Annotated in this window: 54 protein-coding genes, 1 tRNA gene and 2 pseudogenes (1 of these 57 cut by a window edge); 23 read left to right on the top strand and 34 right to left on the bottom strand. The window is 60.3% G+C overall.

Annotated elements, in window-relative coordinates; translation table 11 throughout:
* Positions 1-312 precede the first annotated feature (312 nt).
* From AC1D2R_RS07660 to chrA, 5 genes are all read right to left on the bottom strand, one after another.
* The gene (locus tag AC1D2R_RS07660; RefSeq protein ID WP_477966377.1) at positions 313-942 is read right to left on the bottom strand and encodes a hypothetical protein; all 630 of its coding nucleotides are present in this window, start codon (positions 940-942) and stop codon (positions 313-315) included.
* Between the two features lie 137 nt (positions 943-1,079).
* Entirely contained in the window at positions 1,080-3,962 is a 2,883-nt protein-coding gene (ileS, locus tag AC1D2R_RS07655; protein WP_477966375.1) for an isoleucine--tRNA ligase, read from the bottom strand.
* Positions 3,963-4,213: 251 nt separating this feature from the next.
* The gene (locus tag AC1D2R_RS07650; RefSeq protein ID WP_477966761.1) at positions 4,214-5,197 is read right to left on the bottom strand and encodes a bifunctional riboflavin kinase/FAD synthetase; all 984 of its coding nucleotides are present in this window, start codon (positions 5,195-5,197) and stop codon (positions 4,214-4,216) included.
* A 27-nt stretch (positions 5,198-5,224) separates the two neighbouring features.
* Complete coding sequence (locus tag AC1D2R_RS07645; RefSeq protein WP_477966373.1) at positions 5,225-6,073, bottom strand: TIGR01459 family HAD-type hydrolase; 849 nt, start codon at positions 6,071-6,073, stop codon at positions 5,225-5,227.
* Positions 6,074-6,179: 106 nt separating this feature from the next.
* On the bottom strand, positions 6,180-7,583 hold the full coding sequence (gene chrA, locus AC1D2R_RS07640; RefSeq protein WP_477966371.1) for a chromate efflux transporter: 1,404 nt from the start codon (positions 7,581-7,583) through the stop codon (positions 6,180-6,182).
* 416 nt (positions 7,584-7,999) lie between these two features.
* Between chrA and groES the strand changes: the two genes are divergently transcribed.
* Positions 8,000-8,296: a co-chaperone GroES gene (gene groES / locus AC1D2R_RS07635; protein ID WP_037059695.1), complete on the top strand. Its 297-nt coding sequence runs from the start codon at positions 8,000-8,002 to the stop codon at positions 8,294-8,296.
* Positions 8,297-8,367: 71 nt separating this feature from the next.
* A complete protein-coding gene (gene groL / locus AC1D2R_RS07630) occupies positions 8,368-10,008 on the top strand; it encodes a chaperonin GroEL (protein ID WP_477966369.1) in 1,641 nt (546 codons plus the stop codon).
* Positions 10,009-10,069: 61 nt separating this feature from the next.
* Here the strand turns inward: groL and AC1D2R_RS07625 are convergent, their stop codons facing one another.
* Positions 10,070-10,339: a hypothetical protein gene (locus AC1D2R_RS07625; protein WP_477966367.1), complete on the bottom strand. Its 270-nt coding sequence runs from the start codon at positions 10,337-10,339 to the stop codon at positions 10,070-10,072.
* Between the two features lie 342 nt (positions 10,340-10,681).
* Here AC1D2R_RS07625 and AC1D2R_RS07620 point away from each other — a divergent pair, with 342 nt between their 5' ends.
* Positions 10,682-11,128 (top strand): hypothetical protein, encoded by a 447-nt coding sequence (locus AC1D2R_RS07620; protein WP_477966365.1) that lies wholly within the window; start codon positions 10,682-10,684, stop codon positions 11,126-11,128.
* A gap of 57 nt (positions 11,129-11,185) precedes the next feature.
* On the opposite strand, the gene AC1D2R_RS07615 is transcribed toward AC1D2R_RS07620, so the two are convergent.
* Positions 11,186-11,896, bottom strand: a complete 711-nt coding sequence (locus tag AC1D2R_RS07615) for a glutathione binding-like protein (RefSeq protein WP_477966363.1) — start codon at positions 11,894-11,896, stop codon at positions 11,186-11,188.
* A gap of 216 nt (positions 11,897-12,112) precedes the next feature.
* Between AC1D2R_RS07615 and AC1D2R_RS07610 the strand changes: the two genes are divergently transcribed.
* Positions 12,113-12,556, top strand: coding sequence for a DoxX family protein (locus tag AC1D2R_RS07610; protein WP_477966361.1), 444 nt, complete (start codon positions 12,113-12,115; stop codon positions 12,554-12,556).
* A gap of 79 nt (positions 12,557-12,635) precedes the next feature.
* Here AC1D2R_RS07610 and hisG read toward each other — a convergent pair whose 3' ends face one another.
* The 3 genes from hisG to hisS all read right to left on the bottom strand — a co-directional run bounded on the left by hisG (position 12,636) and on the right by hisS (position 16,147).
* Positions 12,636-13,331, bottom strand: coding sequence for an ATP phosphoribosyltransferase (gene hisG / locus AC1D2R_RS07605; protein ID WP_477966359.1), 696 nt, complete (start codon positions 13,329-13,331; stop codon positions 12,636-12,638).
* Positions 13,331-14,449, bottom strand: a complete 1,119-nt coding sequence (locus AC1D2R_RS07600; protein WP_477966357.1) for an ATP phosphoribosyltransferase regulatory subunit — start codon at positions 14,447-14,449, stop codon at positions 13,331-13,333. Before AC1D2R_RS07600 ends, hisG begins: the two co-directional genes overlap by 1 nt.
* 174 nt (positions 14,450-14,623) lie before the next feature.
* Positions 14,624-16,147 (bottom strand): histidine--tRNA ligase, encoded by a 1,524-nt coding sequence (hisS, locus tag AC1D2R_RS07595; RefSeq protein WP_477966355.1) that lies wholly within the window; start codon positions 16,145-16,147, stop codon positions 14,624-14,626.
* Positions 16,148-16,284: 137 nt separating this feature from the next.
* On the opposite strand from hisS, the gene AC1D2R_RS07590 reads away from it, so the two are divergent.
* From AC1D2R_RS07590 to copM, 3 genes are all read left to right on the top strand, one after another.
* Positions 16,285-17,043, top strand: a complete 759-nt coding sequence (locus AC1D2R_RS07590) for a hypothetical protein (RefSeq protein ID WP_477966353.1) — start codon at positions 16,285-16,287, stop codon at positions 17,041-17,043.
* A gap of 208 nt (positions 17,044-17,251) precedes the next feature.
* Positions 17,252-17,596, top strand: coding sequence for a hypothetical protein (locus AC1D2R_RS07585; RefSeq protein ID WP_477966351.1), 345 nt, complete (start codon positions 17,252-17,254; stop codon positions 17,594-17,596).
* A gap of 54 nt (positions 17,597-17,650) precedes the next feature.
* On the top strand, positions 17,651-18,010 hold the full coding sequence (gene copM / locus AC1D2R_RS07580; RefSeq protein WP_477966349.1) for a CopM family metallochaperone: 360 nt from the start codon (positions 17,651-17,653) through the stop codon (positions 18,008-18,010).
* A 46-nt stretch (positions 18,011-18,056) separates the two neighbouring features.
* On the opposite strand, the gene AC1D2R_RS07575 is transcribed toward copM, so the two are convergent.
* Positions 18,057-19,106, bottom strand: coding sequence for an aldo/keto reductase (locus tag AC1D2R_RS07575; protein ID WP_477966347.1), 1,050 nt, complete (start codon positions 19,104-19,106; stop codon positions 18,057-18,059).
* A 236-nt stretch (positions 19,107-19,342) separates the two neighbouring features.
* Here AC1D2R_RS07575 and AC1D2R_RS07570 point away from each other — a divergent pair, with 236 nt between their 5' ends.
* Positions 19,343-20,047 (top strand): HAD family hydrolase, encoded by a 705-nt coding sequence (locus AC1D2R_RS07570; RefSeq protein WP_477966345.1) that lies wholly within the window; start codon positions 19,343-19,345, stop codon positions 20,045-20,047.
* A 3-nt stretch (positions 20,048-20,050) separates the two neighbouring features.
* Here AC1D2R_RS07570 and AC1D2R_RS07565 read toward each other — a convergent pair whose 3' ends face one another.
* Positions 20,051-20,536 carry a hypothetical protein gene (locus AC1D2R_RS07565; RefSeq protein WP_477966343.1) on the bottom strand — a complete coding sequence of 162 codons (486 nt, stop codon included), beginning with the start codon at positions 20,534-20,536 and terminating at the stop codon, positions 20,051-20,053.
* Entirely contained in the window at positions 20,533-21,162 is a 630-nt protein-coding gene (locus tag AC1D2R_RS07560; RefSeq protein WP_477966341.1) for a DNA-3-methyladenine glycosylase I, read from the bottom strand. Before AC1D2R_RS07560 ends, AC1D2R_RS07565 begins: the two co-directional genes overlap by 4 nt.
* 210 nt (positions 21,163-21,372) lie before the next feature.
* Between AC1D2R_RS07560 and AC1D2R_RS07555 the strand changes: the two genes are divergently transcribed.
* Both AC1D2R_RS07555 and AC1D2R_RS07550 read left to right on the top strand, forming a co-directional pair.
* Positions 21,373-22,113, top strand: coding sequence for a L,D-transpeptidase (locus AC1D2R_RS07555; RefSeq protein WP_477966339.1), 741 nt, complete (start codon positions 21,373-21,375; stop codon positions 22,111-22,113).
* Between the two features lie 136 nt (positions 22,114-22,249).
* Positions 22,250-22,930, top strand: coding sequence for a L,D-transpeptidase (locus AC1D2R_RS07550; protein WP_477966337.1), 681 nt, complete (start codon positions 22,250-22,252; stop codon positions 22,928-22,930).
* Between the two features lie 47 nt (positions 22,931-22,977).
* On the opposite strand, the gene AC1D2R_RS07545 is transcribed toward AC1D2R_RS07550, so the two are convergent.
* From AC1D2R_RS07545 to AC1D2R_RS07530, 4 genes are read right to left on the bottom strand one after another with little or no spacing between them, the layout of a single operon-like run.
* Positions 22,978-23,418, bottom strand: a complete 441-nt coding sequence (locus AC1D2R_RS07545; RefSeq protein ID WP_477966335.1) for a hypothetical protein — start codon at positions 23,416-23,418, stop codon at positions 22,978-22,980.
* Positions 23,419-23,454: 36 nt separating this feature from the next.
* The gene (gene glcF, locus AC1D2R_RS07540; protein ID WP_477966333.1) at positions 23,455-24,768 is read right to left on the bottom strand and encodes a glycolate oxidase subunit GlcF; all 1,314 of its coding nucleotides are present in this window, start codon (positions 24,766-24,768) and stop codon (positions 23,455-23,457) included.
* 3 nt (positions 24,769-24,771) lie between these two features.
* Positions 24,772-25,977: an FAD-binding protein gene (locus tag AC1D2R_RS07535; protein ID WP_477966331.1), complete on the bottom strand. Its 1,206-nt coding sequence runs from the start codon at positions 25,975-25,977 to the stop codon at positions 24,772-24,774.
* Positions 25,974-27,413: an FAD-linked oxidase C-terminal domain-containing protein gene (locus tag AC1D2R_RS07530; RefSeq protein WP_477966329.1), complete on the bottom strand. Its 1,440-nt coding sequence runs from the start codon at positions 27,411-27,413 to the stop codon at positions 25,974-25,976. The genes AC1D2R_RS07535 and AC1D2R_RS07530 overlap by 4 nt, the downstream gene beginning before the upstream one ends.
* A 135-nt stretch (positions 27,414-27,548) precedes the next feature.
* Between AC1D2R_RS07530 and AC1D2R_RS07525 the strand changes: the two genes are divergently transcribed.
* Positions 27,549-28,445, top strand: coding sequence for a LysR family transcriptional regulator (locus tag AC1D2R_RS07525; protein ID WP_477966327.1), 897 nt, complete (start codon positions 27,549-27,551; stop codon positions 28,443-28,445).
* A 134-nt stretch (positions 28,446-28,579) separates the two neighbouring features.
* On the opposite strand, the gene AC1D2R_RS07520 is transcribed toward AC1D2R_RS07525, so the two are convergent.
* On the bottom strand, positions 28,580-29,755 hold the full coding sequence (locus tag AC1D2R_RS07520) for an adenosylhomocysteinase (protein WP_477966759.1): 1,176 nt from the start codon (positions 29,753-29,755) through the stop codon (positions 28,580-28,582).
* A gap of 433 nt (positions 29,756-30,188) precedes the next feature.
* On the opposite strand from AC1D2R_RS07520, the gene AC1D2R_RS07515 reads away from it, so the two are divergent.
* The 5 genes from AC1D2R_RS07515 (at position 30,189) to AC1D2R_RS07495 (ending at position 35,483) form a co-directional block, all read left to right on the top strand.
* Complete coding sequence (locus AC1D2R_RS07515) at positions 30,189-30,698, top strand: NUDIX hydrolase (RefSeq protein WP_477966757.1); 510 nt, start codon at positions 30,189-30,191, stop codon at positions 30,696-30,698.
* Positions 30,699-30,763: 65 nt separating this feature from the next.
* Positions 30,764-32,263, top strand: a complete 1,500-nt coding sequence (locus AC1D2R_RS07510; RefSeq protein WP_477966325.1) for an inorganic phosphate transporter — start codon at positions 30,764-30,766, stop codon at positions 32,261-32,263.
* 13 nt (positions 32,264-32,276) lie between these two features.
* Positions 32,277-33,014 carry a 16S rRNA (uracil(1498)-N(3))-methyltransferase gene (locus AC1D2R_RS07505; protein WP_477966323.1) on the top strand — a complete coding sequence of 246 codons (738 nt, stop codon included), beginning with the start codon at positions 32,277-32,279 and terminating at the stop codon, positions 33,012-33,014.
* A 146-nt stretch (positions 33,015-33,160) separates the two neighbouring features.
* Positions 33,161-34,534 (top strand): glutamate--cysteine ligase, encoded by a 1,374-nt coding sequence (locus AC1D2R_RS07500; RefSeq protein ID WP_477966321.1) that lies wholly within the window; start codon positions 33,161-33,163, stop codon positions 34,532-34,534.
* Between the two features lie 85 nt (positions 34,535-34,619).
* Positions 34,620-35,483, top strand: a complete 864-nt coding sequence (locus AC1D2R_RS07495) for a DUF937 domain-containing protein (RefSeq protein WP_477966319.1) — start codon at positions 34,620-34,622, stop codon at positions 35,481-35,483.
* A gap of 86 nt (positions 35,484-35,569) precedes the next feature.
* On the opposite strand, the gene AC1D2R_RS07490 is transcribed toward AC1D2R_RS07495, so the two are convergent.
* Positions 35,570-35,869 carry a YjiS-like domain-containing protein gene (locus tag AC1D2R_RS07490; RefSeq protein ID WP_477966317.1) on the bottom strand — a complete coding sequence of 100 codons (300 nt, stop codon included), beginning with the start codon at positions 35,867-35,869 and terminating at the stop codon, positions 35,570-35,572.
* Between the two features lie 202 nt (positions 35,870-36,071).
* Between AC1D2R_RS07490 and AC1D2R_RS07485 the strand changes: the two genes are divergently transcribed.
* Positions 36,072-37,028, top strand: coding sequence for a LysR substrate-binding domain-containing protein (locus tag AC1D2R_RS07485; RefSeq protein ID WP_037059633.1), 957 nt, complete (start codon positions 36,072-36,074; stop codon positions 37,026-37,028).
* A 3-nt stretch (positions 37,029-37,031) separates the two neighbouring features.
* Here AC1D2R_RS07485 and AC1D2R_RS07480 read toward each other — a convergent pair whose 3' ends face one another.
* Positions 37,032-37,661 carry a TetR/AcrR family transcriptional regulator gene (locus AC1D2R_RS07480; protein WP_477966315.1) on the bottom strand — a complete coding sequence of 210 codons (630 nt, stop codon included), beginning with the start codon at positions 37,659-37,661 and terminating at the stop codon, positions 37,032-37,034.
* 167 nt (positions 37,662-37,828) lie between these two features.
* Positions 37,829-38,101, bottom strand: a pseudogene (locus AC1D2R_RS07475) (catalase-related domain-containing protein); the annotation flags it as partial.
* Positions 38,102-38,126: 25 nt separating this feature from the next.
* On the opposite strand from AC1D2R_RS07475, the pseudogene AC1D2R_RS07470 reads away from it, so the two are divergent.
* Positions 38,127-38,794, top strand: a pseudogene (locus AC1D2R_RS07470) (hydrogen peroxide-inducible genes activator); the annotation flags it as partial.
* Here AC1D2R_RS07470 and AC1D2R_RS07465 read toward each other — a convergent pair.
* The 5 genes from AC1D2R_RS07465 to AC1D2R_RS07445 form a co-directional block, all read right to left on the bottom strand.
* A complete protein-coding gene (locus AC1D2R_RS07465; RefSeq protein WP_477966313.1) occupies positions 38,795-39,670 on the bottom strand; it encodes a dienelactone hydrolase family protein in 876 nt (291 codons plus the stop codon). It lies immediately after the preceding pseudogene.
* A gap of 102 nt (positions 39,671-39,772) precedes the next feature.
* Complete coding sequence (locus AC1D2R_RS07460; RefSeq protein ID WP_477966755.1) at positions 39,773-40,195, bottom strand: MAPEG family protein; 423 nt, start codon at positions 40,193-40,195, stop codon at positions 39,773-39,775.
* A 217-nt stretch (positions 40,196-40,412) separates the two neighbouring features.
* Entirely contained in the window at positions 40,413-40,979 is a 567-nt protein-coding gene (locus tag AC1D2R_RS07455; RefSeq protein WP_477966311.1) for a hypothetical protein, read from the bottom strand.
* A complete protein-coding gene (guaB, locus tag AC1D2R_RS07450; protein WP_477966309.1) occupies positions 40,979-42,463 on the bottom strand; it encodes an IMP dehydrogenase in 1,485 nt (494 codons plus the stop codon). The genes AC1D2R_RS07455 and guaB overlap by 1 nt, the downstream gene beginning before the upstream one ends.
* A 454-nt stretch (positions 42,464-42,917) precedes the next feature.
* Positions 42,918-43,910 carry an MBL fold metallo-hydrolase gene (locus tag AC1D2R_RS07445; protein WP_477966307.1) on the bottom strand — a complete coding sequence of 331 codons (993 nt, stop codon included), beginning with the start codon at positions 43,908-43,910 and terminating at the stop codon, positions 42,918-42,920.
* Positions 43,911-44,167: 257 nt separating this feature from the next.
* On the opposite strand from AC1D2R_RS07445, the gene AC1D2R_RS07440 reads away from it, so the two are divergent.
* Entirely contained in the window at positions 44,168-45,592 is a 1,425-nt protein-coding gene (locus AC1D2R_RS07440; RefSeq protein ID WP_477966305.1) for an MFS transporter, read from the top strand.
* Position 45,593: 1 nt separating this feature from the next.
* Here the strand turns inward: AC1D2R_RS07440 and AC1D2R_RS07435 are convergent, their stop codons facing one another.
* From AC1D2R_RS07435 to AC1D2R_RS07425, 3 genes are read right to left on the bottom strand one after another with little or no spacing between them, the layout of a single operon-like run.
* Positions 45,594-45,977, bottom strand: a complete 384-nt coding sequence (locus tag AC1D2R_RS07435) for a VOC family protein (RefSeq protein WP_477966303.1) — start codon at positions 45,975-45,977, stop codon at positions 45,594-45,596.
* Between the two features lie 59 nt (positions 45,978-46,036).
* Positions 46,037-46,756 carry an RlmE family RNA methyltransferase gene (locus tag AC1D2R_RS07430; protein ID WP_477966301.1) on the bottom strand — a complete coding sequence of 240 codons (720 nt, stop codon included), beginning with the start codon at positions 46,754-46,756 and terminating at the stop codon, positions 46,037-46,039.
* A 9-nt stretch (positions 46,757-46,765) separates the two neighbouring features.
* A complete protein-coding gene (locus tag AC1D2R_RS07425) occupies positions 46,766-48,313 on the bottom strand; it encodes a Ppx/GppA phosphatase family protein (protein ID WP_477966299.1) in 1,548 nt (515 codons plus the stop codon).
* A 247-nt stretch (positions 48,314-48,560) separates the two neighbouring features.
* Here AC1D2R_RS07425 and AC1D2R_RS07420 point away from each other — a divergent pair.
* Together AC1D2R_RS07420 and AC1D2R_RS07415 are read left to right on the top strand one after the other, a co-directional pair.
* Positions 48,561-48,634, top strand: a tRNA-Gln gene (locus tag AC1D2R_RS07420).
* Between the two features lie 85 nt (positions 48,635-48,719).
* A complete protein-coding gene (locus AC1D2R_RS07415) occupies positions 48,720-50,474 on the top strand; it encodes a DUF6538 domain-containing protein (RefSeq protein ID WP_477966297.1) in 1,755 nt (584 codons plus the stop codon).
* A gap of 97 nt (positions 50,475-50,571) precedes the next feature.
* Here AC1D2R_RS07415 and AC1D2R_RS07410 read toward each other — a convergent pair whose 3' ends face one another.
* Positions 50,572-51,483, bottom strand: a complete 912-nt coding sequence (locus AC1D2R_RS07410; RefSeq protein ID WP_477966295.1) for a hypothetical protein — start codon at positions 51,481-51,483, stop codon at positions 50,572-50,574.
* 344 nt (positions 51,484-51,827) lie between these two features.
* On the opposite strand from AC1D2R_RS07410, the gene AC1D2R_RS07405 reads away from it, so the two are divergent.
* Both AC1D2R_RS07405 and AC1D2R_RS07400 read left to right on the top strand, forming a co-directional pair.
* Complete coding sequence (locus AC1D2R_RS07405) at positions 51,828-51,983, top strand: hypothetical protein (RefSeq protein WP_477966293.1); 156 nt, start codon at positions 51,828-51,830, stop codon at positions 51,981-51,983.
* 11 nt (positions 51,984-51,994) lie between these two features.
* Positions 51,995-52,366, top strand: a complete 372-nt coding sequence (locus AC1D2R_RS07400; RefSeq protein ID WP_477966291.1) for a hypothetical protein — start codon at positions 51,995-51,997, stop codon at positions 52,364-52,366.
* Here the strand turns inward: AC1D2R_RS07400 and AC1D2R_RS07395 are convergent.
* The 4 genes from AC1D2R_RS07395 to AC1D2R_RS07380 form a co-directional block, all read right to left on the bottom strand.
* Positions 52,351-52,959 carry a hypothetical protein gene (locus AC1D2R_RS07395; protein WP_477966289.1) on the bottom strand — a complete coding sequence of 203 codons (609 nt, stop codon included), beginning with the start codon at positions 52,957-52,959 and terminating at the stop codon, positions 52,351-52,353. The two genes, AC1D2R_RS07400 and AC1D2R_RS07395, sit on opposite strands and share 16 nt — an antisense overlap.
* 14 nt (positions 52,960-52,973) lie before the next feature.
* Entirely contained in the window at positions 52,974-53,063 is a 90-nt protein-coding gene (locus tag AC1D2R_RS07390) for a helix-turn-helix domain-containing protein (protein WP_477966287.1), read from the bottom strand.
* On the bottom strand, positions 53,060-53,461 hold the full coding sequence (locus AC1D2R_RS07385; protein ID WP_477966285.1) for a recombinase family protein: 402 nt from the start codon (positions 53,459-53,461) through the stop codon (positions 53,060-53,062). Before AC1D2R_RS07385 ends, AC1D2R_RS07390 begins: the two co-directional genes overlap by 4 nt.
* 405 nt (positions 53,462-53,866) lie before the next feature.
* On the bottom strand, positions 53,867-55,624 hold the 3' portion of the coding sequence (locus AC1D2R_RS07380; RefSeq protein ID WP_477966283.1) for a 3'-5' exonuclease. Its footprint extends 828 nt past the window's final position; 1,758 of the gene's 2,586 nt are visible here — the last part of the coding sequence; its start codon lies beyond the right edge, outside the window — the gene reads right to left on this strand; its stop codon occupies positions 53,867-53,869.

Below are 55,624 nucleotides of genomic sequence, written 5' to 3'. Positions count from 1 at the left end.
GCCTACATCGTCGCCGCCATGCTCGCACTGGCGGGTTTTGCCTACGTCAAGATCGCACGCGACAGTCGGTCCGTGCCGATTTAATGGTGTCTGTCCGGGAAAGTAAACTGGTCCCGCGCCGCGTGCGCTGGCTTTCGCCTCCATACCGATGCGGGCGATCGCGCTGATGGCGGTCCTTGCTGCTACCGGGGCCGGGTATACCAGGGATATCGGGCTGGTGGGCATTCTGCTGTTCGCGTGCCAAGCCCTGCACATTGTGCCCGTTTCCAGCTGGTCAAAACGAAAACGGGGCTTACGCCCCATTCGATCCGACTACTGAAGAAGATTCCACCACTGCTTGCCGGAGCCGGCAACGGCAGCTTCCTTCTTCTTCTTCTTCTGCTTCTTGAGTTCAGGTTCGCCGAGATCGTCGAGCTTCGAAGGATCGTCGGCCTGGCGGTACTCCGTCGGCGGATCGGAAATGGAGCGGCGCTGATCGAGATAGGCACCCTTCTGGATGGCGCGCGCCTCGCGGAAGGCCTCGGTCTGTGCCTGAGTTGTGCGGCGGCCGCCTTCGATTGCGTTGCTTGCCAGCGGCGAGCGGAAGCTCGACTTATCGCTGTTGTCGTCCGCATCCTTGACCAGGCGCGCGCGGGTTTCTTCCGGCGATTCGATCCACTGCGGATTATCCTTGCTGGCGATCGATTGTTGCGGCTCGACCAGCGTTTCCTTAGCGGCTGTGGAAGGCAGCACCAGAGCCGGGCGCGGCGTATATTTCACGCCTTTGTTCTTCGGTTCGGAACCGGTGATCGAGGTCGACTGGCCGATGTCGTCCGTCAGCTGCTGGAACGCCGTCTTGTCTGTGCCGTAGCGCGGGCCGCTGGTGCAGCCTGACATCATCGAGCTGCCTGCCATCGCAACAGTCAGGCAGAAGCCCAAATGGAACCAACGCTTCGGTAACATGAAAACCCTTCCAGCAATGCCGGTGCAATCATTGCCCAAAAAACCGGACAATCGTCCCCCTGACGGAAAAATCCGGCCATTTTCAGGCAGCTTTTACCGGATGGACCACGAATGCGCAATTCACCCGGTAATATTCTTCAGTTTTGCACCGCTAGTTCACGAAGTGCCGCCGCATCGCGGGCAGAGACGTCCGGATAATCGGCATCGGATCCGACATCGGTCGTGATCCGCCACGAGCGTGCGCACTTCGTACCTTCGGCAAGGTTCGGCTCGACGCTCACCTGCGGAACGTCGGAAAGACGGAACGCATCGGCCGGGCCTTCGGCGCCGTCGATCGAGATGCCCGAGGTAATGCAGATCTCCTCGAAGTCCTGACCTTCCAGTGCCTTGAGCAGCGCAGGATCCGCGATGTGCACCACTGGGGCGGCTTCAAGCGACGAGCCTATGCGCTTGTCCTTGCGTTCGATTTCGAGCGCACCCGTGACAACGGTGCGCACGGCCCGGATCTTCTTCCACTTCTCCGCCAGCGCCTCGTTCTTCCACTCCGCCGGAATGGCCGGGAACTGCTCGAGGTGGACGGAAACCGCCGACGGGTTGCGCGACAGCCATGCCTCTTCCGTCGTGAAGGGCAACATAGGTGCCAGCCAGGTTACCATGCAATCGAAGATCGTGCGGATGACATGCAGGCTGGCGCGGCGACGCAGGCTCGACGGCGCATCGCAGTAGAGCGCATCCTTTCGAATATCGAAGTAGAAGGCCGAGAGCTCGACGTTGGCAAAGTCGATGAGCGCGCGGGCGATCTTCTTGAAGTCGAAGGCGTCGTAGTTTTCGCGTACCAGCTGGTCGAGTTCTGCCAGACGATGCAGCATCAGCTGCTCCAGTTCAGGCAGATCGCCGAGCGCGATGACTTCGCCCTTGTCGTGCGCGAGCGTGCCGAGCATCCAGCGGATGGTGTTGCGCAGCTTGCGATAGGCGTCGACATTGGTCTGGATGATCGTCTTGCCGACGCGCAGGTCGTCCGCATAATCCGAGGTCATGACCCACAGACGCAGGATGTCGGCGCCGGCGTCCTTCATGATTTCCTGCGGCGACGTGACGTTGCCCTTGGATTTCGACATTTTCTCGCCCTTCTCGTCCATGGTGAAGCCATGAGTGAGGACGGCGTTGTAAGGTGCGCGACCGCGGGTGGCAGCCGATTCCAGCAGCGAAGAGTGGAACCAGCCGCGATGCTGGTCGGAGCCTTCGAGATAGAGATCGGCCGGCCATTTCAGGTCAGGGCGGTCTTCCAGCGTGAAGGTGTGGGTGGAGCCCGAGTCGAACCAGACATCGAGAATGTCCATGACCTGCTTCCAGGCCTCATTCGACTTCTTGCCGAGGAAGCGTTCGCGCGCACCTTCGGCAAACCAGGCATCGGCACCTTCCTTCTCGAAGGCTTCGAGGATCCGGGCGTTGACCTCGTCGTCCTGAAGGATCTCGCCCTGCTCGTCGACGAACACGCAGATCGGCACGCCCCACGCCCTTTGACGCGACAGCACCCAATCCGGGCGTCCTTCGATCATGGCGCGCAGGCGGTTCTGGCCGGCAGCGGGCACGAAGCGGGTGTCGTCGATGGCGTTAAGCGCACGAGAGCGCAAGGTTGTGCCGTCGGCAAGGTTCTTGTCCATGTAGACGAACCACTGCGGCGTGTTGCGGAAGATGACCGGCTTCTTCGAGCGCCACGAATGTGGATAGGAGTGCTTCAGGCGACCGCGGGCGAAGAGGTTTTCCGCACCGATCAGCGCCTTGATCACCAGATCGTTGGCGTTGCCCTTCTTTCCGTTATCATCCATGACACGACCGCCCTCGAAGCCGGGGGCGTCAGCAGTGTAGAAACCGGCGTCGTCGACGGTGAAGGGGATCTTCGACGAGATGCCGCGCGCTTCGAGGGTGCGGGCTCCCGCCGTCCAGGCGTCAAAGTCTTCGCGGCCGTGGCCGGGGGCCGTGTGCACGAAGCCGGTACCGGCGTCGTCGGTGACGTGGTCGCCGTCGAGCAGCGGAACCTTGAAGTCGTAGCTGAGGGAGGCCAGCGGGTGGGCGCAGGTGATCGCAGCAAGATCATCAGCCGACACATCGCGCAGGCGCTTGAACTGCAGCTTGGCCTTGGCAAAGGACTCTTCCGCCAGCTTGTCGGCGAAGATCAGCTTTTCGCCGGGTCGCGGACCGAAGTCGTTTTCGGCGGCCGCTACCTCGTAGAGCCCGTAAGAAACGCGCGACGAATAGGCGATCGCACGGTTGCCGGGGATCGTCCACGGGGTTGTGGTCCAGATGACGATGGAGGCGTCGCCGAAAGCCGCAGGACCTTCAACGACTGGAAATTTTACCCAGATCGCGTCACTCTCGACATCATGGTACTCGACTTCGGCTTCGGCTAGCGCCGTGCGCTCGACGACCGACCACATGATCGGCTTGGAGCCGCGGTAGAGCTGACCGGTCTTTGCGATCTTCAGCAGTTCTCCGGCGATGCGCGATTCCGCGTGGAAGTTCATCGTCGTGTAGGGATTGTCGAAATCGCCCTCGATGCCGAGTCGCTTGAACTCCTCCGCCTGGATCTTGATCCAGCCGGCGGCGAAGTCGCGGCATTCTTGGCGGAATTCGTTGACCGGAACCTCGTCCTTGTTCTTGCCCTTCTCTCGGTACTTTTCCTCGATCTTCCATTCGATCGGAAGACCGTGGCAGTCCCAGCCGGGCACGTAGTTGGCGTCGAAGCCGCGCATCTGGAACGAGCGGTTGATGACGTCCTTGAGGATCTTGTTCAGCGCGTGGCCGATATGGATGTTGCCGTTGGCATAGGGAGGGCCATCGTGCAGCACGAATTTTTCGCGTCCGGTGGCGGACGCGCGGAGCTTCTTGTAGAGACCCATCTGCTGCCAGCGGGCAACCGTTTCCGGCTCCTTCTGCGGCAGGCCGGCGCGCATCGGGAAATCGGTTTCGGGCAGATAGAGGGTCTTCGAGTAGTCGATCTTTTCGGCTGTATCGGTCATGTCTAGCAATCGTCTCTGGCGCCTCGGGATGGGCGCAACGGGCTTGAAAATGTTTGGCGACGGAGGCGCTCGTTTGCCGAGCGCCAAAAACCCGGACCTTCCGGCCGCTTAGCGCGCGCGGAAGGCCGGGCCGATAATTCGTATCGTGATCGCCAGCCGGAATTTACTCATCGCGCCGGTTCATAGGCGCTTTTGGCGCGAAAAGGAAGAGGGAATTGGGTTTGAAACCGGTGGCTGAAGAAGTCTGAAAGTCACGGAAAACAGATCCTGCGATCCAGCCTGCCAAGCGGCTGTACGCCTGAAAGGAGCGCCCTAGCCTCCTCCTCGTCAAGCTTGATCTGCCTGACCAGCGGCTCAAGGCCGTCGAATTTCAACTCCGGGCGGAGAAAGCCGAAGAAGGACACGCAACAGATCTGGCCGTAGAGATCGCCGCTGAAATCGAAAAGATAGGTTTCGAGAAGCGGCGCGCCGGTGTCGGTCACGGTCGGGCGCCGGCCGTAGCTCGCCACCGCATCGTGGAGGGTGCCGTCGGCCAGACGGAAGCGGACGGCGTAGATGCCGGCTCTCAGCTCGACTTCCGGCGGCAAGCGCATGTTGGCGGTCGGGAAGCCGAGCTGCCGTCCGAGTTTTTCGCCGTCGATCACCTCAGCCTCGACGGTATAGTGATAGCCGAGCATGGCAGCGGCCTCGCTGACATCTCCGTCCTTCAGCCGTTCGCGGATGCGACTAGATGACACGACGTCGGCGTTCTCGTCGCGAAACGCATCGATCAGCGTCACGCCGAAGCCGTATCTGCTGCCGGCATCCATTAGGAACGCGGGACCGCCCTCGCGTCCGCGGCCGAAGTGGAAATCAACGCCGGTGACGACTTCCGACGCACCCAGCCAATCCGTGAGGATCGAATGGATAAAGTCTTCGGCGGAACGCTGGGAGAACGCGAGGTCGAAGGGGTACTCGATGACAGCATTGAACCCCATGGCCTCAAGAATGCGCGCGCGCAGCCGAGCGGGTGTGATGCGGAAGACAGGGTTTTCCGGTCGGAAGACGGTGCGCGGATGCGGCTCGAACGTCAGCACGAGCGCCGGGACACCGCGCTCTTTGGCAATATACAGGGCTCTGTCCAGCACCGATTGGTGGCCGCGATGGACGCCGTCGAAATTGCCGATGGCGATGACGCCGCCACTCAGATGGGCGGGCAATGGGTCGCGGGTTTCGTTACGGTGAAAGACGGTCATCGGCTGGCTTTTCTTATGCATGGGCTCTTATATCAGGCGGGGCATCCACCACTTCGGCGTCGCTCTTTCGCGCTCCAGGTAGGCTGTGAGGATCGCCTCGTCGGCCTCCCCATTCAACGTGTACTCCTTTGCATGGATGCCGCCGCTGATATAGAGGAGATCAAGGCCGTAATCGAGAGCGCCGCGCACGTCAGTCGGCATGCCGTCACCGATCGCCAGAACGCGCTCCAGCGGAAAATCGCCATGCACTTGTCGGGCAACGGAGAGAACCGCCTCATAGATCGGCGTGTGCGGCTTGCCGGCAATGCGGGTCTCGCCGCCAAGCTGCGTGTAGTAGGCCGCCATGGCGCCTGCGCAGGGAATGATGCGGTGGCCGCGCTCGACAACGAGATCGGGATTTGCGCAGATCATCGGCACATTGCGCGCCCGAAAATCCGTCAGCATCTCGGTGTAGTTTTCCGGGGTTTCCGTCTCGTCGTCGAAGAAGCCGGTGCAGACGACGCTATCGGCTTCCCTGGCGTCGACGCGTTCCACGCCGAGGCCTTCGATAAGGGCCACATCGCGCTCCGGGCCGAGCAGAAAGACCTTCCTGGGGCCGTCCGCAATCAGGCGGCGGGTCACGTCGCCCGACGTCACGATCCGGTCATAGGCACCGTCCTGGATTCCGATCTGCTGAAGCTGTGTCACCACCTGCGGCGCAATGCGCGGAGAATTGGTGATGAGGACAACCGTCAGGCCCTCGCCGCGGGCGGCCTCGAGCGCCGCAGCGGCTTTCGGGAAGGGGTCGATGCCATTGTGCAGGACACCCCATACATCGCAGAACACCGCGTCGTACCGGCTGGTGATTTCCGCAAGGTTCTCGATCCGCTTGGCCATTCCGATTTCCCGATTTGCGTAGAGTGACGGCTGACATGGCAAAGGCATGGCGCGATGGCAAGGCATTTTGCGGTTGGCGGCTGCAAAAAAGTCCGCCGGACAGGCGTTACAGAAATATCTCGCTGGCCTTCACCAGCAGGCCGGTCAGCGCGCAAACCGCGAGGATCTTCACCATCCCGAGCTTGAAACGGAAGAGCAGCACAGAGGCGACAAGAAAAAGTCCTAGCGCGGCGACATCCAGTGTTCGCCATTCCGGGCAGGCGAGGCTGACCAGCGGCAGTCCCGCCCCTCGCGTCAGCAACGCAATACGTCCCACCTCGGCAAAGAGCACGTGCAGACCGAACCAGAGTGCCAGGTTGAGAATGACGCCGACGACGGCGGCCATAATCGCAGACATGGCTGCCGAAAGCGTCCCATTATCGCGCAGCTTCTCGATGAACGGGGCGCCGGCGAAGATCCAGATGAAGCTCGGAACGAACGTCGCCCACGCCGCAAGCGATGCGCCAAGCAGACCGCCCGCCAGCGGCGCCATGGCGATCGTGTTGCGGAACCCGGCAAGGAAGCCCACGAAGCAGAGCACCAGCACCAGCGGGCCCGGCGTCGTCTCGGCAAGCGCCAGACCATCCAGCATCTCGCTGGGCTTCAGCCAGGCGTATTGTCCGACAGCGACCTGCGCGACGTAGGACAGAACGGCATAAGCGCCACCGAAGGTGATGACCGCCATGTTGGAAAAGAAGACGAAGACCGCACCGAAAACGTTCGTCTCGCCGGTCAGCGTCTCGGCAATCAGGTCTGCCGGCCCATCCAGACTGCGCACAAGAAGCAGAGGCGACTGCCAGACAAGTATCCAGAACACGAGGACGAGGAGGGGCCTGGCGATGGAATGCGTCGTCAGCGGCGGAAAATAGGGGCGCCTTGCCACGTCCGCCGGCGGGTCGTTCCTTTGCTCATATCGCATCATCGCAAAGCCGGCAGCGCCCGCCAGGATCACGACGAGCGGAAACGGCAGGTTCAGGAGGAACAGCGCCAAGAACGAGACAGCTGCGATGTAGTAGTGAAAGCGGCTCTTCAGCGCCCGGCGTCCCAGCCTCAGCAGCGCCTCGATGACAATGGCGAGAACCGCGGCCTTGAGCCCGAAGAAGAGGGCCGAGAGCCAGGCCGCGTCCTGAAAATACGCGTAGAGGCCCGATAGCACCAATATGACGGCGAAGCCTGGCAGGACGAAGAGCAGCCCGGCCAGCAACCCGCCGCGGATACCGTGCATGAGCCAGCCGATGTAGGTTGCCAACTGCTGCGCCTCCGGTCCCGGCAGCAGCATGCAGTAGCTCAATGCGTGCAGGAACCGCTCTTCCGAGATCCAGCGCTTTTCCTCGACGATGACCTTGTGCATCAGCGCAATCTGGCCCGCAGGCCCGCCGAAGCTCAGACAGCCCATCTTTGCCCAAACGCGCGTTGCCTCCTGAAGCGACGGAGCCGCGACCACGTCATCGGCCGGGGTTATTTCATTCACGGTCTTTTGCCCCTCGCCCGGCCGTCGGCGCGATCGTGTTTTCTCGGCGCCGCGCTGTTCGATATCATTGGCATGGTTATGCGACAATCCCAACTTGCTGGCCCAATGCGATGGCAAGGAGACGGGCAGCTCGGCTGCGTCGCAGGATTTCCGTCACAGGGTTAATGCGGCGGAGCCGCCGATAAGCGATTGTTTGTCCGAGACTATCTGAAAACCTAGATGATTATTCGCGGGATCGGGCTTTTTGCCATCAAAAAGTTGCACAGCCGCCCTATTGAAAATTGCAACGTTATCCTTGACTCCCCTCCGTGCCATCCCTAAATGCAGGCCGCTAGCACTCACAACAGTCGAGTGCTAACATCCATCCGTGCGGGCCGTTTCGGCCCGCGAGTGTCATTTGATCGAGGGATTAGACAATGGCAAGCACCAACTTCCGCCCCCTTCACGATCGCGTCGTTGTTCGCCGCGTTGAGTCCGAAGCCAAGACCAAGGGCGGCATCATCATTCCCGACACCGCTAAGGAAAAGCCGCAGGAAGGCGAAATCGTCGCCGTCGGTTCCGGCGCCCGCGATGAGTCCGGCAAGGTCGTCGCTCTCGACGTCAAGGCTGGCGACCGCGTTCTGTTCGGCAAGTGGTCCGGCACCGAAGTCAAGATCGACGGCGAAGACCTTCTGATCATGAAGGAAGCCGACATCATGGGTATCATCGGCTAATAAGCTGACCGCCTTTCCGACATAGCCGACGGGTCTAAAACCCGGACAACTCGAATTCAGGAGTTTCAATCATGGCAGCTAAAGAAATCAAGTTTGGCCGCACCGCGCGCGAAAAGATGCTGCGTGGCGTCGACATTCTCGCTGACGCAGTGAAGGTAACGCTCGGCCCGAAGGGTCGCAACGTCATCATCGACAAGTCCTTCGGCGCTCCGCGCATCACCAAGGACGGCGTTTCGGTCGCCAAGGAAATCGAACTTGAAGACAAGTTCGAAAACATGGGCGCCCAGATGGTCCGCGAAGTCGCTTCGAAGACCAACGACATCGCCGGCGACGGCACCACGACCGCAACCGTTCTTGCCCAGGCGATCGTTCGCGAAGGCAACAAGGCTGTTGCAGCCGGCATGAACCCGATGGACCTGAAGCGCGGTATCGACCTCGCTGTTGCCGACGTCGTGAAGGATCTCCAGGCCAAGGCCAAGAAGATCTCCACCTCGGAAGAAGTCGCACAGGTCGGCACGATCTCCGCAAACGGCGACAAGCAGGTCGGTCTCGACATTGCTGAAGCCATGCAGAGGGTCGGCAACGAAGGCGTCATCACGGTTGAGGAAGCCAAGACCGCCGAAACCGAACTCGAAGTCGTCGAAGGCATGCAGTTCGACCGCGGCTACCTCAGCCCGTACTTCGTGACCAACCCGGAAAAGATGATCGCAGACCTCGAAGACGTCTTCATTCTCCTTCACGAGAAGAAGCTCTCGAACCTGCAGTCGATGCTCCCGGTTCTCGAAGCCGTCGTCCAGACCGGCAAGCCGCTCCTCATCATCGCTGAAGACGTCGAAGGCGAAGCTCTCGCGACCCTCGTTGTCAACAAGCTGCGCGGCGGCCTGAAGATTGCTGCTGTCAAGGCTCCTGGCTTCGGCGACCGCCGCAAGGCCATGCTCGAAGACATTGCAATCCTGACCGGCGGTACGGTCATCTCCGAAGACCTCGGCATCAAGCTCGAATCCGTAACGCTCGACATGCTCGGCCGTTCGAAGAAGGTTTCGATCTCCAAGGAAAACACCACGATCGTCGACGGCGCTGGCGCCAAGTCCGACATCGAAGGCCGCGTTGCACAGATCAAGGCTCAGATCGAAGAGACCTCTTCGGACTATGACCGCGAAAAGCTGCAGGAACGCCTTGCCAAGCTCGCTGGCGGCGTTGCCGTCATCCGCGTCGGCGGCTCCACGGAAGTCGAAGTCAAGGAAAAGAAGGACCGCATCGACGACGCCCTCAACGCGACGCGCGCTGCTGTTCAGGAAGGCATCGTCCCCGGCGGCGGTATCGCTCTTCTGCGCTCTTCGACGAAGATCACCGCCAAGGGTGTAAACGACGACCAGGAAGCCGGCATCAACATCGTTCGCCGCGCTCTGCAGTCGCTGGTTCGCCAGATCGCTGAAAACGCTGGTGACGAAGCTTCGATCGTTGTCGGCAAGGTGCTCGACAAGGACCAGGACAACTACGGCTACAACGCACAGACGTCCGAGTATGGCGACATGATCGTCATGGGCATCGTCGACCCGCTCAAGGTTGTTCGCACGGCTCTGCAGAACGCTGCTTCTGTTGCATCGCTGCTGATCACCACCGAAGCCATGATCGCCGAACTGCCGAAGAAGGATGCTCCTGGCGGCATGCCTGGCGGCATGGGCGGCATGGGCGGCATGGACATGATGTGAGACTAAGGTCTCGCATCTGACAGGTTCAGTTCAGGAAGGGGCGGTCTTCGGGCCGCCCTTTTCATTTTTCGATTCGTTCGCGCATCAACCAATTTACCGCCGTTTGCAGGTAAAACGTTTTATCAGACAGAGCGGAACGGTCCACCTGGGCACCAAGCTTGCGCCAGGCTTGCGATGGCGCGCTTTTATTCAACGCTGGATTTCTTCGAACTCGCATCGATTTGTGAGGATTGTCGGATATGCCCGCTGTTGTAATCGTTTTCAGTCCATCATTTTTTGGTTGTTTAGCGTTTTTTTCGAAAACCGGCGCGTTTTTGTCCAAGTGGCGCATTGCACAGACAAAACGTGGGCGTGCAAAAAGCCATTGCCGTTTGCGAAAAAAATCCTATAAATCCGCGCTGCGTTTGCCGCTTGGTTAGACAGCGAGAGTTCCTGTGTGCCAAGGCGATCTCTATCACACGGTGCCGACGTTAAACTCGGGACTAGATTTTCAATACATAAATTATAAGTTGTATATTTTTTCCGGAAGAACTGGACGCGGTGCCATCAAATAGGGACCGGTCGTCCATATATCTTTTTCCAACTCCCCCGAGCATGACGCACGGGTGGCATAGACCTGTCCATATTGTCGGGAGCGCAGCTGGGGAACGCTGCCCCCAAAATGGGGAAAAACTTGTTTAAGATCGCCAAGACCACTGCTAACGCACCGCTCATTACGGGATCGCTGGAACTCAACGACAACGACCCTGAGATGCTCGCTGAATTCTCCGTCGCTGAAACCTGGGTCGGGGATTTGTCCAGCGGCGTGATCAGTCTGAAGGAGCGCAGCGCCACGCTTCACGGATTGTCGACGTCGGAGTGTGGCCTTCTCAGCCTCATGCGCTGCTATGACCCGAGCGATCACAATCGAATCCTGGAGATCTTCGAGCAGGCGGCGACGCGGTCGGCTTCTTTCTGTTTTTCGACGACGATCACAATGCCGAATGGCTACCGTCAGCCGCTTTTCTGCATGGGCGCGTCCAGCGGCTACGAGGACGGCTATTGGGGCAGCATTCTTGGCATGTTCGTTTTTCCGCGCCTCAAGAACAATGTTGGCGGCGCTTTCGCACACCGCCAATAAGGCGCTTCGAGCAGAATGCCAGCCTCGACAAGGCGGCTTTCCTTGACTTGCCCGCGATCAGGCTGGACGCGGGGGCATGTTCAGCCCCGTTTCGCTGGCCGGCCGCGCGATGCAACGCCCCAGCCAATCCATGACAGCGGGGAATTTCGCGTAATCCAATACCTCCCTGCCGCCATAGAAAATGTCTGCGCCGCGGATCCAGGGGAAGGTGGCGATATCGGCAATCGTGTAGAGATCGCCCATGATCCATTGACGGCCCCGGAGCCTCTCCTCCAGAACCCCGAGGAGGCGTTTCGCCTCGTCGCGGTACCGCTCCATCGGGTAGGGATTGTTCGCGACCTTGTCGGCGGCGAACTTGTAGAAGTGGCCGAACTGGCCGAGCATCGGCCCGATGCCACCCATCTGGAAGAAAACCCACTGGATCGTTTCGTACCGGCCGGCCGCATCGGTCGGAATGAGCTTTCCGGTCGTCTCCGCGAGATAAAGAAGGATGGCCCCCGATTCAAAGAGGCCGATCGGCTTTCCGTCCGGTCCGTTGGGATCGATGATCGCCGGGATGCGGCCGTTCGGGTTGAGCGATATGAACTCCGGAGATTTTTGGTCATTGGTGCCGAACGAGATCAGATGCGCCTCGTATGGCAGGCCGAGCTCTTCAAGCGCGATCGAAACCTTCACGCCGTTTGGTGTCGGAAGCGAATAGAGCTGGATGATATCGGGATTGGCGTCCGGCCAACGGGTCGTGATCGGAAATGCGGAAAGGTCTGCCATCGTGTTCTCCGTGTTTCGGTGGCCGACCATAGAAGAGGGCGGCTGGCCGTGACAAGCAGCCTCCGCCCGGATTTGTTCGTTCAATAATAGCGAACAAAGTGTCTGCGTTCGTTTATCTTTCCACGACGGCAAAAAAAGGCGACAACGTGTCATCCGAGGTCGAGACAGTGCCGGGGGCACAAGACCTTAACCACATTCAACCGGAGACAACGTCCCATGTCGAATACCAATAACATCGCTATTCTCGTCGCCCGCGTCCTGCTCTCCTTCATGTTCATCATGGCGGGGTTCGGCAAGCTCACGGATCCCGCAGGTACGGCCGGCATGATCGCCGGTGCTGGCCTTCCGGCCTCTTCGGCTCTGGCCTATCTCGCCGGTGCCTTCGAACTGGTGACCGGCCTTGCGGTCCTGCTTGGCTACCAGACCAAGATCATCGGCTTTTTTCTGGCCGCATTCTGCATCTTCACGGCCCTGGTCTTCCACCTGCCAGCCGTCAACGTTCCTGATTTCCCGGCTGCAGCGAACGGCTGGATCAATGCACTTAACCAGATCATGGTCATGAAGAACTTCACGCTAGCTGGCGCCTACATCTTCCTCGCCATCGTCGGCCCGGGCATCTACTCGCTCGACGCTCGCCGCGGCGCATATGTTGCTGCCTAAGCGATAAGGGCTTCTTCCCAAGGACGAAACCCGCCGTTGCCCACGGCGGGTTTTTTGTGCTCTACTCGATTGGAAAAAGTCAGAGCACGGCGCGCACAGCTTCGATCAGCCGGGCGACGGAGGGTTCGTCCGCATGCCGTTCCTTACGCGCCCTGACGAGGCTAGCCTCCGAACGCAGGATGACGCCATCGGAGAGAACCTTCAGGTGATTTGCCCGGAGCGTGGAGCCCGTCGATGTGATGTCGACGATGATGTCGGCAGAACCGGCTGCCGGCGCGCCTTCGGTAGCACCCAAGCTCTCGACGATGCGATAGAGCTGGATGCCATGCTGGCTGGAGAAGAACTGCTGCGTCAGGCGCCAGTATTTCGTGGCAATGGCCAGGCGGCGGCCATGGCGCGCGCGGAAGTCGGCGGCGACATCGCCGAGATCGGCCATCGTATCGACATCGAGCCAGATCTCGGGCACGGCGACAATGACATCGGCATGGCCGAAGCCGAGGCGGGCGCAGAACTCGACGCGCTTGTCGGCTTCAGCGAGACCTTCTCGGATCAGGTCCTCGCCGGTGACGCCGAAATCGACGGTGCCGTTTCCAATTTCGCGGGAGATCTCCGAAGCGGACAGGAATGCGACCTCGACATCATCCCAGCCCTCGATCCTACCGCGATAGGAGCGATCGTTGCCGACCGCCGTGATTGGCATCCCGGCGCGTTCGAAAATTGCTGAAGCGTCTTCCTTCATGCGGCCCTTGGAGGGGAGCGCGATGGTGATGGTCATCAGGCGACCCTCTCGGTTTCAATGCGATCCAGCCAGAGTGAAAAGCCGACGGCCGGAATGCGATCCTTGGCGCCGAGAAAGGTCATGAGCCGGTCGAACCTGCCGCCGCCCGCAAGCACCTGCTGCGATCCCTCCACACCGACCTCGAAGACAAGGCCGGTATAGTAGTCGAGCGGACGGCCGAATGCAGCGCGATAGTCGATCACTGACAGGTCGACGCCCGCGTTTGCAAGCGCAGCCACGCGACCATCGAAGCGGGAAAGCGCGTTTCCAAGTTTGAGACCCGCCGCATCCGCGAAACCCGAAAGAGCCGCAGAGGCATTGATGAGCGGTACGTTGAGCGACAGGAACGTTTCCAGCACGCCGAACGCAGCGTCGTCGAGGCGGGTTTCCGAGAGGATCAGCTTCTCCTTCAGCCGACGGGCGATTTCCTGCGGCGAGCGGCTGGCGTTGGAGGAATAGCCGGTTCGCTGCATGGTCGCATCGATGTGAGCTACCAGGGCTGCCTCGTCGTCGGCGCCGATCAGACCCGCGACGTCGTGTTCGAGACCGGTTACGAATTGGGGACTTACAAGGCTCGCCAGCAGCGTTTCCAGGTGGATCATGTTGCCGAATGCATGGATCAGCCGCTTCTGCCAGCCGAGCGGCAGGCCGAGCGCCTGGACGACGGCTTCAAAGACCGCCTGATCGCCCAGCGTCACTGACAGGCGCTTGCCGGGCAGAAGACGCGAGAGAATGCCGGTCGCATCGCCGATCGCACGCGCGTCTGCGCTCGAGATGTTGATATCGCCGAGGTCCTCGATGCCCGCCTGATAGAATTCGCTACCGCCTTCGCGGCGCTGACGGAAGACTTCGCCAAGATAAGAATAGCGCTTCGGCGTGCCGGTCGCGGTCTGGATGTGCTGCAGGCAGACGGGGATGGTGAACTCGGGGCGCAGGCAGAGGCTGGCACCCGTCTCGCTCTCGGTCATGAAGATGCGGCGGCGAAGATCTTCACCGGCGATATCGAGGAAGGGTTCGGCCGGCTGGATGACGGGGGTATCGACACGTGTCGTCTTGCGGCTGCTGAACTCCGACAGCAACTCGTCGGCAAAGTCGGGAAGGTTGATCAGGGGCATTGTGTTGCTCCCCGGTAAAGTACCATCCCCAACCCCTCCCCACAGGGGGACGGGGCTAATCCGGAGTGCGTGCCGAGCAAAATTGGATAGGTTCCGGCGCGGCTAAGCGGTGCGTTGAGCAGGGCGGTGGGACTCAAAGCCCCTCCCCCTTGTAGGGAGGGGTTGGGGAGGGATCTACTGCGCATTCGCAGCTCGCTTCCGATCTTCGGCCTGCGCGGCGAGTATTTCCTTCACCTTGGCAACCAGATCGGCTTCGGCAACCGTTTCCTGGGCCACGCGGGCTTCGCGCCAGCTGGCGTTGTCCTCTATCTCTCCGGACAGGCGCTTGCCCTCGATCAGGTCCTTGATCTGGACGACGCCTGTCGCGCGCTCGTCGCCGCCCTGGATGATGGCGACGGGGCAGCCGCGGCGGTCGGCATATTTCAGCTGGTTGCCGAACTTCTTCCAGTTTCCCTGGTACATCTCGGCCCGGATGCCGGCCTTGCGCAATTCCTGAGTGATGCGCTGGTAGCGGCCCATCGCCTCGACGTCGCCGTCCATGACGGTGACGAGAACCGGCTCGATGAGGTCGCTCTGGCCGAGCTTGCCGAGGTTCTTCAGAGCCGTCATCAGGCGCGAGACGCCGATGGAGAAGCCGGTCGCAGGAACGGGCTGGCCCATGAAGCGTGAGACGAGACCGTCGTAGCGTCCGCCGCCGCCGACGGAGCCGAAGACGACCTTTTCGCCCTTTTCGTTGGTGACGTCGAACAGCAGTTCGGCTTCGTAGACCGGGCCGGTGTAGTACTCGAGGCCGCGGACGACGGATGGGTCAATCCTGATGCGGTCTGGGCCGTAGCCGGCGCCGGTGACGAGGCTGCCGATGAAATTCAGCTCCTCGACGCCTTCGGCCCCCTTGGAGGTGCCGGCGACCAGCTCTGCGAGCCTGTCGGCGCTTTCGGCATAGTCCTTGATACCGACAAAGAAGAGAACCTTGTCGATCTGGCTCCGGTCGAGACCGGCACCCTTGGTGAAGTCGCCGGACTCGTCCTTGCGGCCAGGGCCGAGCAGGAGGGTAACGCCCTCGGGGCCGAACTTGTCGAGCTTGTCGATGGCGCGCAGCACGTTGAGGCGTTGACCAGTCTTGTCGTCGCCGCCGAGGCCGATCGCTTCCAGCACGCCGTCGAGAACCTTGCGATTGTTGACGCGGATGACGTAATCGCCGCGTTTGATGCCGAGGGCTTCGAGCGTATCGGCCATCATCATGCACATTTCGGCATCGGCCTGTACGCCCGGTGCGCCGACGCTATCGGCATCAAACTGCATGAACTGGCGGAAGCGGCCCGGGCCGGGCTTTTCGTTGCGGAAAACATAGCCGGCGCGATAGGTGCGGTAGGGAAGCTGGATCTCGTTGAAGTTTTCCGCCACGTGACGGGCGAGCGGCGCCGTCAGGTCGTATCGCAGCGACATCCACTGATCGTCGTCGTCCTGCAGCGAGAAGACCCCTTCGTTCGGGCGGTCGGCATCCGGCAGGAACTTGCCGAGCGCATCGGTGTATTCGAACAGCGGCGTCTCGACAGGATCGAAACCATAATGCTCATAGACTTCGCGGATCTTCGCGGTCATCTCGTTGACGGCGCGGATATCGGCCGCCGAGCGATCGACGAAGCCGCGGGGAAGTCTGGCCTTGAGCTTTTGTGGTTTCTTCTGCTTGTCGTTCATTTCCAACGTCTTCCGCTCACTGTGACAGTGGCGGTTTCCTAGCGGATTGGGCCCGGTGCGGCAAGGGCGAAGGCCCTTGATCCGGAACACAGAATCGATTGATCGAAGGATTGGGATCGAATGGCGGGAGCTACATCATGATTCCCGAAGCGCTTGTCTATGCCGCGACCGTGCCGGTGACGCAGAAGGCGCACAGGAAGTTCATTGGGTACTCGGTCAATCTATGGTCGCGCGCCGGCCGCTGCAGCCGTCAGTGGGGCGAGCACGAGGAGAACAGCCGCAGCGCGATTCTGCAGGCGATGGGAGGCCTCCGACAGAGCCGGACGGCCGTCGTTCTCGGCTCCGGCCTGCTTCGCGACGTGCCGATCAAGGAACTCGCGCAAGCCTTCGATACGATCGTGCTTGTCGACCTCGTGCATCTCGCCTCGGTGCGGCTATGGATCAGGCTAAAGGGCTATCGCAACATGCGGCTGATCGAGCGCGATCTTTCCGGCTATGACGAACTGGCTGCCGGCAGCGTGCCCGAGCCGCTCGGCTTTCTGCGCAGCGTTCCCTATCTCGATTTCGTCGTCTCCGCCAACCTCCTGTCGCAGATCGGCCGTGGCGTGATGCGACGATACGAAGCCGAGCAGCCGGGCCGCATGCCCGACGACACCGGCGCGCGACTGATCGGCGCTCATCTTGCCGATTTGGCCGCCCTGCCCTGCCGAACCTGCCTTCTCACCGACACCTCCTACGCCGTCATCGACCGGACGGGCAAAGTCCACGACGACGCGGACCTGCTGCACGGGATCTCGCCGCCGACGGCGAAAACCTGCTGGTCATGGCCGGTCGCGCCCATCGGCGAGGAGAGCGCCGACTACCAGATCGTTCACCGGGTGATTGCCGCCTATTGAATTGCAGGATATCGTGGTGCAATCAAAGATTTATTGTATCACGTTTATTTTGCGATCTTCTACCTATGGAAATAGTTGGGTGGGCCGAAACGCACAACGAAGCGGCAGATTTCGTTGCGCAAGGCGGCGAAACTCTGAACCGGGACCGGGACTTGGCTTCTCGATCAGGCATCCGTATCCTGAGCGCATGCGCTTTGCAGCAACACTGATGATAGTCCTGGCTTGGCTCGCCTACGGCACGATGTCGGCATTGGCCGGATGCGCCATGTGCGCATCAGAGATCGCCGCGGTCGATACCGACGCGGCCGCGCACCAGCATATGCCCGGCATGGACATTGGCGCGCGAACCAAACCCTCCCCCGCAAAAGATCCCTGCTCGACAGGCGGCACGGTGCACATGCCCTTCTGCTCCGCCTGCGTGGTCGCGTCAGCGACAGTTGTCGGCACGGCTGATGGCCGGACGTTCGCTTCCGACCATCCCTTGCCAGCGCTTGATCGAGACTTCCCCGGAACGAGCCCGCAGCCTCCGGCACCGCCTCCCCGGCTCGCCTGACATTTCAGTTCCATACCCCGCCAATTCCACTTGTCAGACAGAGGAAGAAAATCCATGTCTCTGAAAATCCTCGCTATTTCCGCAACCATGACCCTCTCTGCCGTGCCCGCCTTCGCGGAGGACATGCAGATGGACATGAGCAAGCCGATGGGCAACCACAGTGCGTCCAGCCATGCCTTCACCGAGGCAAACAACAAGATGCACACAGACATGATGATCGAATACAGCGGCGACCCGGATGTCGATTTCGTGCGCGGCATGATCCCTCACCACCAGGGGGCCATCGACATGGCCAGGATCGAGCTCCAATACGGCAAAAAGCTGGAGATCCGCAAGCTGGCGGAGGGCGTGATCAAGGCGCAGGAGGCGGAAATCGCCGAAATGCAGGCCTGGCTGAAAGCTCAGGGCAAGTAAAAACATGCTGGGCATGCCGGCGTATCACGCCGGCATGCCCACTCATTCAGGCCTTCGGCTCGAATGGAGCCGGGCGCCGACCGGCACCCTGACGGGTGAGCATCCAGCCGGGGTATTCCGGCGCCAGAGCGCTCACCTCGTCGAGCTTCGCCAGATCATCCTCATCCAGCTTCAGTTTCACAGCGGCCAGGTTCTGGTCCAGCTGCTCGACCCTCTTGGCGCCGATGATGACGGTGGTGACGAACGGCTTGGCGAGAATGTAGCCGAGTGCCACTGTCGCCACGCCAACCCCGTGCCTGGCCGCAACCTCGCGCATAGCGGCAACGCAGGCCCAGGCGCGATCCGTGTCGACCGGCGGAAAATCGAACGCGGCGCGGCGGCCTTCGCCGTTGCCGGGCGCACCCGGCCCGTATTTGCCGGAGAGAAGACCGCCGGCCAGCGGCGACCAGACCATCAACCCTAGCTTTTCCTCCTGCATCATTGGCACGATGTCGCGTTCGAGATCACGGCCGGCGATCGAGTAGTAGGCCTGGACGGTTTCGAAGCGGGCAAAGCCGCGGCGTTCGGAGATGCCCAGGGCTTTGGCGATGCGCCATGCCTGCCAGTTGGACACGCCGACGTAGCGGACAAGGCCCCGAGACACGAGATCGTCCAGGGCTCGCAGGGTCTCCTCGATCGGCGTCACGGTATCGGTGGCGTGGATCTGGTAGAGGTCGATGTGATCGGTCTGCAGGCGCTTCAGGCTCGCTTCGACGGAATCCATGATGTGGCCTCGGGAGGCGCCGCGGTCATTCGGCTTGTCCCCCATAGCGCCATAGAATTTGGTGGCGATGACGACATCCTTGCGTGGAACATCGAGGGTCTTAAGCGCCTGGCCGAGCAGCTTTTCGGCCTCTCCGGAGGAATAGACGTCTGCGGTATCGATGAAATTCACGCCGGCGGCCAGCGACCGCTCGACGATCCGGTCGGCGGCCTTCTGATCGACGTCGGCTATGGCACCCCAGAGGCTGCCTTCGAAGGCGGCGCCGAAGGTCATGGTGCCAAGGCAGATTTCAGAGACAAACAGTCCCGTATTTCCAAGCTGATTGTAACGCATGGTCGGACGTCTCCTTATGACGGCCGCGAGCAGAAGCTGGCGGATGGAGGATTTTATTTTTGGTTATTGGCCTGCGCATGACAGGCGCAGCCGGGTGGCTGCATGGATGAGGCAAGCTGGATCTAACGCAGCACGACAACTTTTCAACGGACATCGGCGCGCAATTGGCATGCACGATCCACTTGTTTCGCGGTGGCCATCGAATAGATTCACGTCAAATTCCCCGGAGAGGACCGATGACCACCCGCACACTGACAACAATCGGGTTCGACGCTGACGATACGCTCTGGCAGAACGAACAGTACTACCGGCTGACCGAGGCGCACTTCACAGAGTTGCTGTCCGATTTCGCCGAGGGACCCAAGATTTCGGAACGCCTGCTCGAAGCCGAGAAGCGCAATCTGCGGCACTATGGCTTCGGCATCAAGGGCTTTACGCTGTCGATGATCGAGACGGCGATCGAGGTGACCGAAGGCAAGGTGCCGGCCGGCGTGATCGCCCGTATTCTCGATACCGGCCGCGATCTCCTGTCGCACCCGGTCGACACGCTGCCGCATGTTCAGGAGACGCTGGAGGCGCTGTCGGAGAACTACCTGCTCGTCATGATCACCAAGGGCGATCTTTTCGATCAGGAGAGGAAGCTGGCGCAATCCGGGCTGGGCGATTTCTTCCACGCCGTCGAGATCGTGTCCGACAAGACGGCCGTTACCTACCGGCGCATCTTCTCCAAGATCGGCGGCGGACCTGATCGGGCGATGATGGTCGGCAATTCGCTGAAGTCCGATATCGTCCCAGCCATCGCTGCCGGGAGTTACGGCGTCTTCGTGCCGCACGAACTGACCTGGGTGCTGGAGCATGTCGAAGAACCGACGGAGGCGCCTCGGTTTCGAAAGATCGAGCACCTTGGCGAACTGCTCAGCGTAATCGACAGCCTCGTCTAGCGTCTAAGGCCGCGGCGGGAAGAGCGGCGACGGCTTGCTTTCATCGGCCGGCGCCGGCGGGGCGGGCGGCGCCACTGCCCGAGGCTCCACGAGGATGCTGTAGGGCGCACCCAGACCACGACGCGGCGACGCCTTCGAATAGTACGGGCGAAGCAGCCAGGTGGTGCTGTTCTTGACCGTTATGCTGTAGATCTCCCCATCTTCGTCGGTGCCGAAGATCGCCTCGTCGTCGGGGGTCGCAAGATCGAAGATGGCGAGAAAAGCAAACTTGCTTCTTGTCGAGAAGCTTATTTTCACATGCTGGCCGGCCTTGACAGGCAGCGTATAGACGCGGCCCTTGCCAAATTTCGTCCAGCCCTTCAGCTCCATCGTCGCTGCCGGAAACTGCAGTTTCTCCAACTGCTCGCCAGGCTGCAGATCGGGGGTCTGGGCGAATGCCGCGCCGGCCATCAGCGCCAGGGCCGCGACCACCGCCATCGTTTTTCTCATGGACGTACCAATGCGTCGCGCATCGCCTCTACCTGTGAGCGACAGAAGCAGCCTTCGAAATGATCATTGACGAGACCCATTGCCTGCATGAAGGCATAAACTGTAGTCGGACCGACAAAGGTCCAGCCGCGCTTCTTCAGATTCTTGGAAATGAGTACCGATGTTGGCGTGGTGGGGTTGGCCATGATGGCGGCGCGGTCGACGACAGAGGGTCGTTCGTTGTGGCCGGGCTCGAAGCTCCAGAAATAGCGCGCAAGCGAACCGAATTCCTGCCTTAGCTCGATCGCGCGCCTGGCATTGTTGACGGTCGAGACGATCTTGCCACGGTGCCGCACGATGCCGGAATCGGCGAGGCAGCGCTCGACATCGGCGTCGTCGAACAGGGCGACCTTCTCGAAATCGAATCCGGCGAAGGCAGCGCGGAAGCTCTCGCGCTTTCGCAGGATCGTCAGCCATGAGAGTCCCGCCTGGAATCCCTCCAGGCAGATCTTCTCGAACAGGCGGACGTCGTCCGTGACGGGGCGTCCCCACTCCTCGTCGTGATAGCGCATGTAGTCCGGCAGATTGGCGTGCCAATGACAACGATGCTTGCCGTCGTCGCCGATGATGATGCCTGTTTCGCTCATGGGTTCGCTTCGTTTCTCAGCTGCGAATCCGGCTTTACCACTTAGAAACCATGTTTCCAAACCGAACGATAACCCTGACAAAAAGTTTATCCGGCGCGTTGGCCTTTAGTGAATTCGAATTTACCATTCGCTGGCGGGCGCGGTGGCAGCATGAATGCAGGCGGTGTGTGCCGCCAGCGCATTTTCGGCCATTTGTAGAGAGTCCGTCCGATGATAAAATCCGTAATGCTCGCCGCAGCCCTGCTCGGCGCCTTCTCCACGGCCGCTCTTGGCGACGACCGTTATGCGACACGTCCGCCTGTCGTGCTAAGCCCAGACCTCGCTGCCCCCTGGATCATGCAGCTCGGAGGCGGCAAGGTGCGCCCCGTCGTCTACCAACGACCCGTTCAGCAGCGCGGCCTTTTCGGACTGCGCGCCATTCGTCGCGCTCCTCCCGCGCTCACTCAACGTGTCTCGGCGATCAATCCCGGCGTTCCGGTGATCCGTCAGCGGATCGAGCCGCAGTTCCTACCGCAGATTGTCGGTTACGAGACCAAGGAACGTCCGGGGACGATCGTCATCGATACGAACAACCGCTTCCTCTACCTCGTGATGGACGGCGGCAGGGCGCGGCGCTATGGCGTCGGCGTCGGTAAGCCCGGCTTCGAATGGGCAGGTGCGCACAAGATCACCCGCAAGACGGAATGGCCCGACTGGACGCCACCTTCGGAAATGGTCAGCCGCGAAGCTGCAAAGGGGCACTATCTTCCGGCGCGGATGGACGGCGGCCCTGAAAACCCGCTTGGCGCCCGCGCCATGTATCTCGGCTCGACGCTCTACCGCATCCACGGCACCAACGCGCCATGGACGATCGGCAGTGCCGTCTCGTCCGGTTGCATCAGGCTGCGCAACGAAGACGTCGTTGACCTTTACGAGCGCGTCAAAGTCGGAACCCGCGTCATCGTCATGTAGTCAGTGCGGCAATACTGCCGCGGGAGCAAGAATAGATGCCTCCTGTCGCCGAAACAGCTTCAATCGGCGCCCACGAGCTTGAATCGGATCGAAGTTCGTTTAGCTTCGCTCGGATTTTGCTTTGAGGGAATCAGACATGACGAAATTCGCGACGGCTCTTACAGCCGCCGGGCTAATGCTCGCCTTGCTTTCTACTGCCGCTATGGCCCAGCCGAACACACAAGCCCAGCAGGGCTCTCCGGTAGTTCGCGTGGCCCAGATGCCAAAAACCGTGAAGCCGCAATTCAAGCGCCAGAGCGTCCGACTGGTAACAACCGAAGCGCCGGGCACGATCATCATCGACACGGACCATAAGTACCTCTACCTCGTCGAAGACAAGAACCGCGCGACCCGCTACGGCATCGGTGTCGGCCGCGAAGGATTCGGCTGGTCCGGCGTCGTGAAGATCGGCCGCAAGGCCGAATGGCCGAGCTGGACACCGCCGTCCGAAATGCGCGTCCGCGAAGCCACAAAGGGCCATATCATTCCCGCGTTTCAGGAAGGCGGCGAAGACAATCCGCTCGGCGCACGCGCCATGTATCTATACCAGGGCGGCAAGGATACGATCTTCCGCATCCATGGCACCAACCAGCCTTGGACGATCGGGCTCAACATGTCTTCAGGCTGCATCCGCATGATGAACCAGGATGTGACGCACCTCTACGATCGTGCGCCTGTCGGTACGAAGGTCATCGTCATCGGCCCCGGCAACAAGCAGGGCGAGGTCAGCTTCGACGACCGCGGCATCGACATTCTGCGTACGATATTCGGCGGCTGAGGCCCCGACAACCGATAAAACAGTGGCGGCTGATACGTGTCGGCCGCCTACTTTGAGCCGCAGCTGACCTTGCCGCCGGCGGCAATGGGCTTTGCACCCCCTTCCACCACCAATTCGTAGGTCCCCGAGAATGCGGCTGCTGACTTTCCAGGCTGCTCTGCGACGATCACGAGGTTCAGGGCCTGGCCATCCGCTTCGTCACCGCCATTGTGGTAGAGCTCGAGCCGCAGTTCACCGCCATGCGACCAATGGTGCGTCAGATTGGATGAACTGAACACGATCTTCCTGAAAGCCGGCGCGACGTCGGCGCTCTTCACCTGGATTGCGCCGCGGAAATGATTGAGCTTATGCCCCGCATCCGCCTCGAAGCCGCTTTCGATCGTAAAGCGCACATCCTTGTCGTCTGCAGAACAGAAGAACCGGCTGTCGGCATGAGCGAGCTCGGCCGCTCCGCATAAAGCCGTTAGCGCGAGGATTGTGCGACGCATTGCTGAGCTCCTGAGTCCGCCGGACATCCGGCGGCGCTAACCTAGCGGCAGATCTCTTAATTTTTCCGGTATGTTGCCACCGTAGGCCCAGTTGAGCAGCTGGACCGTGTGCACGATCGGAATTGGCGTTCCGGATGCGATCTGCGTGATGCAGCCGATATTGCCGGTCGCGATGACATCGGGCTTCGTTGCCTCGATGTTCTTGACCTTGCGGGCCTTGAGCGCCTCGGAGATATCGGGCTGCATGATGTTGTATGTGCCCGCGGAACCACAGCAAAGATGGCCTTCGGCCGGATCGCGGACGGTAAACCCTGCGGTCTTGAGGAGCAACTTCGGCGTCGTCGTGATCTTCTGGCCGTGCTGCATCGAGCAGGCCGAGTGATAGGCAACCGTGAGCCCTTTCGGTGTGTGCACCGGCAGATCGAGTGTGGCGAGGTACTCGGTGATGTCCTTGGCCATCGACGATACGCGAGCTGCCTTTTCTGCGTAGACGGGATCCAAGCGAAGCATATGGCCATAGTCCTTGATGGTCGTGCCGCAACCCGACGCCGTGATGATGATCGCGTCGAGGCCGCCTGTTTCGATCTCGCGCGTCCAAGCGTCGACATTGGCGCGCGCGCTGGCCAGTGCCTGCTTTTCCCGTCCCATATGATGGACAAGCGCGCCGCAGCAAACCTCGCCTTCGGGGAGGACAACCTCCACGCCGAGACGGGTGAGCAGCCTGATCGTTGCCTCGTTGATTCCAGGATCGAGCACCGGCTGCGCGCAACCGGTGAGAATTGCGACGCGCCCGCGCTTTTCGGCGCCCGCCTGATGGATTCCCGGCGCAGAATAGGGCGAGGAGGCCGGTACGCTGCGCGGCACCAACGCCAGCATCGCAGCGAACGGCTTGAGCGCTGGACTGCGTCGCAGGAAACCCGCAAACGGCCTGCCGAGGTGCGCCAGCCTGAGCGCCAACCGGAAACGGCCCGGATAGGGCAGAACTGCGGCGAGAATGCCGCGCGTCAGGCGATTCGTGAGCGGACGCTTGTAGGTCTTCTCGATATGGACACGGGCATGATCGACGAGATGCATATAGTCGACGCCAGAGGGACAGGTAGTCGTGCAGGCAAGACAGGACAGGCAGCGGTCGATGTGCGTGACGACTTTGGCGTCCGCCGCGCGACCGTTTTCCAGCATGTCCTTGATGAGATAGATCCGCCCGCGCGGGCTATCGAGCTCGTTGCCGAGCGTCACATAAGTGGGACAGGTTGCAGTGCAAAAGCCGCAATGCACGCATCTGCGCAAAATCTGCTCGGACTCCGCCACACCGGGATCGGCAAGCTGGGCCAGGGTAAAGTTGGTTTGCATCGCCTAGGTCCCTGTCATCTTGCCTGGATTGAAGATGCCGGCGGGGTCGAGCCTTGCTTTCACCCGCGCAGACAGCAACTCCACTGCCGCCGGCTGCGGCTGGAAGGCCCTGGTTGCCGCCCGGACCTGCTCCGGCGCGCGGAGCAGTGTCGCATGCCCGCCGCCAAGAGCCGTGAGGAACCGACGCAGCAGATCGCCTTCGGCATCCGCCTCCATCCGCATCCAGACGAGACCACCCTGCCAGTCGTAGAAAGCGTCCACGCCTGTCTCGAGGCGGAGTGCCGCGACAAGCTGATGGCCGACGCTCGGGGCAACCGAGACGCGCCAGACCGGGCGGGGCGTGCCGTCGGCATAAGGCATGACATCGCGCACCTCCCGCCAGAGTTGGGCGCTGTCATTGCGATCCAAGTGTGAAACACGGCCAAACGCGGCCATTGCGGCAACAAGCTTCGCCGCCCGCGCTTCCACCGGACCGGGCAGGCCCTCGACCCTGAGGACGGTAGCCTCGCTGGGCGGCAACGTTCCCTCGAGAAACTTCCATGTGACCGTCATCGGCAGATGGGCCGCGCCTGACACCTCCACCGGCAGCGCCATCGCCGTCGCCATGGCGTTTGCCGCCTCTGCGTCGTTGAGCCCTTCGACTATGATCGTCGCTTCCGCCTTCGGCCTCGGCGGCACCCTGAAGGTGACCTCGGTTAAGAAGCCTAGCGTACCGTATGAGCCTGCCATCAGCTTGACGAGATCGAGGCCAGTGACGTTCTTCATGACGCGGCCGCCGGATTTGATCACCTCACCCTTGCCGTTGACAAAGCGCACACCGAGCAGGCTGTCGCGCGCAGCACCCGCGACGACGCGGCGCGATCCGGAAACATTGGCGGCGAAGACGCCGCCAATCGTCGGTTCGCCCGCCGTGCCCATGACCGGCCGGTGGTCCACCGGTTCGAACGCAATCATCTGGCCGTTTTCCGCCAGAGCCGCCTCAATCTCGGAAAGCGGAGTGCCGGCGCGCGCCGTCAGGACCATTTCTCCGGGATTGTAGGCGACGATGCCCGTGAGGTTGGTCGACCGAAGGCGGTTGACGGCGCTGACGGCATTGCCGAAGCCGGAGCGCGTGTTGCCGCCGCAGATCGCAAGTGTCTTCCTCGCCTGCGCATGAGAGCGAACGATATCAGCTGCGTCCTCTTCCGTGGTCGGGAACATATCGATCATGCGGCGGAGCGTCCGTCGAGCGGGAAAACCTTGGATGGGTTGAGAATCCACTCCGGATCGAAGGCAGCCCGTACGGCCATCTGCTGCGAGAGGTCTGCCTCGGAATATTGGTGGCGCATCAGGTCGCGCTTCTCGATCCCGACGCCGTGCTCGCCGGTCAGACAGCCGCCCGCATCGACGCAGAGCCTCAAAACGTCCATTCCCGCAGCTTCCGCCCGCGCAGCGTCCTCCGGGTCGTTCGCATTGAAGAGGATCAAAGGATGCATGTTGCCGTCGCCGGCATGAAACACGTTGGCGACACGCAGGCCATAGTGCGCCACTATTTCAGCGGTCTTCTTCAAGACATAGGACAGTTGGCTGAGCGGCACGGTTCCGTCCATGCAGATGTAATCGGCGACGCGTCCGGTGGCGCCAAAGGCGGATTTTCGGCCCTTCCAGATCAACGCCGCCTCGGTTGCCGACTGACATTCGCGCACGGTCTTCACACTATGCCTGCGGGCGATCTCGACGATGCTTTTCAGTATGTCGTCCATCTCCGTCTCAGAACCTTCGACTTCGATGATCAGCAACGCGCCGACGTCAAGCGGATAGCCGGCCTTGGCGAAGGCTTCGCAGATTTCGATGGCCGGCTTGTCCATGAATTCGATGGCGACGGGGATGATCCCTGATGCAATGACATCGGCAACGCAGGAACCCGCCTCCTCCGACGTTTCGAAGCCGAAGAGGACCGGGCGCGCGCCTTCCGGCTTGGCGATCAGTCGAACGGTCGCTTCGGTGACGATGCCCAGCTGACCCTCGTGGCCGCAGACGAGGCCGAGAAGATCGTAGCCCGCCGCATCGAGCCCCTTGCCGCCGAGGTCGATCACCGTGCCGTCGGTCAGCACCATCTTCACACCGAGCAGATTGTTGGTGGTGACCCCGTATTTCAGACAGTGCGCGCCACCGGAATTCATGCCGATGTTGCCACCGATCGTGCAAGCGAGCTGCGAGCTCGGATCGGGTGCGTAGAAGAAACCGTCCGCCGATACGGCTTCCGAGATATTTAGATTCGTAACACCCGCCTCAACCACTGCAGCACGGTTGGCAAGATCGATGTCGAGAATGCGGTTCATTTTCGAAACGCAGACCACGACGGCATCCTCTTGCGGGATCGCACCGCCCGACAGCGAGGTTCCGGCACCGCGCGGAACGACAGGGATCCCGTAGCGGTGGCAGTATTTCATCACCGCGGCGACCTCGGCCGTGCTGCGCGGCAGAGCCACGGCCAGTGGCACGCGACGATAGGAAACGAACGCGTCCGTCTCGAAAGGCACCAGTTCGCGCGCTTCGTGCACCAGACATTCCGGCGGCAGCAGATCGACGAGATCCGCCACGATCTGCCGGCGGTGGGCGATCACATCGGCACGTGGGGCGAGAAACGAAATGGTACCGGACATGGCTCTCTCCCTTCGCCGGCGGTGACGAAAACCGGAGGCGATCCTCCTTGCCGCCGATGGCATGGGCTTAGCACTTTCCCTCATGTGGCGCAAATGCTAAGCACTTATGATAAAACAAGAATATATCAGGTTCGCATGACCAATCTGGGTGATCTCGAAATCTTTGCAAAGGTCGCCGCAACCGGCAGCATGTCGCTGGCCGGCCGCGCACTCGGCTTCTCGCCAGCCGTCGTTTCCAAGCGCATCAAACGGCTCGAAGACAGACTTGGGACCCGGCTCTTGCAGCGCACGACACGGCAGATATCGTTAACCGAGGCTGGCCAAGGCTTCTACGACCGCGTGCTCGGTATTCTCGCCGGGCTGGAGGAAGCAGAATTCTATATTTCCGGCCGCTCTTCGCAAATGCATGGGACGCTGAAAGTCTCGGCGCCGACATCGTTCGGCCGTATGCATATCGCCCCGCATCTGAAGGCCTTCATGGATGCGCATCCGGACCTCGCCATCAATCTGGTTCTGAGCGACGAATTCAGCGACATCGTCGGAGGCGGGTTCGATCTTGCGATCAGGATCGCCGAACTGACCGATTCCAGCCTGGTCGCGCGCCGCCTAGCACCGGTGCGGCGCGTGCTGTGCGCCTCGCCGGTTTATCTTGCAACCCGTGCAGCACCGAACACCATCGACGACCTGAAGCATCATCGTTGCCTGCCAGCACACAACAACGACATCTGGCGCCTGGAAGGTCCGGACGGCGCCCTGTCGGTCCGCCCTGAGGGCATGCTGATCACAAATTCGAGCGAGGTCATCCGCGAGGCTGTGATCGCCGGGCTCGGCATCGCGCTGCGTTCCACCTGGGATATCGGCGCGGAGCTGAAGACCGGCCAGCTCCTGCAGGTGCTTCCTGCGTACGAGGGTTCGCGCAGCGTAACGCTTTCCGCGGTCTATCCGAGCCGGCAGTTCCTGCCGGCAAAGGTACGGCTGTTCATCGACTATCTCGCCGAGCTCTACGGTCCGGTTCCCTACTGGGAGCGGTGAGAGTTGTTTCTTAAAGAACGTCCGCGCCCGCAGCCCTCTCATCAGACTCTTCGAGCCACCTTATCTCCGTCGGGGCGAAGGGGAGCAAGAGGTCAGCACTTCTCGCAGTGGAGAAGAAGAGACACTTGGCCCGCCTACCGAATGAGAGCAAGGTAAGCGCTCGCGACCATCGCATCGATATCGGCGGGCACCGGAACGATGCAGGATTCGGGACCGACTTGGCGCCTTGCGACCCTTTCCAGGCAACGAACTTGGAGGGTGAACCCCAGGTCCATCGACTCCACCGAGTTGCCGAGCGGTCGCGGGCCGGCAAGGTTGGCCATGTGACCGCCGCCAAGAATGTGGATGGCGCGGCCGTCGTTCATATGCAGCGTCTCTATACCGTCAGCCTCGTAGCGGTCGATCCAGGTAACGTCGGCATGCTGCCTGAAAGCCGCTACATCGATCTCAGTGGGAAAATGGCCGCCGTTCATCAAGATCGCGCCGTTCTTGATCAATGGCAGATCCTTGGCGGTCACGATATCCGGATGGCCGGTGACGGTAACGAGGACATCGGCCGAGCCGATCGCATCGACCCGCAGCGGCGTCAGGAAGCCATCGAGATGAGCCTCAAGTGCTGTCACCGGATCGATGTCGACCACGCTGACCTGCGAGAAAGCGTTGCGGAAGCAGGCGGCGGTCCCCTTGCCGCAGGCGCCATATCCGAAAACCGTCACGCGCTTGCCGTTCGTTGAGCGGTTGGTGAAGCGCATATAGCTTTCGAACAGGCTCTGGCCGACCGCGTGCCTGTTTTCGGCGAACTGCTTGATAGGGCTGTCGTTGATAACGAGGATCGGCATGCTCAGCCCTTCGCGCATCGGCAGGAGACGCGTGCGGCCCGACGTCGTCTCCTCCGTGCCGCCGAGAAGATTGGCATAGGGACGCTCCGCCGCAATGGCGAAGAGATCCCCGCCATTGTCCAGGAGCAGATCGGGCTTTTCAGCGATAACGGCTTCAAGGCTCTGGCGGTGGGCGACGGGGTCGGTCGTCTGCGTCGCGAAGACTGTCATCCCTTCGGAACGCAGGAACTCCACGGTCGAAGGCTGCGTGCTGTTGAGATTGCCGGTGCAGACGAGGCGCGCGCCGCCAGCGCGCAGCGTCATTAGAAGCACCACGGTCTTAGGCTCGAGGTGGATGCCGGTACCGATGGTCAGACCCTCGAATGGTCTCGTCTCCCTGAACTCGGCGGCGGTTGCCTGCAACAAGAGGCAACTGCTGCCGATCCATTCGATGCGCGTTGCGCTTCTTGTCATGGGTTGGTCCTTTAGAATTGCCGCAATGGTAGGCCGAATACCTCCAAGGGAACATGGACATATTTCTACGAAAGGCGCAGAAAATCTGCCTGGCCCCGCCGGGCATAAGCGGCCAAAACGAGATGCCACGGACACCAAAGCAGCCTCAGCAACGTTAGCCGGCAATCTTTTTCACGCATTCCGGACGCACAATCACCATAGTGCTGACTTAACAGTGCACGACATGCTGGCGTCATTGATTGCAATGCAATGGAAGCGCATATTGTTTGGCGTGTAGGGTGACGGAATCAGAGCATTTCATGACGGTTTCCTTAAGCCGAAACAAAAACGAAACGCTCTATTGGTAAGTATGAATGCTGTTGCGAACGATGGCGACGTGCGGATCGCGCAAGTTTTGCATAAGATATTGGCAATATAATCGACCAACCAGACTATAAAGGTGACCCGACCGTTGACTCTTCTTGCCCGCCTGGCCTCCGACGTACAACTGATGTTCCGGCGCCCACCGCGCCAGCAGTATGCTGCGCTCTGCTACCGGGCAAAGGCGAAGACCGCTGTCGAGGTGCTTTTGCTGACAAGCCGCGACACCGGTCGCTGGGTCATTCCCAAGGGCTGGCCGATGGAGGGTTGCACCTCTTACGAGGTGGCTGCCCGCGAAGCCTACGAGGAGGCGGGCGTGCGCGGCACGGTGGAGAGCCAGACGATCGGCTGCTATCACTATCCCAAGGTCCTCAAGAACGGGTTGAAAGTGACCTGCAAGGTTCAGGTCTACGCGCTTGAAACCGCAACCATCGCCAAGAATTTCAAGGAGAAGGGCGAACGTCGCTTCGAATGGGTTTCCTGCGAGGAAGCCGCAAAGCGTGTACATGAGCCCGAGCTTCGCGATCTCTTCCTGTTGTTCAGGCATCGCATGACGGAACAAATTCCCGGACGGTTGCCAAAGCAAATTCCGGCGGAATGAATCCTGCCGTCTTGCGCTGTCGGAGGGGACGGCGCTAAAGCAGGGATTCAGCCACAGGGAACAGCATGCCAGACCGCCCAACCATCCTCACAAAACGAACGCTCGACAAGGATCTCGACAGGCTGACGCACGTTGAGGACGCGGCGAAGTATGTTTCACGGAGGCTGATTGCGCCCGGCATCGGGCTGGTGTTCCTCGGTCTCGCGATGCTGTTTGCGGGCGTCTATGTCTTCGATCGGCCGGGCGCCGTTCTTGTGATCGCCGCCGCAGCGCTCGCCGGCTACATGGCCATGAACATCGGCGCGAACGATGTGACGAACAATGTCGGCGCGGCGGTCGGCGCACGCGCCATGACCATGGGCCAGGCGCTGGTCATTGCGGCGATATTCGAAATTCTCGGCGCAACGATCGCCGGCGGCGAGGTGGTGAAGACAATCTCGTCCAGCATTGTCGATGCCGTTCAGGTGCCGGCCGGCATGCTGGCGTGGATCATGATGGCGGCGCTGATGGCAGCGGCCTTGTGGATCAACCTCGCCACGTGGATGAACTCACCGGTCTCGACGACCCACTCCATCGTAGGCGCCGTGATCGGCGCCGGCATCGGTGCCGTCGGACCGGGTCCGGTGAATTGGCGTGTGATGATCGAGATCACGTCCAGCTGGGTGACGTCGCCGTTGATCGGGGGAATCTTTGCCGCGGGCCTGCTCTACTTGGTCAAGACCTTCATCATCTACCGTGAGGACAAGATCGCCGCTGCAAAGCGCTGGGTGCCGGTTCTGATCGCCATCATGGTCGGCGCTTTCACCGCTTACATGATCCTTCAGCTGGAGACTGCCGGGGCATTCTCCTCGGCAACCACCCTCCTGCTAGGCGTGGCTGCGGGGCTCATCGCCTGGATTGTCGGACGACCGTTTGTGCATCGGCAGGCGCAAGGGCTCGAGAACCGCAACAGCTCGCTTCGCGTCCTTTTCCAGCTCCCGCTGATCGGCTCGGCGGCGCTGCTGTCCTTCGCGCATGGCGCAAACGATGTCTCGAACGCTGTCGGGCCGCTCTCGGCCATCGTGCGCGTTTCGATCGGGCAGCCGCTCGGCGACGACTCCCCTCCTGCGCTTTGGGTAATGCTGATCGGGGCACTCGGCATCTCTGTCGGCCTGTTGCTGTTCGGCCCGCGCCTGATCCGGCTGGTCGGCGAACAGATCACCAAGCTCAATCCGATGCGTGCTTATTGCGTGGCACTTTCCACAGCATTCACGGTGATCGTTGCCTCATGGCTCGGGCTGCCTGTCAGCACGACGCATATTGCCGTCGGTGCCGTTTTTGGCGTCGGCTTCTTCCGCGAGTGGTATACACGCCGCTCGAAGCGTCGGATCGAATACATGCGCAGGAAAGCGGAGGTCTGGATGGTCGAGGAACCGGACGATCCGAATACCCATGAGGTTCGCCGCCGCTACCTCGTTCGTCGCTCGCATTTCATGACGATCATCGCCGCATGGGTCATCACCGTACCGGCATCCGCCGCGCTTGCAGCGATGATCTATTGGGCTATGTTCGCGCTCTTCGTTTAGGCAGGACTTTCTGATGCGGGCCAATTTCCGGATGCAACGCCTCTTCATCGACGCGCCCCTCGCCGCCGGGGGAGCCGTGGAGGCTACCGCGGACCATTTCAACTACCTCGCAAACGTGCTGCGCATGCCTGACGGCGCAGAAATCCTGGTTTTCAACGGCCGGGACGGCGAATGGAAGGCCCGCCTTGCCTTTCCCACCCGTAAACGCATCCTGCTTGTTGCCGAGGAGCAGACGCGGCCGCAGCCTCCTGCCTCCGACCTGCGCTACCTGTTTGCGCCGCTGAAGGTGGGGCGGCTCGACTATCTCGTGCAGAAGGCCGTGGAGATGGGTGCCGGCATACTGCAGCCAGTGATGACGCAGCATGTCCAGGGCAAGATCACCAACCTCGACAAGCTCAAGGCCAACGTCACCGAAGCGGCTGAGCAATGCGGCATCCTCGGGGTACCCGAGGTAGCAGAGCCGGTCAGGCTGTTCGATCTGCTCGACGGATGGTCGCCTGAGCGGCGGATTATCTATTGCGACGAAGGCGATGCCGGGCAAAACCCGCTGCCGCTGCTCTCCAAAATCACGGAGCGCAGGCTTGCGCTCCTCGTGGGGCCGGAAGGCGGGTTTTCCGAGGAGGAGCGCTTGCGCCTGCGCAGCCTCGACTTCGTCACCGCCATTCCGCTCGGCCCGAGGATCCTGCGCGCCGATACGGCCGCCGTCGCCGCCATGGCGGTTATCCAGGCAGCGATCGGCGACTGGAATTGATCTTCGAGGAGGTTAGTCGCGAATGTGCTGCTATTTTTTTGATGAGCCGTTGAAACATTTTCACTTGCAACATACCTGCCAGCGGTCCTAATCACCCTTCCAATTGTCCGTTCCCCCGGGCGCTTTCCCAAATACAGGTTACTTGAATGGCCCGCGACACTACCGACCAGACGCCGCTCTCTTCGGTTCAGGAGCTGACCGATTATCTTGCGGCGGGCAACAAGCCGAAGGAGAACTTCCGTATCGGTACGGAGCACGAGAAGTTTGCCTTCTTCCGTGCCGACAACAGCCCGGTTCCCTACTTCGGCGAAAGCAGCATTTCGGGTCTGTTGAAGGGATTGCAGCAAAAAAGCGGCTGGGATCCGATCCTTGACGGCGACAACATCATCGGGCTCGGAGCACCAAATGGCATGGGCGCGATCTCGATCGAGCCGGGCGGTCAGTTCGAGCTCTCCGGCGCGCCGCTGGAAACGATCCACGAGACCTGCAAGGAATCGAATACGCACCTTGCAACGCTTCGGGAAATCGCCGAGCCAATGGGCATCCGTTTCCTCGGCATCGGAGGCAGCCCGAAGTGGACACTCGCCGAGACCCCCGTCATGCCGAAGTCTCGCTATGAGATCATGAGCCGCTACATGCCGAAGGTCGGCACCAAGGGCCTCGATATGATGTACCGCACCTGTACGATCCAGGTGAATCTGGACTTCTCGTCGGAAGCGGACATGCGCAAGAAGATGCGCGTCTCGATGAAGCTGCAGTCGCTGGCGACCGCGCTCTTTGCCTCCTCGCCCTTTACCGAAGACAAGCTCAACGGCCTGCTGTCTTGGCGCGGCGATATCTGGCGCGATACCGACAACCGTCGTTCGGGCCTGCTCGATTTCACCTTCCGTGACGACTTCGGCTTCCATGACTATGTCGAATGGGCGCTTGACGTGCCGATGTACTTCATCGTCCGTGACAACCGCTATCACGACTGTACTCACGTCAGCTTCCGCCAGTTCATGAACGGCGCGCTGAAGGGCGCGGTTGCCGCCTGGGAGCCTACGATGGGAGACTGGACGAACCACCTGTCGACACTGTTTCCCGATGTGCGCCTGAAGCGCTTCCTGGAAATGCGAGGTGCGGATGGCGGTCCGTGGCGGCGCATCTGTGGACTGCCGGCATTCTGGGTCGGACTTCTCTACGACGACGCGGCGCTCGACGCAGCCGATATGCTAACCAAGGACTGGACGTTCGACGAAGTGGATGCGCTGCGCAATGCCGTTCCCGCCGAAGGGCTGAAGGCGAAGTTCCGCGGCCATGCGCTCTATGAGACGGCACGCGAGGTCATTGCCGTTTCAAAGGCGGGCCTCAAGGCGCGCGGCAAGCTCAACAGGGAAGGTCAGGACGAAACGATCTTTCTTTCTCCACTCGATGAAGTCATGGCGAAGAAGGCGACGCTCGCCGAGGATCTGCTGGCGCTTTATCACGGTCGTTGGGGCGGTTCGGTGGAGCCGGTGTTTGAGGAATACCAATACTAACCCCTTCTGCAAAAAGCGGTTTGCCCATCCCTTTTTCCGGCTATACTGACAGGAATAAGCGTCGCGAACCGGGGAAAGGATTTCCATGCTGCCACTCTTCGACATGATGATGCAGGCGCAGAACGGCGCGGCGATGGACGCCGTCTCCAAGCAGTTCAATCTTGCGCAGGAGCAGGCGACCAAGGCCATGGCCGCCCTGATGCCGGCCTTCTCTGCGGGATTGAAGCGCAGCACCAGCAACCCCTACGACTTCATGGGATTGATGCAGGCCGTTTCCTCAGGCAACTACGCGACATACTTCGAGGACATGAGCAGGGCCTTCACGCCGCAAGGCATTTCCGACGGCAACAACATCCTTGCGCAGCTTTTCGGCTCCAAGGAGGTTTCCCGCGCTGTGGCCGCGCAGGCAGCCCAGATGACCGGCATCGGCCAGGAAATCTACAAACAGATGCTGCCCGTCATGGCAGGGACGCTTATGGGCGGCCTCTTCAAACAGTCGATGGGGCAGATGAGCGCGCCGGTGAACCCGTTCCTGAATACCGCCATGGGGGAAACCATCCAGAAATGGCTGGAGAGCACCGGCTTCGTCCCCAAGCAGAACACCGCTCCCGAGCCCAGCATCTTCGACAATCCTTTTACCCAGGCCATGCAGCTGATGTTCAGCGCACCAAAGCCCGAGCCAGCGAAGGCGGCGGCGAACCCCTTCCTCGACAATCCCTTCGCCAAGGCGTTCCAGGACATGATGGGCAATCTCGGAAAGCCCGTCGCGCCGAAGTCTGTCGAGCCTCCAAAGGAGGAGGCTAAAGCCGCCACGGAAGGCTACGTGGACATGCTGAACACGATGTTCGACAGCGGCCTCGAAGTGCAGAAAAGCTACCAGAAGAACATGGAAGCGATCTTCGAGACGTATATGCCGAAGGCGCCCGCCGCCTCTCCTTCGAAAGAATAAAAAAACCCGGAGACGGCTGGGAGGCCGGTCACCGGGCAAGAGGCAGGGCTATTGGCTATCACCCTGCGGGGAAAACTGGGCCGGCCCTACTCCTGGTGGGACCGGAGGGTCGAATTGCGCCCGCGATTGCGCGCGGTACGCGTCAGGTGATCGGAAGGGTCTTCAAAGAAGGTCGACGCCAGGAACGCCGAGGTCAGATCGGCCCTGCTAAGGCCGATGTCCTTCAATTGATTGTCGTCGAGCTCTTGCAGCCGGTTGATCTCCATACGATTGCGGAACACGCGCAGTACGGATGCCAGCGTTGCAAAGCCATTTGCGAGACGTCGGGAAAACGTCATCGTCGCCTGGCTGCAGTCGAGTTCCAATATCCGGTCTGTCGTGCGCATGGGACTATCCTTTCATTGGCGCGCAACAACCCGCCCCTCCCACGAGGTCGAGCGGGAAGGAGTCAGGCTGAAATCGGTTCGGACAGTCAGGGTGTCTGTCCATCACTTAGCTTGATTTGCACCCTGAAGATGCCAAACGCCTATTGATCAGTCCAACGAATGTTTCTAATGATTATCATCAGAGATCGTTATAGGTGGGATCATGGCCGCGCCTCTTGATATTGACCAGTTGCAGACCTTCATCGCAATTGTCGACTCCGGCAGCTTCACTAAGGCCGCCGACCGGGTCTACAAGACGCAGTCGGCCGTCTCCATGCAGATGCGGAGGCTGGAAGAGCGCGTCGGCAAGCAGCTGTTCATCAAGGACGGGCGCGGCAACCGGCTGACCGTCGAAGGCGAAAAGCTGCTCAACTACGCGCGGCGCATCATCCGCCTCAACAACGAGGCGATCGCCGCCTTCGACGACAATCGTCTTGAGGGCATGCTGCGTATCGGCACACCGGATGACTATGCCGACCGCTACATGCCGGAGATCATCGGCCGTTTCGCCAAGACGCATCCGAATGTGGAACTCTACATCGTCTGCGAACCTTCGGTGGACCTTGCCGAGCGCATGCATCGCGGCGAGCTCGATATCGCGCTGGTGACGCACAACCCGCGCGAGCGCATGTCCGACGTCGTACGGACCGAACCGCTCTGCTGGGTCGGCTCGGCCAACCATCCGATCCGTGACGATGCTCCGGTACCGCTTGCGGTGGGCCGCCGCGACTGCCAGTGGCGTCAGCTGGCCTGCTCGGCGCTCGATGCGGTGGGCCGCGAGCATCAGATCCTGTTCACCAGTTGGTCCTGCACGGTTGTCGCGGCTGCGGTTCTTGCGGGCATGGCCGTGTCCGTCATGCCGGAATCGGCACTGCGCACTGGCATGAAGGTGCTCAGTCAGGCGGACGGCTTCCCCGCCCTGCCCCCGGTTCAGATTGGCATCATGAAGCGGCCCGGCGTTTCGATATCGCTGATGAATGCGATCACGGCGCACATCACAGCTTGCTTGGACAACATCACGCCGGCGGTTGTCGACGACAATCTCGAAGCCGACCTGAAAAATGCCTATGGCCGTGTACAACCTCGGCTGAAGGTCGCCAACACGGTCACCAGTTGGTAGGCTTCAGGCAGCTGCTGCCGAGAAGAAGGACGAGCGGATGACACACTTCCACTCGTCTAGAATACGTTTCGCCAGCGAAGCCTCGCTGGCGACCGCAAGCCGGATCGACGCACCAATCAGGTGACTGAAGAGGTAGGTGCGGGCCTGCATGTCGACAGCGGTGAGTTCCGGCGCAACGCGCCGCACCGCGTCGTGGAAAATGTCGGCAATTCGGGTGCTGTGTTCGATATTCAACCGCAGCAGATCATGGTCGGTTTCTGTCCCCATCCAGATGCCGAGATAGGTGGCGTCGCTTCGGCAATCGTCATAGTGCCAGTCGATCGTTGAGGCGAGCACGTCGAGCGCGTGCTCGACGGACTGAACAGACGCGAAGGCTTCCGCTATTCTCGCCTGAATGGCGGAGGTATGGCGATCAAAGAGGGCTCTGACGATGGCAGCCTTTTCGGGGAAATACTGATAGACCGAGCCGATGGGAACCTTGGCAGCGACGGCCAGTTCGGTCATGCGCATGGCGCTCACGCCCTTTTCGGCGATCAGCCGCGCCGCAGCAGATAGGATGAGATCCAATCTCTGGATACTGCGTTCCTGTTTGGGCTTCCTGCGGAGTCCAATGCGATCCAATGCGACGTTCATGTCGTTCCCCATCCACCTTATTGTGCAGTTCAAATCGGTGCTTTTGGCCGATATGACATGCAGGTCTTCATGGTGCGTAAACGACAACGGTCGAATTTTAACGATTGCGAAAAGCACAAAATAATCGGGGAGATACACCCCGATTTGGTGGTTTTCCAATGGTGAGCCTACTCGGCTGCGGCGGGCTGTGCGCTGAGCGTATCGACCTTGTAGCCGTGCTGCTTTTCGAGCGCTGCGCGCACGCCCGACTCGTAGTCCAGGTGGACCAGCTTGAAGTGTGCGAGCTGGCGCTCGACGATCGCGCCCGGTACGCCGCCCATGGCTGCCACAACGTTGGAGAACAGCCGAGCCTTCTGCTCGGCATCGAACAGTTTGAACAGCGCCCGCACCTGGCGGCCGTAGTCGTCGTTGCCGTCGCGGTGATTGTGGCGGGCGACATCGCTCACGTGCGGTCGATCCTTCACCTTGGAGCAGACGGCGAGAAAAGGCGGCGGGACTCTTGGGGGCTGATCCGCATCGGCATCATTCCGACCGTCGCGCCCTATCTAGTGCCGCAGTTCATCCCGCACCTTCGAAACAAATCCAGGCGTCGAAGTCGAATTGAGGGAAGCCGTGACCGACCGCCTGATGGCGGATCTATCAGCGGGCAAGCTCGACGCTGTCATCGCGGCCCTGCCGCTCGATGTCGACGGCATTCAGACACGACCGCTGTTTGCGGACCGTATTTTCATGGCCGTCGCGGAAAACGGCGACAACGTTCTGATGTCGCCGCTGACCGAGCATGAGGTGAACGTCGACCGACTGCTTCTTCTGGAGGAAGCACTGCCTGCGCGATCAGGCACTCGCGGTCTGCAGCAGCGGCAAGCGAAGCCTCGTCAATTTCGGCGCGACATCCATGGCGACCCCTGTTGCAGATGGTATCGCACGACATGGGCATGACGCTGATCCCGAAAATGGCGATCGCCACCGAGACCAGCCGCAACTCCATCCGCATCGTGCCTTTTGCCGAGCCCCAGCCCTCGCGCGAAATACGCCTTGCCTGGCGGCGAAGCAATCATCGCGCCACGGAGATGGAGGCACTGGCGGAGACGATCATAGCGGTCGCCCCCGCTCCGTACGCCTTGGCGGCCTGATCAGGAGAGGTTCTTCTTGAGGAACTCGACCGTGCGACCCCAGGCGAGATCCGCCGCCTTCTTGTCGTAGCGTGCCGCCGAGGTGTCGTTGTTGAAGGCATGATTGGCGCCGTCGTAGACAAAGATCTGGACGTCCTTGCCGTTGGCCTCGAGCGCCTTCTTGTAAGCCTCGATGCCAGCATTGATGCGATCGTCCAGACCGGCATAGTGCAGCAGCAGCGCCGCCTTGATGTTCGGCACATCGGCCGCCTGCGGCTGAGCTCCATAGTAGGCGACGCCGGCCTTCAGCTCGGGAGATTTCGTCGCGAAGTTGTTGACTAGCCCGCCTCCCCAGCAAAAACCAATGGCTCCGACCTTGCCGTTTGCACCCTCCAGCTTCGAAAGATAGGCAAGGCTCGCCTCTGCGTTGGCCACGGTTACGGCAGGATCGAGCTTGCCGAACATCTCGCGTGCCTGATCCTCATTCTCCGGCGTGCCGCCGGCAGGTGACAAAAAGTCCGGTGCAAGCGCAATGAAGCCCTCCAGTGCCAAGCGGCGGGCTACATCGCGGATGTGTGGATTGAGGCCGCGGTTTTCGTGGATGACGATAACGGCGCCGAGTTGACCGGAAGGGTTCTTCGGCTCGACGAGATAGCCTTTCATCTCGCCGCCTTTGCCCGGATAGGTGACGTCCTTCGCCGTCAACCGTTCATCGCCGGCTGATACCATCTCGGCGCTTGCATTGCTCGCGGCCAGCATTGGCGCGATAGCGGCGGCGGCACTGGCGGAACCGGCAAGCTTGGCCAGCTTGTCCATGAAATTGCGCCGATCGAGCGTCAGATGTGTGTACTCGTCGTAGGCGTTTATCATCGCCTGCGTGATTTCCGGCTTGTTCATTTCAACCTCCTCTTCCCTGCCCATGCAATTTGCCTGAGAGAAGATAGGCCAGCCTGAAGTAACGCAGGAACAAAACTGCGTTACCGCTCACAGGCGACGACGTCAGCCGGTCGGGAAGGCCATCCATACGCCAAGCCAGAGCCACATGGCGCCAAGAACGATGTAGCCGGTGGCAAACAGCGGGCTGCGGTAGCGGATACGGTTGCTCGTGACGTGCACGAAGGCCTGGGCATAGCGAAGCGCCACGAAGATCCACGCAAGGATTACCGCGACGAGGTTATCGGCTTCCGTGATGTAGAGAAGGATGCAGCAGGCGTAGAAAAGCACCGGCAGTTCGAACTGGTTCGCGATGCAGTTCTTGACGAAAAGGCTTTCCGGCGGTTCGTCGCGATTTTCGCGATAGCTCGAAAGCCGGACCTTTCCGGCCTGGACCATTTTCCGGCGGCGGTAGCCGAGCAGCATGTAGAGGACATAGACCAGCGCCACGTGGGCGATGATTGGCCAGAACATTTCGTAGCCGGTCATTCCGCTCATATGGTCTTCTCCTTGCCGCTTCCGCTTTGATTTCAGAGCTGTAGAGGAAAAGATTCGGCCTCTCCAGTCAAACACCCGCCACAGATGGCGCGGCGGCCATACCGCGATTAGGCCTGCACGATGCCGCCGTCGGCAAACAATTCAACACCCGAAGCTCGATTCATCGCGCGGCTCTCGAACCCGGCTTGGCGGTGGCAGCGCTGACGGATTATCGCGCGCCCAGATCGCCCGGAGGCATCAGGCGGAATATGGCAAAGCGGATGATGACGATCAGGGATATGGCGAAGGTCGCGAATTTCAGGCTGCTCGCCCATGGCAGCAGACCTGCCGCGAAGCTCCAGGCAACGCCGTCACTGAAGACATTTGTCGTCAGTATGTTCTCGGCATAGTCGGCGATAGCGTAGACGAACGGCAGCGCATAAAACGCTCCGACCAGCAGAGGATGCATCGGGCGGCCGAAATAGACCCCGCCCGGCTCCAGCTTGACGAGGACCGCGACGATCAGCGCAGTCAGCAAAGCGGGAAAAACAAGCTCCGGCCCGGCATGCATGCCGAGCAGAAGATCTCGTGCCTCGGGCGTTCTGATCAATACGCCGCGCATCGCATCGATGTCGGTCGCATCGTATCCGGCCAGCCGCGTTTCGAGTATCCAGATTCTGGTCATATCCCGGAAGGGTAGGACAAAACCGAAGGCCGACCATGAGAACACGGCCAGGCAGAGGGCTGCGAGCAGCGCGATGATCCAGAATGGGATACGGCTGCCCGCGCTTGTCATCAGGCGCCGGAGCCCGGATAGTTCGGGCTTTCGCGCGTGATCGTCACGTCGTGCGGGTGGCTTTCGCGAAGGCCGGCGCCCGAGATGCGCACGAAGGTCGCGCGTTCCTGGAACTCCTTGAGGTCCTTGCCGCCGACATAGCCCATCGCCGCCTTGAGGCCGCCCGCGAGCTGGTGCAGCACACCCGAGACCGGACCCTTGTAGGGAACCTGACCTTCGATGCCTTCCGGCACGAGTTTCAGTGTGTCGCGCACTTCCGCCTGGAAGTAGCGGTCGGCAGAACCACGGGCCATGGCGCCAACGGAGCCCATGCCGCGGTAGGCCTTGAAGGAGCGGCCCTGGTACAGATAGACTTCGCCCGGGCTTTCATCAGTGCCGGCAAGCAGCGAGCCGATCATGACGGCGGAAGCGCCAGACGCGATCGCCTTGGCAACGTCGCCGGAGAACTTGATGCCGCCGTCCGCGATGACGGGAATGTCCTGCGCCTGCGCGGCTTCGACGGCAGACATGATGGCGGCAAGCTGGGGAACACCGACGCCGGCGACGATGCGCGTCGTGCAGATCGAGCCCGGGCCGATGCCGACCTTGACCGCATCCGCGCCGGCATCAATCAGCGCCCTGGTGCCCTCCGATGTCGCCACGTTTCCGGCCATGATGCGCACCGAGTTGGAGAACATCTTGACGCGGGTGACAGCTTCGAGAACGCGCGCCGAATGGCCATGTGCTGTATCGACGACCAGCAGATCGACCCCTGCCTCGATCAAGCGCTCGGCGCGCTCGAAACCATCGTCACCGACGCCGATAGCAGCTGCGGCGCGCAGCCTGCCCTGCATGTCCTTGGAGGCATTCGGGTTCAGCTGCGACTTTTCGATATCCTTGACGGTAATCAGACCGACGCAGCGGCCTTCGCCGTCGACAACCAGCAGCTTCTCGATGCGGTGCGAGTGCAGCAGGCGCTTGGCTTCCTGCTGATCGACGTTTTCCTTGACCGTGATCAGCCCTTCGCGCGTCATCAGTTCGTAGATCTTCTGTGACGGATCGGACGCGAAGCGGACGTCGCGATTTGTCAGGATGCCGACGAGACGACCGGACTTCTCAACGACCGGAATGCCGGAGATGCTGTAGGTCTTCATCAGGCCAAGCGCATCGGCCAGCGTCGCATCGGGGCCAATCGTGACCGGGTTGACGACCATGCCGCTTTCGAACTTCTTGACCTGCCGGACCTGTTCGGCCTGTTCGATCGGGGTCAGGTTCTTATGGATGACGCCTAGCCCACCTGCCTGCGCCATGGCGATGGCAAGACGGCTTTCAGTAACGGTATCCATGGCGGAGGAGATGATCGGGATGTTCAGCTCGAAATCGGTCGCGATGCGCGTTGCGACGCTGGTCTGGCCTGGCAGAACCTCCGAGTGACCTGGCTGCAGCAGCACATCGTCGAAGGTGAGAGCGTCTAACCCGGTTGGCGTTTCAATGATGCGAGCCATGGCCAATTTCCTCAATTACGAAAAATGCAACGCCACCCGGAACGAATCGTCCGCACCGGCGGTGTGCAAGGGTTGCTTTGGAAGTTGGCGAGGGCTGGTAACACGTCTCTGACAGGAAGGGAATAGCAAAAGACGCCGTGTACGACTGCCGGACGCGGATCGTCGGCAGCACCGATTCTGCGCGCAACAAAACGTTCCACGAGCGATGGCCCACGTTCAATGGGCTCATAATCACGTCCTCATCCCTGTGCCTCTCACAGGGGACAAGTACATCCAGGTTATTGAATACAAAAGATTCTTGCCACGGCACAGGCTCGCCGTGGCTGGTTTCCTGCGGCAAGCGCAGGAATGAGGTGGAGGAAAGACGGCGCTCGAAAAGGGCCAAATGAGATCGATATCAGCGGTATGAGCCTGGCGTGTCCGCCGGGCTTGGTATGGCTGCCATGCAGCAAGATCACAGGTCGAACTGATAGGTCATCGGGACGAAGCGGTATCCGGTTTCATATGTGTCGACAAAGCCGACGGCCGGAAACGGCATGTGATAGCCGAGGAAGGCGATCCTGTCCGTCGCGATCATGTCGAACACCTTTTTGCGCGACGCGGCGGCCTGGGCCTTGTCCATGTCGAAACGGACCTCCCATTCGGGCTTTTGCAGCGACAGGATGTAGTGGTTGGCGGTATCGCCGGTGGCAACGAGACGCTTGCCGTCCGATTCGACGTGGAACACTATGTGGCCCGGCGAATGGCCCGGCGCCAGCATCGCTGTGATGCCGCTTGCGACCTTGTCGCCGTCTCCAATGAATGTCGTCTTTTCGGCAAATGGCACGACATTGGCCAGCACCGCCTTGTGGCCGCCTTCCGCCGGCGTGCCTTCGCGAGCCTTGCTCGTCCAGAAATCGTATTCGGCCTGTCCGGCAACGTAGCGGGCGTTCTTGAACGCAGGTGCGCCACCCTCCATAAGGCCGCCGATGTGATCGCCGTGCAGATGGGTCAGGGCCACCAGAGTGATATCGTCGGGCGCGTATCCGGCCGCCTTCAGACCATCGTGCAGTAGTCCGACGCCACGGGCGCGGCCGCCTTCGCCGAAGCCTGTATCGATGAGAATGACATCCGATCCGGTGTCGATCAGTGCAGGCGCATAGGAATTGACGAACTTGTCGGTCGGCAGGAAGTTCTTCCCAAGCAGTTCCTGAACGGTTTCCGGCTTCTGATTGGTGCCGAAAGTTTCATAGGGCTTCTCGAGAACGCTCGCTCCGTCCTTGAAGACGGTGAACCTGTAGGAGCCGAGGCTGAATTGATTGAACTGGGGCTGCGTCGTCGCATCCATCTTGGTCTTGTCTCCGCTTGCGGCCATCGCGGCCGTCTCTCTCAAAATCACCGGCGCCGCCAGCAGGCCAACGCCTGCAGCAACGAACGCGCGCCGTCTTATCCCCGTCGACACTGCCATATCCCATCCTTCCAATAGCGCACGACGTCCTCGTCGCACAGAGCCCCCCGTCGCGACGAACCGAAGCCTGTCGTTGCAATCGACCGAGACGAACATACGTCAATCTTGATCGTTGAAATTGCTGGGCAAGCAGTCTCACGCGGACGTGATACAAACGTGTTTCCGCGGCCGATAGAGGGGTTGGCAGAGGCTGATAGGAGGACTACAGAGCTCTGGCTTTCCGAGCCGCCTTCTCCAGACCTTCAAGGCATTCGCGTATGAACCGAATCGTCCCGCTGATCCTCGCCGTCGCTCTCTTCATGGAGCAGATGGATTCCACCGTCATTGCGACCGCCTTGCCTGCGATTGCCAACGACCTGCATGTCGGGCCGATCACACTGAAGCTGGCGCTGACCTCCTACATGGTTTCGCTCGCGGTCTTCATTCCGGTCAGCGGCTGGATGGCAGACCGGTTCGGCGCCAAGCGCATCTTCCGGCTGGCGATCTGCGTCTTCGTCATCGGCTCGATCTTCTGCGCGGCGTCCTCCGGCCTCATCGAATTCGTCTGCGCCCGCTTCCTGCAAGGCATGGGCGGCGCGATGATGACGCCCGTCGGCCGCCTCGTTCTGTTGAGAACAACGAAGCGAAGCGATCTTGTTTCCGCCATGGCGCTGCTGACGATCCCCGCCCTTGTCGGGCCGCTGGCAGGACCGCCGCTCGGCGGCTTCATCACAACCTATTTCACCTGGCACTGGATTTTTCTGATCAACGTTCCGGTCGGCATCGTCGGCGTCTGGCTTGCGACGATCTTCCTGCCGGAGGTGGAGGCAACGGCGCCGCCGAAGCTCGACGTCACCGGCTTCGTACTGACCTCGTTTGCCGCCGCCGGCGTGGTCTTCGGCCTGTCGGTCGTCAGCCTGCCGGCGCTGCCGCCGATGGTCGGCATTGGTGCAACGGCAATCGGCATCGTCTGCGGCGTGCTCTATGTACGCCACGCCAAACGACATCCCGCGCCGATACTCAACCTCAAGCTCTTCCGCAATCCGACCTTCCGTGCGTCGACGACCGGCGGAACGCTCTTTCGGATCTGCATCGGCGCCATGCCGTTCCTGACACCGCTAATGTTGCAGCTCGGATTCGGCCTGACGCCGTTCCAGTCCGGCCTCATCACCTTTGCCGGCGCGATCGGCGCGATCACCACGAAATTTATGGCGCGACGGGTTTTTGCGGCTGTCGGCTTCCGCACGACGCTGCTTTCGGCCGCCGCCGTGACAACCGTGGTGACGGCCACGACCGGCTTCTTCACGCCGGAAACGCCGCATCTCGTCATCATCGGCATTCTTCTGATCGGCGGCTTTTCGCGTTCGTTCTTCTTCACAGGCGTGAATGCACTCGCCTATGCCGATATCGATGACGCGCAGGCAAGTCAGGCAACCTCCATGAGTTCGGTGATGCAGCAGATCAGCCTGGCGCTCGGGGTTGCGCTCGCCGCGGCGATCCTGGAAACCTCGATCTTTCTGCGCGGCGAAGCGCTGCAGGTGGCGGACTTCCACGTCGCCTTTTACGTCATTGCGCTGCTGACCGTGGTGGCTACCATCCCGTTCATCAGGATGGACAAAAGCGCCGGCGCGCTCGTTTCGGGCCATCGCGCCAGCCCGATCACCGCAGCAGCGCTCGAGGCGGAGCAGCAGGCCGTGAAATAGACTATTCCGGCGTTTCGCAGACTGCGCTGAGCTTGTTGCCGTCCGGGTCGCGCACGTAGGCCGCATAGAAGCTCGCATGAAACGGCCGAAGCCCCGGCTCGCCCTCGTCGGTGCCGCCAGCGGCTATGGCCGCAGCATAGAAGGCATCGACGTCGGCTCTCGTTTTAGCCGCAAGCGCGACCATGGAGCCGTTGCCGTTCGTGGCCCTCCGGCGGTTGAACGGCGTGACGATCCAGAGCCGACAACGGGTGTCGCCATCGGCAGCATAACCGATTTCCTCCTCCGAATAGCGCTGTCGCCTATAGCCGAGCAACGGCAGCACGACATCGTAGAAACGCCGGGCCCGATCGATATCGTTTGTTCCGAGAGTCACGTAGAGCAGCATTATCAGCCGGGTCGTTCCAGTCCTGGGAGCTTCATAATCCACCCAGAACGCCCCAAAGATCAAGCTTCCGTTACATCGGCCTGCGCTTTGCGGCCCTTGAAGCCTTTCGCCAACAGGAACATCTCGACGGATTCCGCGCGCGATGATGCCGGCTTGACGTGCACCACCTGCTTGAAATGTTGCTTCAACATGGTCAAAAGGTCGCGCTCGGCGCCGCCCTGGAAGGTCTTGGCCAGGAAATGACCGCCTTCGCCGAGGACTTCTACTGCGAAATGGGCGGCGACTTCACAGAGATGCATGGTGCGCAGGTGATCGGTCCGGTGGTGGCCGGTGGTGGGGGCCGCCATGTCGGAGACGACCAGATCCGGGGTGCCGCCGACCGCTTCCAAGAGCTGGGCCGGCGCCGATGGATCAAGGAAGTCGAGCTGCAGGATCTTCACGCCCGGGATCTGGGCCATCTCGAGAAAGTCGATCGCCGCAACGCGGATATCGTCGTCGGTGGAACCCGTGACCTTGGCGGCGATCTGCGACCAGCTGCCCGGTGCCGCGCCAAGATCGATGATGCGGCGAGCGCCCTTCAGGATGCCATGCTTTTCGTCGATCTCCAGGAGCTTGAATGCCGCGCGGGCGCGGTAGCCTTCCAGCTGGGCGCGCTGCACGTAGGGATCGTTGATATGGCGCTGCAGCCACTGTCGCGACGACGCCTTCATCTTTTTGTTCTTGACGCGCTGGCCGAGCTTGCGGCCGGTGCGGTTGCCCGCAATCGTTGGCTTGGTCATGCTTGTCCCCTATTTGCCGCGCTGGCCGCGGCGGTTGCGGTTGCGCCGCCAGACGCCGTCGTCGGCCATCATGTCCGTCAGCAGGCCTTCCCTCAAGCCACGATCTGCAACACGCATGCGCGGGCTCGGCCAGCGGCGTCGGATCGCTTCCAGGATGGCGCAGCCGGCAAGAACGAGATCCGCCCGATCCGGCCCTATGCAGGGATTGGCGGCGCGGCTCGCGAAATCCCATGAGAGCAGTTTGGCCTGCATCGCCGTGACCTCGTCATCGGACAGCCAAATGCCGTCGACCTTGCGCCGATCGTAGCGCGGCAGATCGAGATGCACCCCGGCAAGGGTGGTGACCGTGCCCGAGGTGCCTATCAGGTGAAAGTCTCCCGATGGCCCAGCGTCGATCGCCGGGCAATCGAAACCGGAGAGCATGCCTGCAACCTCCAGCACCATGCCCTCGAATACGTCAGGCGTGACATCGCGACCGCCATGCCGCTCCGACAGGGTCACGACGCCGACCGGCAGCGACGTCCAGTGCGTAATGTGATTGGCCAGCCTGTTGAATCGGCTGTCGCCGATGCGAATGACTGCAATTTCGGAGGAACCGCCGCCGATATCGAACAGGACCACCGAGCGGGTTTCACGTCCGACCAGCGAGGCGCAGCCGGAAACGGCAAGGCGTGCCTCCGTCTCGCGATCAATGATCTCAAGCTCGAGGCCCGTTTCCGCCACTACCCGCTCAAGGAACTGCGCACCGTTGCTCGCCTGGCGGCAGGCTTCGGTCGCAATCAACCGCATGCGGCGAATTTCGCGGTTCTTCAGCTTGGACGCGCAGACGCGCAGTGCATCGACAGCACGGTCCATCGCGTCATCAGACAAGCGACCGCTTGCCGCCAGGCCCTCGCCCAACCGGACGATACGGGAAAACGCATCGACCACGCGAAACTGACCCGGCCGCGTCGGCTGCGCGATCAGAAGGCGGCAATTGTTGGTTCCCAGATCCAGCGCGGCATAGAGCTCATCAGGCCAGGGATGCGCAGCGGCTGGGCGCTGATCGCGCTCGGCCTGACGCGCCCGGTTGTCGTTTTCGCCAATCCGCCCATCGCTCGCAACGCTGCGAACGGCAGGCGCCGGCTGCTGCACTGTCGGACCGACGGGTTTTGACTGTGCGAGCGGCCGCCCCTGCAGGCCGCGCTTGCCACGGTGCTTGCGACGGTTGCGCTTGCTGGAAGCCGATTCGCCGTCATCGCGGGCGGCATCACCGGCCGAAACGACTTTCGCGCTGCTCTGCGGCTGCTTTGCGGCGGCCTCACCGGGCCGGCCGAAAGCCCGACGACGGCGCTTTCGCTTGCGCGCCGAACTTTCGGCGGCATTGTCCGCTGTATTGTCAAATGGGCGCGCAGCCTCGCCGACACTGCCGGAGGGGGCCTGCGAAGCGGGCTGGCTCGCATTGCGGGATTGCCCGCCACGCTTGCCTTTGCGGCGCCTGGATTTTTTTCCATCCTTGCGCCCTGCCGCCGACGCCCCGTCAGATTGCGGCTTTACGCCGCCTTCGGGGTCTTCCACGTTCGTTTTTCCATCGCGCCGCGCAAGTTCCCTGAAGGTATGCAGCTGGCGCTCATTCGATTTTGCGTTGCGGCAAGACTATCAGTGCAAGGCGAAATCGCCAAATTCTTTTTGTTTGTGCTCCCGAATCCCCTCAAGAAGCCCCTCAAAAGTACCGCGCGATTTTTTTCAAAACAGGTATTTGCAATCCGCGAGCTTTTGGTTATAAGCGCCGCACAGCAGCAAAGCCCTGAGCGGCGGCGCCTGTTGGGGAATAGTTCAATGGTAGAACGACGGACTCTGACTCCGTTAATCTTGGTTCGAGTCCAGGTTCCCCAGCCAAAACTTTCCTGACATTTCAATAGGTTGACGCGTTTCGCCAGTGTGCGGAATCACCCCACATTGCACCCCCACAAGGGCGCTTGTTATGTCGAAATACCTGCGGCGCGAAGCCGATTCTTTTGTCTTCCGAAGACGAATCCCGTCTGCCATCCAAAGCAAGTTGGGCCTCAAGGAAATATACCGATCTTTAAAAACGACCGTGCGAAGAACAGCCCAAGCGCGAGCAGCGCATCTGTTTATCGCAACCGAGAGGCTTTTCGAGATGTTAGGCGAGGACGAAGACACATTGTCCGATGAGGACATCAAAGCGGCTGTGAGACATTGGCTTGGCACCTCGTATACGTGGAAGAGCCGCTTGGACGGATATCTGAACAGCCTAACTCCAGGAACGCTGAGAGCTCATTACGAAACGCTTCCAGACACACTCATAGATATAGCGAAGGCGGAACACATCTCAGCGGAGACCAACTTGCTTGAGGAGGCTTGGTCGGCCCTGGAATATTCCGACTACGCTGGCTGGGGACACGGCGAAACGCTGACGAGAACCAAGACCCTGCTTCGCGCCGCCGTGAAGGAATACGTCGATCGAAGGATGCAGATTGTTTTTGACCCAGAGGCACTCCACAAAACGCCGATGTCGCATGTCCAGCACCAGGCAGCGTCACCGCCTGCGAATATGATGAAACTATCGTCGTTTATCAAAGCCTGGCAGGTCGATGTTCTGACAGGATATAACGGAGAAAAACGGCTAAGCTCGACGACAGCCGATCCATACCAAACAGATATTGAACTCTTTATTGGGCTGATGGGCGATCTGCCCGTCGGCAAAATCACTTACGATACTGGCGCAGATTTCCGGACGAAACTTCTCGCACTTCCGTCGACCCACGGCAAATCCCGAACAGGTTCACTGAAGCAAGAACTTGCATTGGCAAAGGCGAACAAGACAGCGCCTCGCATGACGATGAAAACCGCCAAAAGACACTTTTCAGGATTGAATTCGATATGGCGATGGCTGGTTTTTAAAAAGCATGTTCCGTCACAAGTATATCCCTTCCGCGGCCATTCATTTCCTGGAACGAAATCGAAGAAGTCGGCGCGGGACACTTGGTCAATCGAAGACATGGAGCTTCTGTTCTCTTCACCGGATTATCAAGAAGCAGACAAGCACAGTGCTTTGCACTGGCTCCCGCTAATTTCACTATATTCTGGCATGCGTCTTGAAGAGATTTGCCGACTTCGTCCAAATTACGATTTTGCCACCAGAGACGGCATTTATTGCTTCATCGTACAGGAACGCGAAGGCTGGGACCCGAAAACAGAAGCCGGCGCGCGCGTGATACCCGTTCACTCTTGGTTGTTGGGCCAAGGTTTGAAGACTTTTGTTCAAGAGATGAAAGCTCGCGATGCAGAACACCTATTTCCGGAATTGCTGCTTAAAGGAAAGAAGCTCAGTGCGGATTTCAGCCGCGACTTTTCCCGAATAAAGATTGCCTTGGGCGTGGGTAAGAAAACAGCATTTCACAGCTTTCGGCACACGTTCCGGACGGAGCTGGAATCGACCAGCCATAGGGAATCACACATTGATGCCGTGATGGGACATGAAGGCGTGAAAAGCGAAGGACGCGTTTACACCAAACGTGTGACGACGACGAAACTCAAGGATGTTGTAGAGGACTTCTTCCCCCAACTCGACATTGCACATTTGGTCTGTGAAACAGCACCCCAACCTCAGGGAGTGTTCAGAAAGCGCGCTGCAAAGCCCAAAATCGCAAAAAGAAAACTAACGCCCCCGACCTTCGATGAAAACGGCAAGTTGATGCGCCCGCGCCGAACATAACATAGAACTGGTTACAAACCTGATCCGGGAAGCGGAAGCAAAGCGCTACTGGGAGATGAGTGCCGCAGCCTATGAAAGCCGCGGCACAATTCTTTGGTCAGGCCGTGATCTGAAGTTCGCCAGCGAGCCTGATGATCTTCTCCACGACGCCCTCCTGCTTCCGCCACGCATGGACAAAGAGGCGCATGCCTTTTTCGTCTCTCTCGACACGGTCGCACCTCGGTGTGCCGGCATCGTCATATGTGCCCTCAACGAATTCATCACTGAAGACGAGCGCCGAAATCGTCATTACGAGATCGCGGTTAACCTCCACCTGCTGAGGCATCGGGACAATCGGCAGCGCCGCTTCCACTTCGGGAGACCCATCGACGCCCAGTTCCGATAGCGTCGGCCAGTATTTGTGGCATGTTGCCGAAGCGATGCGGTGCTGCTTCTTCAGGTACGACTTGGAGGGAAACGTCGCATGCTGCTCGTAGTAGTCCAGAATTGCGACATGCAGACGCAGCTTCGCGTCTTCCCCGCGGACACTACGGAAGTCGGCGTCCGCGTTGCCCGTCGACGGGTGCTGGCCAATCTGCGCACCATGCGAACTCTCGACGACCGTGAAAATGGCATCGGCTCCGAAATAGCCGCCCCTGTCGGCCTCCTGTTTATAGGAGACGTCGCGGATGTTGAGCGCGTTCCGCAGATGCTCTGGCTTGACGCCAAGAGCCGAGACCGCCCTGCTGAAACCGACGTTTAGGCGACGGATCGCATCAAGAATGGTGTCCGGGATGCGAGGTGCCTTCCTCACTCCTCGCCCTTTCGTTAGTTGGCGATCCTTGCGATATGCCGAGCAATCGCGCCAGAGATTGGCGATCTCGCGGTCCGGATCGCTGTTATCGCTACCGCCGACTTTCGTTGCCACCACGATAGCCGTCGCTGGAACAGACGAGGCATGATCAGCCGTAACCGAGATTTTGTTGAGATGTGCCGCCTCATCGGCGTGGTTTTGTGACGTATGGGACATCCAGAGCTCCTTTCGCTTCGCTTTCCCATGGGGACCACACCGTATTTTTTGGGTGTGGGAAGCTGGCCTACTGGCCTGTTCGGGAGCAAGAGAGCTGCTTTTATCCCGTGGTGGCGCTCTGGAAGATGGCCTTCTGATCCCCTCTAAATGCTCTCACACACTGGGGCTTGCCATCAACATCGCCGTCCTTTCATTTCTAAGATTCGCTGTCAACGCCAGACCTTGAACTTGGTTAAAAACGTGTGACGGCCCTCGGCGGCGGGCATTCCCATAGCATCGAGCATCACGTAGGTGTACGTGACGATGTTCGTCGCTACAGCGGCCTAGTTTACGGGAGCAAGGGAATGCGAGAAATCGACGGCATCAAAGAAGCGATGGCGGTGCTAAAGCGGCACTGGGAAGAGATCGAGGACGATTTCGATCGTCACAATCGGCACTTTCTCGAACTGGCATCCACTGATCACGAGGCCGTTGGTCGGGTGCTCCGGGCACACTCGTAATCGAGTATTTCATGAACGGTTTCCTGCCGTCGTATTTTGGTATTGAGGATTACGACGAGCTTCGGCTGTCATTTGCCCAAAAAGCGAAACTCCTGCCGTCCACCAAATCAGCGGCGGCGTTTGTGCGCTCCGGGATCATCCAGCTCAACTCCGTCCGGAACAAGTATGGTCACCGTCTGAACCACGCTGTCGAGTTCCACGAGATTGAAGCCATTCTCGAAGTCCTGTCGGTTGCAAGAAGTGGGGTGAATTTCGAGACGCCAATAGAAGCCATCGAAGCCTTCGCGCCTGTCGCCTTCGCCTTTCTATCTGTCCCGCCGGCTCATCTGCAGAAAGCGTTCATGGAAGCCTTCAGCCATGTTCAATCCTACTCGCCAGAGTAGGCCATACCAGCGCACAACACTCCTGGCTCTGTTCGAGGATCGCGAATGATTTCGGCATTCTTCCGCCACTTCTCCACGGCTCGGCGGAGCCGACGTTTCTGCTCCTGCCGTGGCTGCGTCTCGATCCTTGGGAAGACTGATTGCCACGGCGTTTGATCAACGGCGGGATTTACTCTCTTGGGATTAGTTGCATACCACCACACCTGAAACACCTGTGCTTCGACTGGCAATCGCTTCGTCAACAGCAGGTAATCCAGCCAGCCCATGAAAAGCACGCTGTCGTTCGCCCTGTCCGAAAAGTCGGCCATCAGCTCCTCGTCGTCACGAGCGGTCTTTCCGTCCTGCTGATAAAAGTGCTTGATAGCATTCCAATACTGGTTCCTGAGACGCTTAATCTTCTTGTAGTCGATGTCTGGCATCGACTTCAGGATATGGGTTGATAGCGTTGTGATGTCTGCCTGCTCGGCCAATCCTTCGATAATTTCACTGCCTCCGCACGCCAACGCATGAATGGCGATAGGGTCTCGATCTCGTATGAAGATATCGAGGGCTGTCCCGAGCTGAGCCCTTGCGATGCCGATCTTGATGCTCAAAGTTGTCTTCCCTGTCAGGCTGCGAGCGCACGATAGACGGTGGCCCGATGGACGCCGAGCAAGCGGGCAATAGCGGCAACGGGCTTTCCTTCTCGCTCGATCAATTCCCGAGCATGGGCAACCTGTTCCGGAGGAGCGACAAGGGGGGCCCGAACCGAACGCCTCGTGCCTTCGCTGCTGCGCGGCCAGTACTGGTCCGCTCAAGGATCAGGCTCCGTTCGAAGTCCGCAATTCCTTCGAAGACCGTCAGGATCATTTTGCCCGCAGGGCTGGTTGTGTCGGCCCATGGTTCGGCCAGTGATCGGAGGCCGGCTCCTGCGTCCTTCATCCGTTCAGTGATGTCGAGGAGATCGCTCGTCGATCGTGCGAGGCGATCGAGGCGCGTCACCACGATGACATCGCCGGGTCGAAGGTGATCAAGCATCTTGTCGAGTTCCGGGCGGTCCTTCTTCGCGCCAGAAACCTTCTCCTCGAACAGGCGGTTGCAGTCAGCGGCGGTCAAAGCCGACCTCTGTTGAGCGAGGTCTTGGCCCTGAGTTGAGACGCGAGCGTATCCGATGTTCATAACGGTTCCCTTTGTCGCAAATCATGTCGCGTAGATTCTACTACTTGCGACAGACTTATGCGACGCGCCGGCGGCCGGACTTCCAAAAGGAGGTGATTTGTTGCACGACTTAGGAGTTAAGCGACTGGTCCGACAGTGACGCAGCACAATCAGCCGCTCTTTTCCACCCAATTACAAATCGATTCCCGCCAAGCCGAAGAATCATCACTATCATGCGATCAGTTGGAGCTGAAGTCGATCGACCCTGAAAGCAAACAGGTCACTCGGCGAAATTCTACAAGAGTTATCGCATATTGCGACATCTTTGACGCAGCGGAGTTGCGCGACAAGTCACAACGGTCATCACTGCATCGACACGACCTTTCGTATCTCAGCCGCCACGTTCGGACCAAACTGCGCGTCGTAGCGGCGGCTCTCGTTGAGATCAACCATGACCGAGGCCATGTTCGGCCATTTCAATCGCCGGCCTCCGCCAGCTGCGCGTAGGCCCTTGCCGTCCACCAGGTCAATCAGTTTATCTTGCGCTTCAGGTGACAAAGAGAGCGCATCCGCAGTGTACAAGAATTGCAGGCCCGTCAGCTTGCCAATACCGTCAATGTCCCTATCAGGCTCGAATTCCGGCAGAACCTCGGGAACACCTTGAAGGAGGTCAAGATTTAACACTTCGAATTCGCTCCACAGGCCGGTTCCGATCGTATCTGTTACATCAGTAATCCATGGACTGGCCTGGTTGTGAAAAGACAGTATCAGCTCCCGCTTCGCCCGCGTCATCGCCACGTACAATTTGCACGAAGCACGATATGTTTCCTCTTCAGGGACGTCGTGCGCGGGTAGGACACCATGTCTGCAATTCAGAATAATCAGGACATCGAACTCGTAACCCTTGGTCTGTTCGAGATCACAAAACACGAGGGAGTCCGCACTGGGATCGTACCCACCATCCAACGCAGTGACACCACATTTGTCTGCGAAAGATGTCACGTCTCGTCCCGAGAAACCCGCGAAGGCTACGCAGACGGTTTTTGCGCCGGCCTGCAACGCAGATGTCGCGTATGTCCGCGCGTAAGCAATTTCTTCCTCCAGGGTAGAAGCTGCCAGCGCCATTGGCACCGAGCCGCTAAAGTTCGCAAACTTGGGGTCCAATATTTCCAGATCATCGCTATCGAACATGTCGTCGTGCAAATTATTGCTCAATACCTCGTACGCAGCCTTCAAAATCTCACGACTGTTCCTGTAGTTTTTCTGGATACGCTCCCGTGACACATTTCCGAAACCTGCGTCTGACAAGGAGCGGTGCTTCGGAAGGATAGTCTGAGCAATGTCGCCACACAGGAATACGTCGTTCGGTCCGACAGGGACGAGTTTGCGAACGACCCTCAGTTCAGTGGTGCCAAAGTCCTGAGCCTCGTCTACTAATATGTTCGTGTAGACAGGGTTGATTGCATCGATGTGCCGCGTGAGAGCCGATGTCAGGCCGAGGTAATCAATGACTCCAACGTCGGTCATTTTTTTCTCCCACCCATCCAGCCCCTTCAGAATATCCAAACGACGTTCTGCCGCGATGGGAAACTTCCGTCCTTTGCGCTCGATATCAAGATAAGGGGACCTCGCATTCGACGGAATAGCACTGCGAATCCAGTCAAACTCCTCTCGAAGATACGTTTCTCCGCTAACACTACGTGTCGTCATGGATTTGTGAAGCGGTAGCAGCACCTTCGCTGAGTCGTTGTTCAACCATTGGCGATAATACTCGCGAAATACGAGGTCTACGTGCTCTCCGGATTTCCAAGTCACATCCACATAGTGTCGGTTGTTATGCGGTTCAAAATCCTGCAACAGACGCTGGGCGAGTTGGAAAAATGAAGTGACCTCTATCCTGTCCCGTACCGCTTTATTGGTACATGCCGCCTCAACTAGCTGGCTTAGTAGACCAGCGAGGCTTCGATTCAGGGTGAGTACAAGTACCTTGGAGCCGTCGTGTTCCGCTAGCCGAAGTGCGCGTCTGACAGCAACGCAGGTTTTACCCGCCCCTGATACACCGGATAGCTGTGAGGCACCTGCATAATCGGCATTGACGACTTTCTCCTGCTCCGGGTGTAG

The organism is Rhizobium sp. P1_C7 (genome assembly GCF_056406295.1).
This window is presented reverse-complemented; position numbering and strand designations above follow the sequence as displayed.

What these genes read in the sequence shown, in the direction of transcription:
- AC1D2R_RS07585 (WP_477966351.1), top strand. Translation starts at nt 17,252, where the DNA reads ATGATAGTCCTGGCTTGGCTCGCCTACGGCACGATGTCGGCATTGGCC.
- AC1D2R_RS07435 (WP_477966303.1), bottom strand. Translation starts at nt 45,977, where the DNA reads ATGCTGCTCTACGTGACTCTCGGAACAAACGATATCGATCGGGCCCGG.
- AC1D2R_RS07530 (WP_477966329.1), bottom strand. Translation starts at nt 27,413, where the DNA reads ATGTCCGGTACCATTTCGTTTCTCGCCCCACGTGCCGATGTGATCGCC.
- AC1D2R_RS07555 (WP_477966339.1), top strand. Translation starts at nt 21,373, where the DNA reads ATGATAAAATCCGTAATGCTCGCCGCAGCCCTGCTCGGCGCCTTCTCC.
- AC1D2R_RS07410 (WP_477966295.1), bottom strand. Translation starts at nt 51,483, where the DNA reads ATGTCCCATACGTCACAAAACCACGCCGATGAGGCGGCACATCTCAAC.
- AC1D2R_RS07660 (WP_477966377.1), bottom strand. Translation starts at nt 942, where the DNA reads ATGTTACCGAAGCGTTGGTTCCATTTGGGCTTCTGCCTGACTGTTGCG.
- AC1D2R_RS07405 (WP_477966293.1), top strand. Translation starts at nt 51,828, where the DNA reads ATGCGAGAAATCGACGGCATCAAAGAAGCGATGGCGGTGCTAAAGCGG.
- AC1D2R_RS07575 (WP_477966347.1), bottom strand. Translation starts at nt 19,106, where the DNA reads ATGCGTTACAATCAGCTTGGAAATACGGGACTGTTTGTCTCTGAAATC.
- groES (WP_037059695.1), top strand. Translation starts at nt 8,000, where the DNA reads ATGGCAAGCACCAACTTCCGCCCCCTTCACGATCGCGTCGTTGTTCGC.
- AC1D2R_RS07510 (WP_477966325.1), top strand. Translation starts at nt 30,764, where the DNA reads ATGCCAGACCGCCCAACCATCCTCACAAAACGAACGCTCGACAAGGAT.
- AC1D2R_RS07565 (WP_477966343.1), bottom strand. Translation starts at nt 20,536, where the DNA reads ATGAGAAAAACGATGGCGGTGGTCGCGGCCCTGGCGCTGATGGCCGGC.
- ileS (WP_477966375.1), bottom strand. Translation starts at nt 3,962, where the DNA reads ATGACCGATACAGCCGAAAAGATCGACTACTCGAAGACCCTCTATCTG.
- groL (WP_477966369.1), top strand. Translation starts at nt 8,368, where the DNA reads ATGGCAGCTAAAGAAATCAAGTTTGGCCGCACCGCGCGCGAAAAGATG.
- AC1D2R_RS07430 (WP_477966301.1), bottom strand. Translation starts at nt 46,756, where the DNA reads ATGACCAAGCCAACGATTGCGGGCAACCGCACCGGCCGCAAGCTCGGC.
- AC1D2R_RS07400 (WP_477966291.1), top strand. Translation starts at nt 51,995, where the DNA reads ATGAACGGTTTCCTGCCGTCGTATTTTGGTATTGAGGATTACGACGAG.
- AC1D2R_RS07625 (WP_477966367.1), bottom strand. Translation starts at nt 10,339, where the DNA reads ATGCGCCACTTGGACAAAAACGCGCCGGTTTTCGAAAAAAACGCTAAA.
- AC1D2R_RS07650 (WP_477966761.1), bottom strand. Translation starts at nt 5,197, where the DNA reads ATGACCGTCTTTCACCGTAACGAAACCCGCGACCCATTGCCCGCCCAT.
- copM (WP_477966349.1), top strand. Translation starts at nt 17,651, where the DNA reads ATGTCTCTGAAAATCCTCGCTATTTCCGCAACCATGACCCTCTCTGCC.
- AC1D2R_RS07490 (WP_477966317.1), bottom strand. Translation starts at nt 35,869, where the DNA reads ATGCGCACGACAGACCGGATATTGGAACTCGACTGCAGCCAGGCGACG.
- AC1D2R_RS07600 (WP_477966357.1), bottom strand. Translation starts at nt 14,449, where the DNA reads ATGCCCCTGATCAACCTTCCCGACTTTGCCGACGAGTTGCTGTCGGAG.
- AC1D2R_RS07455 (WP_477966311.1), bottom strand. Translation starts at nt 40,979, where the DNA reads ATGACAAGCGCGGGCAGCCGTATCCCATTCTGGATCATCGCGCTGCTC.
- AC1D2R_RS07570 (WP_477966345.1), top strand. Translation starts at nt 19,343, where the DNA reads ATGACCACCCGCACACTGACAACAATCGGGTTCGACGCTGACGATACG.
- AC1D2R_RS07465 (WP_477966313.1), bottom strand. Translation starts at nt 39,670, where the DNA reads ATGAACAAGCCGGAAATCACGCAGGCGATGATAAACGCCTACGACGAG.
- AC1D2R_RS07535 (WP_477966331.1), bottom strand. Translation starts at nt 25,977, where the DNA reads ATGATCGATATGTTCCCGACCACGGAAGAGGACGCAGCTGATATCGTT.
- hisS (WP_477966355.1), bottom strand. Translation starts at nt 16,147, where the DNA reads ATGAACGACAAGCAGAAGAAACCACAAAAGCTCAAGGCCAGACTTCCC.
- glcF (WP_477966333.1), bottom strand. Translation starts at nt 24,768, where the DNA reads ATGCAAACCAACTTTACCCTGGCCCAGCTTGCCGATCCCGGTGTGGCG.
- AC1D2R_RS07445 (WP_477966307.1), bottom strand. Translation starts at nt 43,910, where the DNA reads ATGGCAGTGTCGACGGGGATAAGACGGCGCGCGTTCGTTGCTGCAGGC.
- AC1D2R_RS07560 (WP_477966341.1), bottom strand. Translation starts at nt 21,162, where the DNA reads ATGAGCGAAACAGGCATCATCATCGGCGACGACGGCAAGCATCGTTGT.
- AC1D2R_RS07415 (WP_477966297.1), top strand. Translation starts at nt 48,720, where the DNA reads ATGTCGAAATACCTGCGGCGCGAAGCCGATTCTTTTGTCTTCCGAAGA.
- AC1D2R_RS07590 (WP_477966353.1), top strand. Translation starts at nt 16,285, where the DNA reads ATGATTCCCGAAGCGCTTGTCTATGCCGCGACCGTGCCGGTGACGCAG.
- AC1D2R_RS07495 (WP_477966319.1), top strand. Translation starts at nt 34,620, where the DNA reads ATGCTGCCACTCTTCGACATGATGATGCAGGCGCAGAACGGCGCGGCG.
- hisG (WP_477966359.1), bottom strand. Translation starts at nt 13,331, where the DNA reads ATGACCATCACCATCGCGCTCCCCTCCAAGGGCCGCATGAAGGAAGAC.
- AC1D2R_RS07485 (WP_037059633.1), top strand. Translation starts at nt 36,072, where the DNA reads ATGGCCGCGCCTCTTGATATTGACCAGTTGCAGACCTTCATCGCAATT.
- AC1D2R_RS07545 (WP_477966335.1), bottom strand. Translation starts at nt 23,418, where the DNA reads ATGCGTCGCACAATCCTCGCGCTAACGGCTTTATGCGGAGCGGCCGAG.
- AC1D2R_RS07550 (WP_477966337.1), top strand. Translation starts at nt 22,250, where the DNA reads ATGACGAAATTCGCGACGGCTCTTACAGCCGCCGGGCTAATGCTCGCC.
- AC1D2R_RS07440 (WP_477966305.1), top strand. Translation starts at nt 44,168, where the DNA reads ATGAACCGAATCGTCCCGCTGATCCTCGCCGTCGCTCTCTTCATGGAG.
- AC1D2R_RS07645 (WP_477966373.1), bottom strand. Translation starts at nt 6,073, where the DNA reads ATGGCCAAGCGGATCGAGAACCTTGCGGAAATCACCAGCCGGTACGAC.
- AC1D2R_RS07615 (WP_477966363.1), bottom strand. Translation starts at nt 11,896, where the DNA reads ATGGCAGACCTTTCCGCATTTCCGATCACGACCCGTTGGCCGGACGCC.
- AC1D2R_RS07505 (WP_477966323.1), top strand. Translation starts at nt 32,277, where the DNA reads ATGCGGGCCAATTTCCGGATGCAACGCCTCTTCATCGACGCGCCCCTC.
- AC1D2R_RS07480 (WP_477966315.1), bottom strand. Translation starts at nt 37,661, where the DNA reads ATGAACGTCGCATTGGATCGCATTGGACTCCGCAGGAAGCCCAAACAG.
- AC1D2R_RS07610 (WP_477966361.1), top strand. Translation starts at nt 12,113, where the DNA reads ATGTCGAATACCAATAACATCGCTATTCTCGTCGCCCGCGTCCTGCTC.
- AC1D2R_RS07525 (WP_477966327.1), top strand. Translation starts at nt 27,549, where the DNA reads ATGACCAATCTGGGTGATCTCGAAATCTTTGCAAAGGTCGCCGCAACC.
- guaB (WP_477966309.1), bottom strand. Translation starts at nt 42,463, where the DNA reads ATGGCTCGCATCATTGAAACGCCAACCGGGTTAGACGCTCTCACCTTC.
- AC1D2R_RS07460 (WP_477966755.1), bottom strand. Translation starts at nt 40,195, where the DNA reads ATGACCGGCTACGAAATGTTCTGGCCAATCATCGCCCACGTGGCGCTG.
- AC1D2R_RS07500 (WP_477966321.1), top strand. Translation starts at nt 33,161, where the DNA reads ATGGCCCGCGACACTACCGACCAGACGCCGCTCTCTTCGGTTCAGGAG.